Origin of the sequence: Streptomyces sp. SID13666 (genome assembly GCF_010548325.1) — a bacterium.
GTDB classification, from domain to species: Bacteria; Actinomycetota; Actinomycetes; order Streptomycetales; family Streptomycetaceae; genus Actinacidiphila; species Actinacidiphila fildesensis.
Genome location: NZ_JAAGLX010000051.1, coordinates 1 through 48,947 on the forward strand (window position 1 = coordinate 1; position 48,947 = coordinate 48,947).

General features: G+C 68.6%; 41 protein-coding genes and 7 pseudogenes. 33 read left to right on the plus strand and 15 right to left on the minus strand.

Features of this window, described 5'->3' with window-relative positions:
• The first annotated feature begins 202 nt into the window (after window positions 1-202).
• From G3I60_RS37580 to G3I60_RS37605, 6 genes are all read left to right on the plus strand, one after another.
• Window positions 203-532 carry a helix-turn-helix transcriptional regulator gene (locus G3I60_RS37580; RefSeq protein ID WP_164299704.1) on the plus strand — a complete coding sequence of 110 codons (330 nt, stop codon included), beginning with the start codon at window positions 203-205 and terminating at the stop codon, window positions 530-532.
• A gap of 158 nt (window positions 533-690) precedes the next feature.
• Window positions 691-1,443 carry a hypothetical protein gene (locus G3I60_RS37585; RefSeq protein ID WP_164299706.1) on the plus strand — a complete coding sequence of 251 codons (753 nt, stop codon included), beginning with the start codon at window positions 691-693 and terminating at the stop codon, window positions 1,441-1,443.
• Between the two features lie 21 nt (window positions 1,444-1,464).
• Complete coding sequence (gene istA / locus G3I60_RS37590) at window positions 1,465-2,919, plus strand: IS21 family transposase (RefSeq protein WP_164299683.1); 1,455 nt, start codon at window positions 1,465-1,467, stop codon at window positions 2,917-2,919.
• Window positions 2,916-3,686 (plus strand): IS21-like element helper ATPase IstB, encoded by a 771-nt coding sequence (gene istB / locus G3I60_RS37595; protein ID WP_138359593.1) that lies wholly within the window; start codon window positions 2,916-2,918, stop codon window positions 3,684-3,686. Before istA ends, istB begins: the two co-directional genes overlap by 4 nt.
• An 82-nt stretch (window positions 3,687-3,768) precedes the next feature.
• Window positions 3,769-4,137: a VOC family protein gene (locus G3I60_RS37600; protein WP_138359591.1), complete on the plus strand. Its 369-nt coding sequence runs from the start codon at window positions 3,769-3,771 to the stop codon at window positions 4,135-4,137.
• A gap of 90 nt (window positions 4,138-4,227) precedes the next feature.
• Complete coding sequence (locus tag G3I60_RS37605) at window positions 4,228-5,013, plus strand: integrase (RefSeq protein ID WP_164298826.1); 786 nt, start codon at window positions 4,228-4,230, stop codon at window positions 5,011-5,013.
• Between the two features lie 34 nt (window positions 5,014-5,047).
• On the opposite strand, the pseudogene G3I60_RS37610 reads toward G3I60_RS37605, so the two are convergent.
• The 4 genes and pseudogenes from G3I60_RS37610 to G3I60_RS37625 all read right to left on the minus strand — a co-directional run.
• A pseudogene (locus G3I60_RS37610) lies at window positions 5,048-5,545 on the minus strand (transposase family protein); the annotation flags it as partial.
• Between the two features lie 158 nt (window positions 5,546-5,703).
• Window positions 5,704-5,865, minus strand: a pseudogene (locus tag G3I60_RS37615) (transposase); the annotation flags it as partial.
• A gap of 139 nt (window positions 5,866-6,004) precedes the next feature.
• Window positions 6,005-8,809, minus strand: a complete 2,805-nt coding sequence (locus tag G3I60_RS37620) for a ricin-type beta-trefoil lectin domain protein (RefSeq protein ID WP_164298824.1) — start codon at window positions 8,807-8,809, stop codon at window positions 6,005-6,007.
• Window positions 8,810-10,300: 1,491 nt separating this feature from the next.
• Window positions 10,301-11,443 (minus strand): ROK family transcriptional regulator, encoded by a 1,143-nt coding sequence (locus G3I60_RS37625; RefSeq protein WP_164298822.1) that lies wholly within the window; start codon window positions 11,441-11,443, stop codon window positions 10,301-10,303.
• Between the two features lie 155 nt (window positions 11,444-11,598).
• On the opposite strand from G3I60_RS37625, the gene G3I60_RS37630 reads away from it, so the two are divergent.
• The 7 genes from G3I60_RS37630 (at window position 11,599) to G3I60_RS37660 (ending at window position 21,747) form a co-directional block, all read left to right on the plus strand.
• A complete protein-coding gene (locus G3I60_RS37630; protein ID WP_164298820.1) occupies window positions 11,599-12,903 on the plus strand; it encodes an ABC transporter substrate-binding protein in 1,305 nt (434 codons plus the stop codon).
• An 80-nt stretch (window positions 12,904-12,983) separates the two neighbouring features.
• Window positions 12,984-13,937: a carbohydrate ABC transporter permease gene (locus tag G3I60_RS37635; RefSeq protein WP_164298818.1), complete on the plus strand. Its 954-nt coding sequence runs from the start codon at window positions 12,984-12,986 to the stop codon at window positions 13,935-13,937.
• A gap of 5 nt (window positions 13,938-13,942) precedes the next feature.
• A complete protein-coding gene (locus tag G3I60_RS37640) occupies window positions 13,943-14,788 on the plus strand; it encodes a carbohydrate ABC transporter permease (RefSeq protein WP_164298830.1) in 846 nt (281 codons plus the stop codon).
• Window positions 14,789-14,841: 53 nt separating this feature from the next.
• Window positions 14,842-16,155, plus strand: a complete 1,314-nt coding sequence (locus tag G3I60_RS37645) for a Gfo/Idh/MocA family protein (protein WP_232486256.1) — start codon at window positions 14,842-14,844, stop codon at window positions 16,153-16,155.
• Window positions 16,156-16,251: 96 nt separating this feature from the next.
• A complete protein-coding gene (locus G3I60_RS37650) occupies window positions 16,252-19,224 on the plus strand; it encodes an Ig domain-containing protein (RefSeq protein ID WP_164608324.1) in 2,973 nt (990 codons plus the stop codon).
• Window positions 19,225-19,569: 345 nt separating this feature from the next.
• Entirely contained in the window at window positions 19,570-20,511 is a 942-nt protein-coding gene (locus G3I60_RS37655) for a LysR family transcriptional regulator (protein WP_164298814.1), read from the plus strand.
• Window positions 20,512-20,655: 144 nt separating this feature from the next.
• Window positions 20,656-21,747: a M9 family metallopeptidase N-terminal domain-containing protein gene (locus tag G3I60_RS37660; protein WP_164298812.1), complete on the plus strand. Its 1,092-nt coding sequence runs from the start codon at window positions 20,656-20,658 to the stop codon at window positions 21,745-21,747.
• On the opposite strand, the gene G3I60_RS46005 is transcribed toward G3I60_RS37660, so the two are convergent.
• On the minus strand, window positions 21,633-22,016 hold the full coding sequence (locus tag G3I60_RS46005) for a transposase (RefSeq protein WP_343241861.1): 384 nt from the start codon (window positions 22,014-22,016) through the stop codon (window positions 21,633-21,635). The genes G3I60_RS37660 and G3I60_RS46005 overlap by 115 nt on opposite strands.
• On the minus strand, window positions 21,946-23,448 hold the full coding sequence (locus G3I60_RS37665) for a transposase (protein WP_343241860.1): 1,503 nt from the start codon (window positions 23,446-23,448) through the stop codon (window positions 21,946-21,948). The genes G3I60_RS46005 and G3I60_RS37665 overlap by 71 nt, the downstream gene beginning before the upstream one ends.
• Before the next feature lie 59 nt (window positions 23,449-23,507).
• Here G3I60_RS37665 and G3I60_RS37670 point away from each other — a divergent pair, with 59 nt between their 5' ends.
• Window positions 23,508-25,184 carry a collagenase gene (locus tag G3I60_RS37670; protein ID WP_343241859.1) on the plus strand — a complete coding sequence of 559 codons (1,677 nt, stop codon included), beginning with the start codon at window positions 23,508-23,510 and terminating at the stop codon, window positions 25,182-25,184.
• A gap of 207 nt (window positions 25,185-25,391) precedes the next feature.
• Here the strand turns inward: G3I60_RS37670 and G3I60_RS37675 are convergent, their stop codons facing one another.
• From G3I60_RS37675 to G3I60_RS46950, 3 genes and pseudogenes are all read right to left on the minus strand, one after another.
• Window positions 25,392-26,264 (minus strand): hypothetical protein, encoded by an 873-nt coding sequence (locus tag G3I60_RS37675; protein ID WP_164298808.1) that lies wholly within the window; start codon window positions 26,262-26,264, stop codon window positions 25,392-25,394.
• Window positions 26,261-26,620 carry a PadR family transcriptional regulator gene (locus G3I60_RS37680; RefSeq protein WP_164298806.1) on the minus strand — a complete coding sequence of 120 codons (360 nt, stop codon included), beginning with the start codon at window positions 26,618-26,620 and terminating at the stop codon, window positions 26,261-26,263. Before G3I60_RS37680 ends, G3I60_RS37675 begins: the two co-directional genes overlap by 4 nt.
• Before the next feature lie 90 nt (window positions 26,621-26,710).
• Window positions 26,711-26,815: pseudogene (locus tag G3I60_RS46950) on the minus strand (IS5/IS1182 family transposase); the annotation flags it as partial.
• A 290-nt stretch (window positions 26,816-27,105) separates the two neighbouring features.
• Between G3I60_RS46950 and G3I60_RS37685 the strand changes: the two are divergent.
• From G3I60_RS37685 to G3I60_RS37710, 6 genes and pseudogenes are all read left to right on the plus strand, one after another.
• A complete protein-coding gene (locus tag G3I60_RS37685; protein ID WP_164298804.1) occupies window positions 27,106-27,510 on the plus strand; it encodes a hypothetical protein in 405 nt (134 codons plus the stop codon).
• 396 nt (window positions 27,511-27,906) lie between these two features.
• A complete protein-coding gene (locus G3I60_RS37690; protein ID WP_164298802.1) occupies window positions 27,907-28,143 on the plus strand; it encodes an XRE family transcriptional regulator in 237 nt (78 codons plus the stop codon).
• A 38-nt stretch (window positions 28,144-28,181) separates the two neighbouring features.
• A complete protein-coding gene (locus G3I60_RS37695; protein WP_164298800.1) occupies window positions 28,182-28,331 on the plus strand; it encodes a hypothetical protein in 150 nt (49 codons plus the stop codon).
• A 371-nt stretch (window positions 28,332-28,702) separates the two neighbouring features.
• Window positions 28,703-29,515 (plus strand): annotated as a pseudogene (locus G3I60_RS37700) (transposase); the annotation flags it as partial.
• Window positions 29,516-29,941: 426 nt separating this feature from the next.
• Entirely contained in the window at window positions 29,942-31,183 is a 1,242-nt protein-coding gene (locus tag G3I60_RS37705) for an IS110 family transposase (protein ID WP_164298798.1), read from the plus strand.
• 23 nt (window positions 31,184-31,206) lie between these two features.
• Window positions 31,207-31,608 (plus strand): annotated as a pseudogene (locus G3I60_RS37710) (transposase); the annotation flags it as partial.
• A 300-nt stretch (window positions 31,609-31,908) separates the two neighbouring features.
• Here G3I60_RS37710 and G3I60_RS37715 read toward each other — a convergent pair.
• Window positions 31,909-32,388 (minus strand): Asp23/Gls24 family envelope stress response protein, encoded by a 480-nt coding sequence (locus G3I60_RS37715; RefSeq protein WP_164298796.1) that lies wholly within the window; start codon window positions 32,386-32,388, stop codon window positions 31,909-31,911.
• A gap of 130 nt (window positions 32,389-32,518) precedes the next feature.
• Entirely contained in the window at window positions 32,519-32,698 is a 180-nt protein-coding gene (locus tag G3I60_RS37720; RefSeq protein WP_164298794.1) for a hypothetical protein, read from the minus strand.
• A gap of 1,248 nt (window positions 32,699-33,946) precedes the next feature.
• Between G3I60_RS37720 and G3I60_RS37725 the strand changes: the two genes are divergently transcribed.
• On the plus strand, window positions 33,947-34,873 hold the full coding sequence (locus tag G3I60_RS37725; protein WP_164608325.1) for a hypothetical protein: 927 nt from the start codon (window positions 33,947-33,949) through the stop codon (window positions 34,871-34,873).
• A gap of 412 nt (window positions 34,874-35,285) precedes the next feature.
• Here the strand turns inward: G3I60_RS37725 and G3I60_RS37730 are convergent, their stop codons facing one another.
• A complete protein-coding gene (locus G3I60_RS37730; RefSeq protein ID WP_203674860.1) occupies window positions 35,286-36,614 on the minus strand; it encodes an IS630 family transposase in 1,329 nt (442 codons plus the stop codon).
• 147 nt (window positions 36,615-36,761) lie between these two features.
• Here G3I60_RS37730 and G3I60_RS47145 point away from each other — a divergent pair, with 147 nt between their 5' ends.
• The 5 genes and pseudogenes from G3I60_RS47145 to G3I60_RS37745 all read left to right on the plus strand — a co-directional run.
• On the plus strand, window positions 36,762-36,947 hold the full coding sequence (locus G3I60_RS47145) for a transposase (RefSeq protein ID WP_369334873.1): 186 nt from the start codon (window positions 36,762-36,764) through the stop codon (window positions 36,945-36,947).
• Complete coding sequence (locus G3I60_RS37740) at window positions 36,878-37,159, plus strand: transposase (RefSeq protein WP_164299322.1); 282 nt, start codon at window positions 36,878-36,880, stop codon at window positions 37,157-37,159. The genes G3I60_RS47145 and G3I60_RS37740 overlap by 70 nt, the downstream gene beginning before the upstream one ends.
• A gap of 95 nt (window positions 37,160-37,254) precedes the next feature.
• Window positions 37,255-37,368: pseudogene (locus G3I60_RS46010) on the plus strand (IS5/IS1182 family transposase); the annotation flags it as partial.
• Between the two features lie 118 nt (window positions 37,369-37,486).
• Window positions 37,487-37,609 carry a hypothetical protein gene (locus G3I60_RS46605; RefSeq protein WP_275406031.1) on the plus strand — a complete coding sequence of 41 codons (123 nt, stop codon included), beginning with the start codon at window positions 37,487-37,489 and terminating at the stop codon, window positions 37,607-37,609.
• Window positions 37,610-37,615: 6 nt separating this feature from the next.
• Window positions 37,616-37,828: pseudogene (locus tag G3I60_RS37745) on the plus strand (hypothetical protein); the annotation flags it as partial.
• Between the two features lie 96 nt (window positions 37,829-37,924).
• Here the strand turns inward: G3I60_RS37745 and G3I60_RS37750 are convergent.
• Window positions 37,925-38,671, minus strand: a complete 747-nt coding sequence (locus G3I60_RS37750) for a site-specific DNA-methyltransferase (RefSeq protein ID WP_164299346.1) — start codon at window positions 38,669-38,671, stop codon at window positions 37,925-37,927.
• 579 nt (window positions 38,672-39,250) lie between these two features.
• Between G3I60_RS37750 and G3I60_RS37755 the strand changes: the two genes are divergently transcribed.
• The 7 genes from G3I60_RS37755 to G3I60_RS37785 all read left to right on the plus strand — a co-directional run bounded on the left by G3I60_RS37755 (window position 39,251) and on the right by G3I60_RS37785 (window position 46,645).
• Window positions 39,251-40,393 (plus strand): C40 family peptidase, encoded by a 1,143-nt coding sequence (locus tag G3I60_RS37755; protein ID WP_164299344.1) that lies wholly within the window; start codon window positions 39,251-39,253, stop codon window positions 40,391-40,393.
• A gap of 85 nt (window positions 40,394-40,478) precedes the next feature.
• Window positions 40,479-40,787 carry a DUF6112 family protein gene (locus tag G3I60_RS37760; protein ID WP_164299343.1) on the plus strand — a complete coding sequence of 103 codons (309 nt, stop codon included), beginning with the start codon at window positions 40,479-40,481 and terminating at the stop codon, window positions 40,785-40,787.
• Complete coding sequence (locus G3I60_RS37765; RefSeq protein WP_203674862.1) at window positions 40,787-41,488, plus strand: hypothetical protein; 702 nt, start codon at window positions 40,787-40,789, stop codon at window positions 41,486-41,488. The genes G3I60_RS37760 and G3I60_RS37765 overlap by 1 nt, the downstream gene beginning before the upstream one ends.
• A 30-nt stretch (window positions 41,489-41,518) precedes the next feature.
• Window positions 41,519-42,943 carry an ATP-binding protein gene (locus G3I60_RS37770; RefSeq protein WP_164299341.1) on the plus strand — a complete coding sequence of 475 codons (1,425 nt, stop codon included), beginning with the start codon at window positions 41,519-41,521 and terminating at the stop codon, window positions 42,941-42,943.
• A gap of 147 nt (window positions 42,944-43,090) precedes the next feature.
• Window positions 43,091-44,560, plus strand: coding sequence for an SCO6880 family protein (locus G3I60_RS37775; RefSeq protein ID WP_164299339.1), 1,470 nt, complete (start codon window positions 43,091-43,093; stop codon window positions 44,558-44,560).
• Window positions 44,561-44,595: 35 nt separating this feature from the next.
• Entirely contained in the window at window positions 44,596-45,048 is a 453-nt protein-coding gene (locus G3I60_RS37780) for a DUF6238 family protein (RefSeq protein WP_164299337.1), read from the plus strand.
• Between the two features lie 28 nt (window positions 45,049-45,076).
• Window positions 45,077-46,645: an ATP-binding protein gene (locus G3I60_RS37785; RefSeq protein ID WP_164608326.1), complete on the plus strand. Its 1,569-nt coding sequence runs from the start codon at window positions 45,077-45,079 to the stop codon at window positions 46,643-46,645.
• Window positions 46,646-46,650: 5 nt separating this feature from the next.
• Here the strand turns inward: G3I60_RS37785 and G3I60_RS37790 are convergent, their stop codons facing one another.
• Both G3I60_RS37790 and G3I60_RS37795 read right to left on the minus strand, forming a co-directional pair.
• Window positions 46,651-48,063, minus strand: coding sequence for a hypothetical protein (locus tag G3I60_RS37790; protein ID WP_239070760.1), 1,413 nt, complete (start codon window positions 48,061-48,063; stop codon window positions 46,651-46,653).
• 347 nt (window positions 48,064-48,410) lie between these two features.
• Window positions 48,411-48,740 carry a helix-turn-helix transcriptional regulator gene (locus tag G3I60_RS37795; RefSeq protein WP_164608327.1) on the minus strand — a complete coding sequence of 110 codons (330 nt, stop codon included), beginning with the start codon at window positions 48,738-48,740 and terminating at the stop codon, window positions 48,411-48,413.
• Between the last annotated feature and the right edge of the window lie 207 nt (window positions 48,741-48,947).

The window sequence follows — 48,947 nt, forward strand, 5'->3', positions numbered from 1 at the left end:
TTCCATGACCAACAGGCGCTCAAGAAGGTGTGGCACTGCCTGGCACGCTTCGGAACATCCGAGCAACGCAACGCGTGATCAGGGACGCATTCGGACAGTTCCAATACCCGACTCCACCATTACACGTGCACCGCACCCGGGTCGAGGACGCCTGGGTGGCCGGCAACGAACGGGCCGCGCGGCGGCTGGGAAGTCTGGTCCGATGAAGTGGAACCTGCGGCTGACGGCGGCGAACCACGGCGTCTGGAAGGCATCCGACCTGCAGCGGACCCTGGCCGAACACGGCCTGGTGATCTCAGCGGGGAAGATGTCGGGCCTGTGGTCCGGCCAGCCGGCCTCGCTCAAGCTCGACGACATCGACGTCATCTGCGTGGCCCTGGGCTGCGAGATCACCGACCTCCTGGTCCCCGAACCCGAGAAGGTGTCCCGGCCAGGACACCGCGACGGGCAGCAGGCGGCGGTGGCTTCCGGCGGCACGGCGCCGACCGTGGTGCCCCGGCGCCGAGACGGCCGCTCTCTTCCCCCGATGTGACGGGCAACAAGACGATGACACCACCGCGAACGGACAAACCGGCGTCTTCCTGCAAGGCCTGCTTCTCCTGGGGGCAACTGCCCGGATACTCCTGCCGGGCCTGCTTCACCTTCGCCACCCTCCACGAGGTGGGCCAGTGCTCGGCCTGCCACCGGTCAGTGCCCACCAAGAAGGGCTACTGCCGACTGTGCTGGCTGCAGGCGAGCCTGGAGGCCAGGGCCAACGGAGAGGTCGTCGTTCTCGCTCCCTATCTCGCACAGCTCCAGCACCAGCAGTTGTTCCTGGCCAGGATGCATCGCATTCGCCAGCCCGGCCCCCTGCTGGGCAGGGCGGGCCGCCGTCCCGCGCGACACACACCCGAGCCCGCACGCTCGCCGTCCCCGTGGATCCAGATGTCGTTGCTCGACGCGGCCCGGGACTACCGACGCTTCGATCGGCGCCGTGACCAGGACCTGGACAACCCCTGGCTCGTCAAGGCACGCCATTTCGCGCGGGAGTTCGGCGAGGCCCGGGGCTGGACGCACTGGACCGCCCGCGAAGTCGACCGCGCACTGGTCATCGCCCTGTCGGGGTTCAGCGCCGGAGACAGCGTGCGCTACTGCGAGTTGCTCCCGGCTCTGCGGGAACGCGGACTGAACACCGGACGCACCACCGAAGTCCTGGACCGCCTCGGCCTGTTCCAGGACGACAGGCCCACCGTCGCGCGATGGCTGGACCGCAAACTCGAGGGCGTCGCTCCCGGGATCCGCCACGATGCCGAGGACTGGGCACGCACACTTCGCGACGGCGGACCGCGCAGCAGGCCTCGGGGCCAGAGCACCGTCTGGAACTACCTCAGCAGCGTCTGTCGGGGTACACGTGAACGTCCCCAGCCTCGTACGGATGAAAAGGGACAGTTGCTGATGCGGTGAGACATGCTGCTCGGCACTCTGATGCTTGGTCGATTCGGGCGGCGGAGGGGGCTGGCAGTGGTCTTGGATCCGCAGCGTTGGCTGGAGCTCCGGCGCTTTCGGGGCCTGCTGGAGTCCGGGGCGATGAGCCTGTCGGAGATCGCCAGGGAGACCGGGCTGGACCGCAAAACGGTCCGTAAGTACCTGTCGGCGCCGGGTCCGGCGACGCCTCCGCGGCGGTCGCCGAGTGGGCGGTCGCGGGCGAGGGTGATCGACGAGTTCGGGCCATTGATCGACTCGATGCTTCGGGCCGAGGTCCTGATGAAGGCCGCGGTCATTCATGAGCGGTTGGCCCAGGAGTACGGCTTCACTGGCAACTACCAGCGAGTCAAGCTCTACGTCCAGACCTCCCGGCCCAGAATCGCCGAGGAACTCGGCATCACGCCCAAGGAACTGGCGGGGATGCACCGCCGGTTCGAGGTGATTCCGGGGGCCCAGGCCCAGGTTGACTGGGGTGATGAGGGCAAGATTCTCGCTCACATGGGCATCGCGAAGGTCTACTCCTTCCATATGACGTTGTCGTATTCGCGGGACCCGTTCTGCTGCTTCACCACGAGCCAGGACCTGCAGACCTTCTTCGACTGCCACCGCCGGGCCTTCGCCCACTTCGGCGGGGCTCCGATGACGATCGTCTACGACCGGACCAAGACCGTCGTCCGCCGCCACGTTGCTCCTGGTGAGGCGGTCCCGCTGCATCCGGAAGCGGTCGGCTTCGCCGGCCACTACGACTTCGACATCGACGTGCTGGCCGCCTACCGGCCGCAGGGCAAGGGCCGGGTCGAGCGGCAAGTTCTGATCGTCCGCGATCACGTTCTGTCCGGCCGGTCGTTCTCCTCCGTCGAGGAGATGGACGCCGCGTTCACCGCGTGGGTGCCGCTGCGGCGGGCCCAGATCCACAAGACGCACCGGGAGGTCATCGCGGAGCGGGCGGCGAGAGATCACGCGGCGCTCAAGCCGCTGCCGTCGGTTCCGTACTTGGTGGCCGAGCGGCAGCTGCGGCACGTCGGCAAGGACTGCCTGGTCGCCTTCGACGGGAACCTCTACTCCGTGCCGGCCCGGCGAGTCCGTGCTCGTCAGCTGGTCGAGGTCCGAGCCACGAAGTCCCAGGTCATGCTGCATGGCACCCTTGCTGACATCCATGGCAGCACGCTGCTTGCCGCCCACCCCCGGGCGATCGGCCGCGGTGCCCGTGTCGTCGATGAGTCGCACTGGGACGGTCTGCCCACCGGTAAGAACCGTCGGACCACCACCGGCGACATCCCCATCCAGCCTCGGCAAGAGCGGCCGCGGGGCGAGGAGACCGGCCCGCTGCAGGCCCTGCTGAACCGGGCCGCGGCCACCCGGATCGAGGTCGGGCGCCGACCGTTGTCGGTCTATGACGAGCTGACTGGCACCCGTCCCTTCACCACCCATCGAGCGACGAAGGAATCCTCTTGAGCGAGCTGACCGGCAACCGTATCCGCACCACGGCCGGCAAGCTCGGCCTGCCCCACCTCGCGGAAACCATCAACGAGTTCACCCGCCGGGCGGACGAGGCGAAGATGGGCTATCTCGACTTCCTCGACCTGGTCCTCTCCGAGGAGCTGGCTGTCCGCGACGACCGCCGGTTCCGGCAGGGTCTGCGACTCTCCCGGCTGCCGCACCACAAGACGCTCGATGAGTACGACTTCTCGTTCCAGCCCGACCTCGACCCGCGCAAGGTCAAGGACCTCGCCACGCTCTCGTTCGTCGAGGCCAAGGCCAACGCGGCTCTCCTGGGCCCGCCGGGGGTGGGTAAAACACACATCGCCGTCGCTCTCGCGGTCGCGGCTTGCCGGGCCGGCTACTCGGTCTACTTCACCAGCCTCGACGACATGGTCCGCAACCTCAAAGCCGCCGAAGCCGCCGGCCGCCTGGCCAACAAGCTCGGCACCTACCTACGGCCGGGTGTCCTCGTAGTCGACGAGGTGGGCTACGAGATCCTCGAACGCGGAGAAGCCAACCTGGTCTTCCAGGTCATCTCCAAGCGGTATGAAAAGGGCTCGATCATCCTGACCTCGAACAAGACCTTCAGCGAATGGGGACAGGTGTTCGGTGACGAGGTCCTGGCCACCGCCATCCTCGACCGCCTCCTGCACCATTGCGACGTGATCTCCATCAACGGCCCCAGCTACCGGCTCAAGAACCGACTCAAGGCCATCGAGCGGGACACAGACGTGGCCTGACAGGCCACGTCGCGAACCGGCCGGCGGGGCGGCCCCTTTTAGGGTGGCATCAGGAAAGTCTGCTGATCAGCTCGGAGATGCCATGCCCTTGAAGATGAAGTTGAGCGCGATAACACTAGATTGCCCTGATCCACTGGCTCTGGCGGTGTTCTATCAACAGGCCACCGGCCTTGAGCCGCACCCGAAGTCGGACGCTGACTTTGCCGGTCTCAACCGTGAGGATGGACTCCTCATAGGCTTTCAACGGGTCGACGACTACCGGGCGCCGAGCTGGCCTGATCAGGCCGTTCCCCAACAATTTCACCTTTGCTTCGACGTCGCGGACCTGGACGAGGCGGAGGCTCGGTTGCTGGAGCTGGGAGCAGGCAAGGCTCATCACCAGCCGCATGAGGACAGGTGGCGGGTCCTCACTGATCCGGCCGGGCATCCCTTCTGCATCGTCAGGGGCTGACGCAGCCGTGCTCCCGCACACGACATAGCTGGGGACGTTCATCCGTACGCGGTTGGGGAGGTTAGGTAGTACGCCGACAGCGTCGCACCCGTGCTCCTGGCATGGTCGAACGACCACGACCACCTGCGGGAAGTCACCCGCGAGGAGCTACGAGCCGTCGCCGAAGCGCGCCAGGGCAGCGAGCTCCACCACACGCTCAGCGCTCTGCGGTCGCTGTTCCGGCACTGCAAAGCGACCGGGACCATCTTCCGGGACCCCACCGTCCGGATCCGCCGCGGACGCCGCAGTTACGCAGTGATCCTTCCCCTCGATGCCAGCGAGATCCACCGGGCAGTCGCCGCCGCGACCACCCCCACCGCCAGGGTCGTGATCCTGCTGGCCGCCATCCACGCCGCCCGGTCCAAGACCATCGCCGAACTCCATGTGGACGACATCGACCTCGGCCAGCGCACGCTCGTCCTGGCCGGACGCGCCCGTCCCCTGGACGACCCCACGCGCCAAGCGATCACCGACTGGCTCGACTGCCGCCGACAGCGATGGCCGAACACCGCCAACCCCCACCTGCTGATCAACCGGCGCACCGCACTGGGGACCGAGCCGGTCGGCCGGCTCTGGCTCACAAGCCCTCTCCGCCACCAGGTCGCCACCCTGGAACGACTCCGCGTCGACCGCCAACTCGAAGAAGCCCTGACCCACGGCCCCGACCCGCTCCACCTCGCCGAAGTCTTCGGCATCGCCGAGATGACCGCGATCCGCTATGCCACCGCAGCCCGCCAGATCCTGGAGTCCTCCGCGGAAACCGACTCCTCACCTTCAACCCGAACCCAGGGGCCCGCCAACGACCAGCACGCCAACAGACCCTCGGGTTCCCGCTGAGAACCCCTCAGTTCGCCGGAACCCACGGCGGAGTCACGGTCGCGTAGCGGTGCCGGCGTTTGAGAGCGAAGTCGTCGACGCCGAGCACGCGCGGGACGCGCAGCGGCGTCACCACCTGGCGCATGAGCATGCGCAGGGCAGTCGAGCGGGAGATCGCGCAGGCCAGAACGCGGCAGAGGCGGGCGCCCGCCCGGCCCGCTAACGACTTGACCACGAAGTTCAGTTGGTTGGTCAGGCGGGTGGTGCGGCGCTGGTAGCGCTCCACGACGCCGGGAACCTGTTCGCGGAACGTCTGCCGCGGGCAGCCGAGCACCGGGCAGACCAGACGTCGGACGCGCACCAACACCACGACCCGCCGCCCGTCCACCGGCACGTCCGCGACCACCCGCCCGTGGAAGCCATGCACCCGCCCCGTCGGCTGCCCACACAGTGGGCACGGCAACGGATCCCCCCTGGTCCGCGCCGACACCCGGATGACCCTGCCCTCATCCTTCACGTTCTCGACGACGAGGGCCGACAGTCCCGAAAACACCACACCCACAAGCTCGTTGACATCAAGCATGCCATGTCAACGACGGCAGTCACACTTCGTTACCACCGATTACGGGACAGAGCCTGATTCATGACACACCCTTGCCGCCGAGGCAGAGCATGACCGGGCGATGATCGCTACGGTGGACTGGAAGCTGAAGCCCGTCGGATGATGAGCCGGGTCTTGGTGTTCGTGGGCTCGATCAGTCGGTTGCTCAACTCCTCGATGTTCGCGTTCAGGATGGCGCCGTAGTGACGCTTGATCTTGCCGGCGAGTTCGACGAAGGCGGGGATCCGGCATCGTATGGCTCACGACAGCCAGTGGACAGGCTGTCGTGAGCCAAAACAGGTCACTGGCGCAGGATGGGCGAACTACTTGACGGCGCTGGCCGAAGCTCTTGCTCAGCGGTTGGGCAGTGGGCCGGTCGCGGACCGGTTGGCTTCCGGTCGGGCGTGGATGTCAGGTGGGCAGGGTCCACCGCTGGTTGGTCCCGGCGTTGCAGTCCCGGATCTCCAGCTGGGTGCCGTTCGTGGTCGAAAAATTCGGGTCGTCCAGGCAGCGGCCGGACTGGACACTCTTCAACGAGCCGTCGGGCTGCTGGACCCATTGCTGGTTGGTGCCGCCGTTGCAGGTCCACAGCTGGACGGGCGTGCCGTTCGCGGTGACGTTGCCGTTGACGTCCATACACTTACCGCCGAGCACCAATTGCCCCGCCAGCGTGGTCCAGTTCTGCGCCGCGCTGCCGTTGCAGTCCCAGACCTGTACGGGCGTTCCGTTGGTCGTCGAACCGCCGCTGTCATTGGCGCACTTGCCGGTGAGCCCGGAGGCGACCGCACCTGTGAACGCCCGTCCCGGCAGGGTCCACTGCTGCTTCACGCTGGCATCGCAGTCCCGGATCGTCAGCTGCGTTCCGGCAGTTGGTGAGGAGTACTGCAGGCAGCGGCCGGATTGCACGGCCTTGAGGGTGCCGTCGTTCTGCGGCACGAACTGCTGGTTGGTGCCACCGTTGCAGTCCCACAGCTCGGCAGGGGTGCCGTTGGCGGTGGCCGTGCCAGTGATGTCCAGGCACTTGGCGCCGAACATGAGGCTGCCGCCGCTCCAGGTCCAGGTCTGTGAGGCCGCACCGCCCTTGCACAGCTCAACCTGCACGCGGGTGCCGTTCACCATCGAGGCGCCGGCGGCGTCCGCACACCGATCGGCCGCGCCGGCGATCGCGCCGACGTGCGACGTGGGCGCGAGGGCGAAATTGTCGAACTGCTCGGTCTGGTACCCGGTCACACCGAGTCCCGCCTGGCCGCTGGAATAGGCGTAGTCGGTCGCCTTGCCGACCACCGTGCTGTCGATCTTGGCGGTGAGCGTCGCGCCGTCCATGGTCAGCGCGATGCTGTGCCAGCTGTTCAGGCCGGGCGCGGTGACGGTGCCGGATGCCAGCGTTGTGAATGCCCAGCCGGTGTCGCTCTTGACGATCGACCAAGTGCCGGCGTCCGACAGGCGCAGGTGGTAGGCGTTCAGGCCTTTGTTGCCGGTGGCCTGCTTCCCGACTCGGCCCAAGGCCTCGACGGTGCCGGGTTGCTCGAACTTGACGTCCGCGCTCACCGTGTAGTTCCCCCAGGTCCCGTCACCCATGATCGAGTACGGTCCGGTGTAGGACTCGGTCGACCAGCGGATCGGCTGGGTCGGGCTCATCTGGCGCAGGCAGACGCCCGCTCTGGCGCCGCCGCACGAAGTGGTCTGGAACGCGCCGTTCATGTCGGAGAAGTACTTCGGCGACGTGCTTGGGGCCGCGGTCTCGAAGTCGTCCGAGTACGGCAGAGCCAGCGAGGCGGCGGCCGGCGGCGTCGCGGCGCCCTTGGCCTGGCCGGTGGTGGTGGTGACCGTGTAGATGTAGTTCGGCTGCAAGGTCAGGGTGTAGCTGCCGTTGGCCGGCGTGAGGTCCGGTTGACGCACGAAGTAGTCCGCGTTGTTCGTAGAGCCCAGGTTGGTCGCCCACACGTGCACCTTCCCGGTGGACAGCCCGCCGCTGACGGTGAACGTCGCGCTCTGTGCTGCCGATGCCCCGGTTGTCTCGATCACCGAGCTGTAGTCGCTGCCGTTCGGCGACATCAGCGTCACGTAGCTGCCGTTGGCCCGGTTACCGCCCAGGTAGCTGCTCGCCGAGTCGATGTAGCGCCAGCCCGGCGCTACGAACTGCGTGGTGTGCGCGGTGGCCCAGGTCTGCAGCCCTATATGGTAGTTCCCCGACCACGGCTGCGCGGCAACGGACATGCCGACGGTGGCATACGACAGGTTGGGGTAGATCGCCGCGAGGACCGGCCAGTTGATGAACGAGGTCATCTTGCCGTCGATGTAGCCCCGATTGATCCCCCTGACCAACGCCGGCGCGCCGGCGTCGGCGTCCAGCGACCCGTTCTCCGAGGCCCACAGCGGCTTGCCCAGCGCCTGCGCGTTGGCACTGCTGGGACAGCTCGTCTGCGCGGACAGCCACCCGCACGGGTAGTGCGAGCCGATGATGTCAACGGCGTTCTTGAACGCCGGGTCCGCGGTCATCGCGTCGGCCACCTTCCAGCCGACGCTGTCGTCCGCGACGACCTTCGTCTTATAGCCCTTGGAGACCAGCGTCTTCTTCAGGTTCACATACCAGGTCTTGTTGAAGCCGCGTTCGTTCCAGCCCCCTATCTGGTCGACGGTCAGGTTGTGCTGCGCCGCGCAGCCCATCCACGACATCAGGTAGGCGATCATGTCGGAGGACCAGAAGTAGGGCTTCCCCGGGCTCGGGTTGGCCGCGTCACCGGTCCCGATCCAGCCGGGGGCACCCCAGGCCAGGCCGTAGATATTGATCGCCGGGTTGCGCTTCCTGGCCTGTTCGGCCAGCCACCACTCGTAGCCGTTGCCGCAGTCCACCGCACCCCTGACGTGTTCGATGCTCGGTTCGGCTCCGTCGGTCGACTGGGTGTCCCCGCCGATCTCTAGCTTCAGCACTTGCAGGTTCGCGCCGTAGTTCGGCTTGAACAGATAGTCCAGCAGCTGGGTGCGCTGCGGCTCCGGATAGTCGATCAGCAGGCGGGAGTTGCCGCCGCCGCCGGAGGCGGCGCCGACGCCGTCGTAGGCAAGTCCCGCCTTCGTGCCGTCGACCATGATCGACGTCGAGAGGGCCGCGGCCCGCGCAGTCGACGCCGACACGCCGGGCAGGCCACCGAGGAGGAAGAGGAGGAAGGCGAGAGCCGCTGGAAGAGCGGCGGCCCGTCGCAGGGGCGAGTTACGCATGATGACTCCAGATACGCGTTGTCGTGATTCCTGATGGGCGTCCGTGGGCTGGATCGCGTGTGCGGACGTTCTGAACGAGATGCAGGCGCGAGAGTCCACGCCGGTTGATCACCTTGCGCCTGGCAGCAGGTGTTTCGCCATGTGACGGTTCTGCCGCTCCCGCGCGCTCGTGGGGAGCGGCGCAGGTCCACGGAAGCGTCCTCCGCTGGTTGGTGTCGGCGTCGCAGTCCCACGATCTTCAGCTGAGTGCTGTTCATGGTCGAGAAATTCCGGTCACCCAGGCAACGCCCGGACCGGACGCCCTTCAGGGTGCCGTTGGGCTGCGAAACCTGCTATTATGACGGGCCCCCGCCGCAGATCGCCAAACTGGATCAGGGCACCGCCGGGTGGACTGTGCTCCGCAACGCACCTGCACAGGCCGTTGATCCGGAGGGTGTGGTCGGCGGCCACGGCCCAATTCTGGGACGCGTTCGCGTTGCCGTCGGGGCCGCGGCGGTGCCGCTCGCGCTGGATTTCCCAGTGACGTCGACGCACTCGCCGGCCAGGGCTGAGGTGATCGGGCCGAGTGGTGGGAGGCCCGCCAAGGCGTGTGGATGCCGATGCCGGGGAAGTTCAGCCGCGGTGGCCCCGGCGCCGCCGGCGTGCACGTCGTCACCGCGGTCGCCGTATCCGCGGGGCGGGGCGGCCCAGGTATAGCCGTTGTAGGCGATCGCGGGTCGGTGTCGTTGAGGCGGTTGGTGTTGAGGACCGAGAAGGACCGCGCCTCGGAAACGCGTCATGTGCACCTCTCAAGTGATGGGGATCAAGCGAGGCGGTGTCGCCCCGCACGACATCCGCGACGGCGTCGTGGCGTTGTCGGTTTTGCAGACTGTTACAACGTGCGGACCGTCACGGCCAGCGGGCTTCACGATAGGGACGAGGTCGCGGGAGAACGCAGCGGTGAGAGGACACTGCTGCGCACCGCCCGATGACGACGATCGAAGGACCGGGTTCGATGGCGGACGTTACTGTGGGCAGCCGGGCATCTGGGGCTCGATGGAACACCTCGGCACCGAGGCCGTCAAGCCCCTAAGGCTCAATACATCCGACTTATGTCCGACGGTCGCATAGCGATCACTTGATCGGCGTGCAGAAAAGTCAAGGTAGAAGGCCTGCTCCAGGTTGGACGAGCGTCCACGGCCGGCGAGACATCGGATTGCAGAGTGCGACGTCTGCCACTGGCTGCCTCCGTTGATCAGACTCCTGAAGCTGAGCGCCGTCCTTCGCGACGCCGCCACCGGCACGCTCATCTCCGTCCCCGTGGCTCTGGGGCCCTCCGACCGCGTCATCGTCAAGGTCGACTCCAGGGACTACTACCTGAGCCCGGAGGACTGGCGGCGTACGCAGGAGCGCCGCGCGATGCTGACGGCGCCCGGATGGGGAATTGCGGGATCGTCCACATCGGGGCCCGGGGCGAAGAAGCGGATGCGGCAGTCTCGGTGTCATACGGGCCTATTCGGCGACCGTGAAGAGGTTCTGCTCGACGTGGTTCAGGGCCAGTCGTACAGCGCCGAGGGCGACGGATTCGTCACCGAGGATGGAAGCCACGACCTCGGGCGGGAAAGGGGTGAGGTCTGCGAGGTGGCGCCGGACCGGTTCGATGAGCAGTTCGCCGGCTTGGGAGATGCCGCCGCCGACGACGACCAGCTCCGGGTCGACGGACAGGACCATGATGGCCAGGCCCGTGGCCAGGTCCTTGCCGAAGGCATCGACGATATCCAGCGCCTCGCAGTCGCCGCGCCTCGCTGCCTCGAAGGTTTCCTGGACGTGGTCCCCGGTGTCATCGCCTGCTTGACGGTTGAAGCGGCGGTAGGCACCTTCCCAGCCGAGCAGGTCGAGAGTTCCGATCTCACCGGCGGCCCCGTGGTGGCCCCGGTGAGGAACCCCGCCTATGAGAAGGCCGGCGCCCATCCGCCGTCCGGCGAACATGTAGACGATGTCTGTGGCGTGCCGCGCCACGCCTCGCCAGTGTTCGGCGAGCGCGGCCAGGGCGATGTCGTTCTCGATCGCCACCACCTCGGCGGCGGCCGGGGGGAGCATTTTGAGCACTTCGGCGCGCAGGTCGAGGCCTGTCCATTGGGGCAGTGCTGTGCTGAGTTTGACGTGCCCGGCGTCGTCCACGATGCCGCTGGTCGCGGCGACGGTGCTCAGCAGGCGGCCTGGTTCGATGCCTGACGCGGTCAGGCATCGGCCGATCGTCTCGCTGGTGGCGGTCAGCCGCTCGGTGGCGGACGTCACCGGGTCGACGGCGCAGCGCGTGGTGGCGACGGCGTCCCCGAGCAGGTCGGCGACGACGGCCAGGACTTTGTGTGCGCCGATGTCGACGGCCAGGACGTATCCCGCCTCGGCGCGGAACCGGAACCTGCGGGCCGGGCGGCCCACCTGGCGCGGTCCGTCGCCGTTCGGGAGAACCTCGACGGCCCAGCCCTGATCCAGGAGATCGTTGACGACGTCCTCGCAGGTCGGGCGGGACAATCCGGCGAGTTTGACGAGCTCGGTCAAGGTGAGCGTGCCGCCGCTGTGCAGACTGCGCAGCACCGCCACGGAGTTGAGCCTGCGCAACTGCGAAGGGTCCCCGCCTCGGGCATTGCCCACAGCTTCCTCGTTTCGCTTTGGCTCTTGACAGGGTCTCGAGAGCGCTACTACCTTCCGACCCACCAAATATTAAAAAAGGTTTCATAAAAAAACAAGCTAGACACCCATCCGACCTATCAGACCTCGAACTCATGTCGGGGCAAGGAGGGATCCACATGCGCAAGATACTGGCCCCCAGCGCGATCGCGGTCACCGCGGCCCTGGTGCTTGCCGGCTGTGCCGCCGGCGGCAGCGGCGGCAAGGCATCCACCGGAAGCGGAACGAAGGCCGGCGTCACCCTGACCTTTCTGACCTTCGAGACCCCGAACCTGACGGCGAAGTACTGGGACGATGCCATCGCGCGGGCCTCGGCGAAGGTCCCGGGCGTCAAGATCAAGAAGTTGGTCGCGCCGTCGGCCGACCGGGTCGGGTACACCAAGCAGCTCGCGGCGTCCGGCCAGCTCCCGGACATCATGATCGCGGTGTCGCCGAACGGCTTCGCGCAGGCCGGGCAGCTCGCGCCGTGGAGCGACACCCAGCTCACCGACTTCGTCTCGCCGCACGCCAACCCGATCGGCGGCAAGGTCTACCAGCTGCCGTACAACACGCAGCCCACGCCGTTCGTGTACTACAACAAGGCCGACTTCGCCGCGGCCGGGATCACCGCGGAGCCGAAGACGTACCAGGACCTGTTGGACGACTCCGCGAAGCTGAAGGCCAAGGGGATCACCCCGTTCGTCGTCGGCGGCGGCGGCAAGGACACCTGGGCCGACATGTACCCGCTGATCGGCGCGGTGGCCACCGACACGTACAAGCAGACGCCCGGCTGGCTCGCGCAGAAGGCCGCCGGCACGGCGAAGTTCACCGACCCGGCATTCACCAATGCCGCCGCGAAGATCGCGGATCTGGCCAAGGCCGGCTACATCGACACCGCCGGGCTGTCGCGGTCCTACGCCGCCACCGAGCAGGCGTTCCGCGACAACAAGGGCGCGATGTACCCGATGGGCTCGTGGTTCGCCGCGTCCGCGGACGCCAAGGCGCCGGGCTTCGGCGTCGGCGTCTTCGCCTGGCCCTCGGACGACGGCACCCTCGCGGTCCCCGCCTACACCGGCGGCGGCATGAGCGTCTCCTCCAAAGCCGCGGACGTCCCGCTGGCCCAGAAATGGGCGCTGGCGTTCATGCTCGACAAGACGTCGCTGGACAACTCGGTGAAGACCGACGGCTCGATCATCGCGCTCAAGGACTACACCCCGCCGGCCGGCATGGGCCCGGTCTACACCGAGACCGTCAACCTCTACCAGGCCGCGGTGAAGGCCAACGGAATCGTCAACGCCTTCTCGATCGAGACCGGCGACGGCTCGATGCCCGCCGGGCTGGCCGACAAAGCCGCGGCCGGCGTCGCGGACCTGATCAACGGCAAGAAGTCGGCCTCCGGGTTCGGAGCCTTCCTCGACGCCGAGTGGACCAAGTCCAACCAGTAGGCCTTCCGCATCGCCGGCTCCCGCCGGACCCGGACCCCCAGACCTGGCCAGACCAGCCGTTCGACGAGAAGGCGAATCCGATGTCCACCACTCTCGCGCCGCACCCGCGCGGCGAGACCACCCAACGGCCGGGCGGGGCGCCGTCCCGCCGCCGGTCGGCCCGGCTCCCCAAAGCACTGCACTTCCTCACCTTCGGCGTGCCGGGCCTGGCGGTGTACCTGGTCTTCGTCCTGGTGCCGATCGCGATGGCGGTCGGTACCAGCCTGACCAATCGGAACCCGGCGAACCCGCCGACCAAGTGGGTCGGGTTCCTCAACTACACCCGGCTGTTCTCCGACGACGACTTCCTGAAATCCTTGCAGAACACGCTCGTCATCACCGTGATCGTGACGGTCGTGGCGAACGTCGGCGGCCTGGCGATCGCGATGCTCCTGGACCGGCGCGGCAAGCTCTACAATGCCCTGCGCGCGGTGTTCTTCACACCGGTGATCTTGTCCTCGGTCGTGGTTTCCGTGATCTGGCAGACGATCCTGTCCGACGACGGCCTGCTGGACTCGATGCTGCGAAGCCTGGGCGTGAAGCACCCGCCGGGCTGGCTGTCGAACCCGGACTACGCGCTGTACTCGGTGGCGTTCATCATCACCTGGCAGATGCTCGGATTCTGCGTCGTGATCTACCTCGCCGGCCTGCAGGGGGTTCCGCAAGAGCTGACGGAAGCCGCCGAACTGGACGGAGCGGGCCCGGCGGCACGGTTCAAGAACGTCACCTGGCCGATGCTGGCCCCGGCGCTGACGATCAACACCGTCATGCTCCTGATCACGGGCTTCAAGGCTTACGACCAGGTCCAGGTCATCACCAACGGTGGGCCGGGCAACGGCACGACGTCCACCGTCGCCTTCGATGTGGTGCAGACGACGTTCACCGGCAACCACATCGGCTACGGCTCGGCGATGGCCGTCGTCATGCTCGCGATCATCGCGGTCGTCTCAGCAGTCACCCTCCGGGTTCTCCAGCGACGGGAGATCACGCTGTGAACACCCTGACACCCATCCGCACCGGCCCTGCGAAGACATCCTGGTTCCGGCCTGTCGCGGCACTGCTCGTGACGGCCGTCTTCTTCCTGCCGCTGTATCTGGTCCTGGCCAACGTCTTCAAGCCCGGCGCGGACATCACCGCACACCCGGTCAGCCTCCCGATCCCACCGACCCTCGCGTCCGTCAAGGCCGTGGTCACGCGCCCGGACCACCTGTTCTGGTACGGCCTGGTCAACAGCGTCGAGGTCACCGCGATCTCCATCACGGTCTTGACGATCGTCTCGGCGATGCTCGGCCACTACCTGGCACGCGCCAAGGGCGTCATGCCGAAGGCCGCGCTCGGAATCCTGCTGTCCGGCCTCATGATCCCGCCCTCGGTGATCCTGGAGCCGGTGACCGACGTCCTGCGCAACCTCGGCCTGATGACGACGGTGCCGGGCCTGGTCCTGGTCAACGTCGGCTACTACGTCCCGTTCGGAGTGTTCGTCTTCATGGGCTTCGTCAAGACGATCCCGATCGAGCTGGAGGAGGCGGCCTCCTTGGACGGCGCGGGCCGGTTCCGCACCTTCTGGCAGGTCGTGTTCCCGCTGCTGCGCCCGGCCTCCGCGTCCGTCCTGATCTTCCTGGGTGTGTGGGTGTGGAACGACTTCCTGAACCCCCTGATCATCCTCGGCCCGGAAACCGGCACGACGGTCACCGTCGGCATCTACCGCGCGATCGGCGAGCACCAATCGGACTTCGGCGCTGTCTTCGCCCTGATGTTCCTCGCGACGCTGCCGATCCTGGTCTTCTACCTGGCGTTCCAGCGCCACTTCGTCAAGGGCCTGACCGGCGGGGCGACCAAGGGATGACCCTCCAGGAACACCGATCCGCCGCCAAAGAACTCACCACGGGAGCACCTCCTTTGACCAGCACCACGGACGCCGTGCCGATGGACCTCATCACCGGCGACCTGTCCGCACCGATGGACCGCCCGCTGTCCGTCGTCGTGCTCGGCGCCGGGGCGCGCGGCTCGGCCTACGCCGATCTGGCGGCCACCCGGCCCCAGCAGGCGCGGGTCGTCGCCGTCGCCGAGCTACGGGACGGCGTCCGCGCCGCCTTCGCCGCCCGCCACGACATCGACGCGAAATTCCGCTTCGCCGACTGGCGCGACCTGCTGGACCAACCGCGGCTGGCCGACATCGCGATCATCGCGGTCCAGGACGCCGACCACGTCGAGGCCGCGGTCGGGCTGGCGGACCTCGGATACCAGCTGCTGCTGGAGAAGCCGATGGCGACGTCTGAGGCGGACTGCGACGCGATCGCCGAAGCTGCGCGCCGCAACGGCACGGCTCTGGCCGTCTGCCACGTCATGCGCTACACCCCCTACACCCTGGCCCTGAAGCAGCTGCTGCTGGAAGGCACGATCGGCGACATCGTCTCGGTCCAGCACCTGGAGCCGATCGGCCACTACCACTTCGCGCACTCCTTCGTCCGGGGCAACTGGCGCACCGAGTCGCAGTCGTCACCGCTGCTCCTGGCCAAGTCCTGCCACGACCTCGACTGGCTGTGCGACATCGTCGGGGGACGGGTGCGGCGGGTGTCCTCGTTCGGGTCGCTCACGCACTTCCGGCCGGAATCAGCCCCCGAAGGCGCCGGGGAGCGGTGCATCAGCTGCGCGGTCGAGGACGGCTGCGCGTTCTCGGCGAAGCGGATGTACACCGAAGGCCTGCGGCACGGCGGGACCAAGGCGTATTTCGCCCGGATCGCGACCGGTGGCGACCTGCGCCCGGAGACCCTGGAGGCAGCCCTGGCCGAGGGGCCGTACGGCCGCTGCGTCTACCGCAGCGACAACGACGTGGTGGACCACCAGGTCGTGAACATGGAGTTCGACAGCGGAGTGACCGTCTCGTTCACGCTGACTGCCTTCACGCCGCTGGAGAACCGGCACACGAAGATCTTCGGCACCCGCGGCCAGCTCACCGGCGACGGCCGCAAGATCGAGGTCTACGACTTCCTCACCGAGCGCACGACCGTCATCGACACGTCCCTGGACGGCTCCTCGGCCGCCGAGGGCCACGCCGGCGGCGACGCGGCCCTGCTCAACGCCTACCTCGACGCCCTGCACGGCGGCCGCCCCGAACTCATCGTGTCCGGCATCGACACCGCGGTGGCCGGCCACCGCGTGGTCTTCGCGGCCGAGCGGGCCCGGCACACCGGAACGGTCATCGATCTCTGAGACTCCGCCGCGCCGAGCACGAAGAACGCGGCGGGCGGTAGCACCCACATCCGCATCATCCGCATCCGAGCACATCCCGTGAAAGGACGCACCACGATGACTGCAAGAACGACCGAGCGGCACACAAGATCGAGAACTCGACTGGTGGTCGCCGGCACGGCCACCGCCCTGCTGATCGCCGGAACGGCCGGCCTGGCGGAGCCGGCCGTGGCGGCGTCCCCGGCGGCGGTCGCCCCGAGCGGTTCCGGCCTCACGGTCGACGCCGGCTATCTACGGGTCGGCCTGGACTCCACCGGCCAGGTCACCAGCCTCATCGACAGTCGCAGTGGGGCGAACCGCGTCGCTACCGGGCACGGCACGGCACCGTTGGTGAGCCTGGTCGTCGGCGGGCAGCAGGTGCAGCCCACCGCGGTCACGCTCGGCGCCGGCAACACCCTGGTGTTCACGAACGCCGCGGCCGGCTACGAGGTCGACGTGGCCGTTCAGGACCAGACGACGTATGCGACCTTCGCGGTCACCAAGCTGGTCGCGCCGACCGGCGCCGACGTCCAGACCCTGCTGTGGGGACCGCTCCCGACCAACGTCACCGGCACCCTCGGGGAGTCGGCCGGCGTCGCGCACGACGCCGGGTTCGCCATCGGGATGAAGCCGCTCACCGACCGCACGGAAGGCGGCTGGCCCCGCGAGGACACCACCCTGGGCTGGGAGGGCGAGGTCTCGGCGAACCCCTCCCACCTCCAGGTCGCACCCCTCGAAGAATGGAGCGCCGGTGCCTCGACCTCCTGGGGCACGCTGCTGCGCGCCTTCACCTTCGACTACACCAAGCAGCGCGCCCGGCGGAACAACTCCGGATACGCGATCCCGGTCGGCCCGCTCCCCGGTGCGCTGGGAAGCATCGTCGGCTCGAAGGTCGCGCTGTTCGGCACCACGCCGGACCTGGTGCCCACTGTGCTGTCGCAGATCGCCGGCGGCCAGAATCTGCCGTACCCGACGATCGGCGGCCAGTGGCAGAAGACCGCGCAGGCCACGTCGAAGTCCGTTCTGGTGCTGTCGGACCTGAACACCGGGAACGTCACCGCCGCGGGCAACTTCGCCAAGGCCGCGGGACTCGACAGCCTCTACTCGCTGCCCGGCGGCTCCGGCCCGTGGCAGTCGGCCGGGCACTACCAGTTCGGCGCGAGCTTCGGCGGCAGCGACAGCGGAGCCACAGCGTTGGTGAACGCTTCCAAGGCGAACGGCGTTGCGGTCGGCGCCCACACCCTGTCGGACTTCATCGACCCGAACGACGGCTACGTCACGCCGAGATTCAGCCCGGATCTCGCGCTCGGCCAGAGCACGACCTTGACCCGGCCGATGGCCGCAGGCGACACCACCCTCTACCTGTCGAGCTGCGCGCCGCTGGCCTCGGGGCTGTCCGGCAGATCCCTGCTGATCGGCGGCGAGATCGTGATCTACGCGGCGTCGAGCCAGGTCGGGAGCGAGTGCCAGGTCACCGGCCTGAACCGGGGCGGCTGGGGAACGGCCGCAGCCGTCCACGCGACCGGCGGCACCGTCGCCCGCGTGCCGCAGAACGGCTACGGCGGAGCACTCGGCGGACTCAACATCCTCGACGCCATCGCCACGCGCTTGTCCACCGCCTGGAACACGACCGGCATCACGACGATGTCGTTCGACGGGCTCGAATCCGCCTCGCAGTCGGGGTGGGGACAGTACGGCATGGCCCGCCTGGTGAACGCGACGCAGAAGCAGCTCGCGCACAAGGACGGATTCCTGTCGGAGACCAGCCGCATGGGCTCGAACATCTGGGACGGCCTGTCGCGGGCGAGCTGGGGCGAGGTCGGCGTCACCTCCATGAACCAGGTGTTCATCAACAACGCGTACTACCAGGCCAACTACCTCCCAGGGATGCTCGGCTGGATCTCACTGAAGGGCAGCAACAGCCTGGCGAGCGTCGAGGACAGCCTTGCGCGCGGCGCGGGCCTGAACGCCGGGGCGGGCTTCCAGACCTCGGTGTCCAACCTGACCGCCAACGGCCAGAACACCGCCACCCTGCTGAACGCGGTGAAGCAGTGGGAGACGGCCCGCAACCTCGGGGCCTTCACCGCCGCGCAGCGGGCCCAGCTCCGCGACCAGACGACGCACTGGCACCTGACGGTAGTGACCGCGGGCCGGTCGTGGTCGCTCCAGCAGCTCGACAGCTCGGGCGCCCCGATCGGCGCGGCGCAGACCGTGAGCGTCCCAGCCCCGGCCTTCGCCACGACCGCACTGCCGAGCATGACGGCGGGGCAGCTCTATGAGGCACGCGTAATCACGAACGTGCCCTCGACCGTCCGCTACACCGTCACCTCGGGCACCCTTCCCGCCGGCCTGCAGCTCAACGCCGACACCGGCGGCATCACGGGCGTCCCGACCTCGGGGACGGCGTCGACGTTCACCGTCACCGGCACCGGCGCACCCGGCACCGGCACCGCGCAGGCCACCTACACGATCGGCGCGCCGACGGGACCGACCACCGGACCGCTCGACGTCACCTCGGCCTTGAACAACGTGGGGATCACGTCGCAGAGCAATGTCGCGCCCGGCAACTTCGACGGGTACGGCAACAGCTTCTCGGCCGAGCAGCTGGCCGCGGCGGGTGTCACGCCCGGCTCGACGGTGACCTCGCAGGGATTCTCCTTCGTGTGGCCGAACGCGGCCATGGGCACCGCTGACAACGTCAAGGGTGCGGCGACGATCCCCGGAGGCAGTCGCGGCGGCAGCACCCTGGCGTTCCTCGGCTCGGAGGCCGGAGACGTCACCGGCACCGTCACGGTCACGTACACGGACGGCACCACGAGCACCGGCACCGTCGGATTCCCGAACTGGACCGACTCCAGCGCCACTGAGTTCGGCGCGACGCTGGCGGTCTCCACAACGGGCCGGAACAGGCAGAACGGGTACGGGAACACCGACCACGCCTATCGGGTGTTCTCCAACACCATCGCGATCAATCCCGCGAAGACCATCGGGACGGTGACCCTGCCGGGGAGCGCGGCGATCCACTTCTTCGCTCTGACTGTCGGGGCCTGACCTCAAGAAGGATCAGCGTCTTGTTGCGGTCCCGCGGCAGCAGCAGCCCCGCGAGGTACTCGCGGAACCCCCGGCGCTGTGCCAGGGTGGACAGCAGGTCATCGAAGCGTGCGGCGTAGGCCTCCAACGGGCCCGGAGCGGGCGGACACGGCAGACGACGGGTCATCACAAGCCCCGCGGAAGCGCGGCGACGTTCCTCCGGTTCCGGCCTACTACGACTCTGATTCGCCGTCAACAAACCACCGCTAGTTGAAACAAGCTGGGGCCATGATGACCATCATGCAGTCGCACGGCTCCGAGTGACGGGGCTGTGCGCGGGACGCCGGGAATGCGGGGAATGCGCGGATGGACCTGGAGTTGCGGCACCTGCGGGTGCTCTGTGCCATCGCCGACTCCGGGAGCGTGAGCCGGGCGGCAGCGGTGCTCGGCTACTCGCAGCCGGCGATGAGCAAGCAGCTTCAGCGGATCGAGCAGTTCTTCGGCGTCGCGCTCTTCGAGCGCAACGCCTGCGGTGTCGAGGCGACCCGGCGCGGCGTCGAAGTGCTGACTCAGGCGCGTGACGTGCTGGCGCGCGCGGACGCGATTGGACGCTGTCCGGCCCTGGAGAGCACGGGCGGACTGCGGAGGCTGCGACTGGCTGCCACCAACTCGCCTGTGTTGCCCGGTATGGTCGCCCGGCTCCGCAGCCTCATGCCCGAAGACGCACTCAAGGTGGGCAGTGTCTACGCGGTCTCGGAGATCGTCGAGTTGTTGGAGCAGGGCGAGCTGGACGCCGCGATCGGCGTGGACTACCCGGGGCGGGAACTGCGGCACGCCGCCACGGTCAGGCATCGTGGCATCGCCACCGAACCGACGTTCGTGGCCGTGCCCGCGCGGCACCGGCTCAGGCACCGCGCGGAGGTCGCCTTGGCCGACTTCGCTGAGGAGGCGTGGTTCGTGACCCCCGACGACGGGGTCGGCTGGCCCGGGGTGTTCTACGCAGCCTGCGCGGAGGCCGGTTTCACCCCGGCCGCGGTGCACGAATACCTCGGCGAACAGCTGCAGTTGCAGTACATGATCGCCGACGGCCTCGGTGTCGCCGTCGTGCAGGCGACGACCCGGCCGATCCCCGGTGTGCTCGTCAAACCGCTGACCGGCACGCCGCTGTGGTGCCGCTACCTGCTCGCGTGGCGGCGGGAGAGCGTCACCGACGCGCTCGCGGAGGTGCTCTTCAGCTCCGCCGCCGCGTCGTACCGGGACCTCATCGCTAAGGCGCCGCACTTCCAGACCTGGACGTCGCGGGGCTGAGCGGCTACGGCTGATGCCCGATGTTATAGCAGCATCCCGCACTGTGCTATATCCCACCTCATTGCCTGTGGTCCATGACGGTGAGACGGTGCATCTCACGCCTCAGCACCCCCCCGAGGCGCATCCGTCCACCAAGGAGTTGGGATGCGTCAACGCTTCTCCCTGCCCGGATTCCTGGCAGTCGTCCTGGCGGCGAGCACCGCGTTCGTCGGCCTGCTCGCCACGCCGAGTCTCGCGGCACCCGCTGCCCGACCGGTCCACTCGTCCCCGGGCCTGACCCGCCCGCTGCCACCAGCCGGCCAGCGGACCGGCAGCGCCGCCGACCAGGCAGCGGTGCAGGGACAGCGGCTCCCCGCCACGCCGGGTACAACCGCGCCGGCCGTTTCGCAGTTGGTCGGAGCCGACACGGGCCAGAGCCAGAGCACCGAACTCCCTGCCACGATATCCAAGCCGCCGCCAGAGGCGCTGCGTGGCGCGCCCATCCTGTCCATGCCAAGCGCCTCGACGCCACGGCCGGCCAGCACCAGGCCCGCAGTCACCAGCCGGGCTGCCAGGGCGAGCATTGCGGGCGCGCAGGCATGCACCACGGCCGACTTCGCCGGCCGGACCGGTGCCGCGCTGGTGTCTTACATCAAGACCGTGGACTGGTTCACCTGCATCAACCCGCTGTTCTCCCTGAGCGGATCCGACGCGAACGCCGTGTTCAAGGAATCCCAGATGGCCGCGGTGGCCGGCGGCGTCGCGAGTGCGGCCTCCGCCTACACCGGCGACGACTCGGGCGGCATTTCCGAGTTGCTGTACTTCCTGCAAGCCGGCTACTACGTGCGGGACTTGCACCCCTCCGACGTCGGCACGTACGACTCCACGCTTACCAGCGCGGTCGAGTCCGGGCTCAACACGCTGTTCAGCAGTTCCCACTCCAGCGACGTCAGCGCGGGCAACGGCAGCGTGCTGTCCCACGCGTTCATCGTGACCAACAACGCCCAGGTCCCCGGCGACTACCTGAACGTCTACAAGCGGTACCTCAACGCCTACACCAGCGCCTGGGACGCCTACCCGGCCATGGACCAGGCATTGAACAGCATCTACTATCCGCTGTGGCGCGGATCCTGGTGGCTAATTCAGGCGACGAGGGAGAGATTCAGTCGGGCGAGGTGGCTGGTGCGGGTGCGGTCGATGGGGTGGCCGTTCCACCAGGCATCAAGACGGATCAGGTTCAATGCCACCGCGCTGTAGACGTGGTCGAGGTGAGTTTTCTTCAGACCGTGGTAGCGGGCACGGCGGATGCCGGTCACGGTGGTGGCCTGGTGGATGGTCCCTTCAACTCCGGCGCGTATCGCGTAGTTGCGCTTCCACTCGTCGGTCTCCTGCTGGGCACGCGCACTCTTCAGTGCCTCGTGCATCTCCTGGGGTTGCAGGGTGAGTTGACGGCGCTCAAGCTTCGAGGTGGTGCACTTCGGCCGTAGTGGGCAAGGACCGCAGACCGTAGGGGAGAAAACGACCACCCGTCTTGGCGAGGCCGCCTTGACGGCAGGGGCTCCAAGTCGTGCTCGTCTGCCCGGCCGGGCAGACGACCTCCCGGCCCTGCCAGTCGATGCGGAAGTCGTGGGTGGCGAAGCCCTCCTTAGCCCTGCCCTGGCGGGTCTGGTCGCTCAGCATCGGGGTGACCAGCACGACACCGAACCGCTTCACGGAGCCCACAATCAGCTCGGCCGAGGCATATCCGCTGTCCAGGTAGTGCTCCCCGGGCAGCAGTCCGCGTCGCTGGAGGACCTGGTGGACGGTGTCGAGCATGGCGTTGTCGGCGACGGTGGCGTCCGTCGTCGTGACGTTCGTGACCAGGTTCGGCCGGACGGCCCTGTGTCGTCGCGGACGCGCATCGCCGTTGTTGCCGCTCGCGGCCGGTTCAGCGGCCTGGCACGTCTCACTGATATGGATCTTGAAGCCGTTCCACAGAGTGTCGCCCTTGACGCTCCGGCGGGCATCGATGTCATACGGCGACGTCACACGCCGTTGGCCGGGCGGGAGACCGTCCACCTTCGCCTCCCGCCGCTTGACCACCTCCCGTCCACTGCCCGACACCGTGCGGGTATAGCTCTGCACCAGCACGCACCGCAAAACCTGGACAGCCGGCAGGTCCCGCAGCCACACCGGGGACACGGGTGCGTGGACCGCGGTGAGCAGGGCGAAGCCGTCCTGGCCGTAGTCGACAGCCAGCCGGGCGCGTTTGACCTTGGACGCGGGCGCGTGCCAGCCGGGGACCCGGTCGCCGTAACGCCGGCTCCAGGAGGGCACGTCGATCACCTGCTCCACCCAGCGCGGAGCCGCACAGACCAGTGCCTCCAGGGCGGCGCGGACCGTCTCACCGACCAGATCCAACTGGCTCAGATCCCGAACCGCCGAGATCACGTGAGTGGAGTCGGTACGCTGCTTGCCGCCGGCGCCCACCACCCCCTGCTCAACCAACCGGGCCAGCAGCAGATCCAGCACCTTCTCCTCCAGGCCGTGCGCGACCACCCGGGAGCGGAACTCCGAGAGCACGCTGTGGTCGAACCCCGGATCCTGAAGGTCCAGCCCGAGCGCGTACTTCCACGCCAGGTCCGTCCGCACCGCCTCGGCGGCCTGCCGGTCGGTGAGGTTCTCCGCCTTCTGCAGCACCGTGACCAGCGCGAGCCGCCCCGGTGACCAACCCGGCTTGCCGCGCTGCCCAAACGCTACCGAGAACTCACCGTCGGCGAACAACTCACCGAACCGGTCACGGACCCTCACCGCGAGCGGGACCTCCCGCCGGCCCCCATACATCGCCCCGATTGCGGCAGCAATCTGCGGGTCCGGCTCCGGCCAGGGCTGCGGCTGCACCGACACCACGCCTCCATCCTGCAGGCAGACACCACAAGACTGCCGCAACCCCCAGAATCCACCCACGACATGACCCACACTCACCAATCCACCGAATTAGCCACCAGGATCGGCGCGGTCCCGAAATACCGGCCTTCGTGACCGCGGTCACCGCAGACTCCAGCATTGCAGACACGCTGAACACCTTCACGCTCAACCACCGCGACCTGCTCGGCGGGCGCAACGACATGCTGGACTGGAACGCGGGCAACGTCATGGCCCGCCTGCTCATGATCCCGGCGCTGCAGGCGAAGATCCGCCCGCTGGCCAAGGTTCTGCTGGACGCTTCGTCCATCACCGGCCCCACGGCCAACCTATGGGTCCACGTCGCCTTCCGAACCGCTGTCGCCGACACGGCCGCGCAGTGCTCCTACTACGGCACCTGCAACCTGAAGGCCCGGCTGACCGCGGTCTCCCTGCCAATCTCCTACCCCTGCAGCAACTTCACGATCATGGCGGAGTCGCTGACGGCAACGGAGCAGACCGACGTCTGCACCAGCCTGAAGAACCAGCTCCCGTACTACCACGCCCTCGTCAAGGACAACGGCCCGATCCCCGGCCAGCACTTCGCGGTCAAGATGGTTATCTACGGAAGCAAGACCGACTACTCGACCTACTCTTGGGCGATCTTCGGCAACGACACCAACAACGGCGGCGAGACCCTGACCGGCACGCCGACAGACCCCAACAACATCGCCTACTCCATCCTCTACCAGAAGCCGTCCGACAACGGCTTCACGGCCCACGCCTGGAACCTCAACCACGAGTACACGCACGTCCTCCAGTCCATCTACGACATGAAGGGCACCTTCACCCAGGAGATCGCGGTCCCGGACATCTGGTGGATCGAGGGCCAGGCCGAGTACGTCTCCTACGGCTACCGCGGCGTCACCGACACCGGGGCGGTCACCGCGGCGGCCAAGCACACCTACGCACTGAGCACACTGTTCCAGAGCACCTACGGCAACAGCGACCAGACCCGCGTCTACCCCTGGGGTTACCTGGCGGTCCGGTACATGCTCGAGAAGCACCCGACGGACATCCAGACCATGCTCGCGCACTTCAGGACCGGTGACTACACCGGCGGCTACAACGTCTACAACGCCATCGGCAGCGCCTACGACGCGGACTTCAACAGCTGGCTCGACGCCTGCGCGGCCGGCGCCTGCACGGCGGGCGGGACACCGAGCGGGACACCGACGGCCGGGTTCAACGCGGCGGTCTCGGGCCTGACCGTGCGGCTGACCGACCGGTCCACCGAGTCCGGCAGCGGCAGCATCACCTCCTGGGCCTGGAACTTCGGCGACGGGACCACCGCCGGCACGGCCAACCCGTCCAAGACCTACGCCGCACCCGGCACTTACGCCATCTCCCTGACCGTCACCGACAGCAACGGGCACACCGCCAGCACCACCGTGCCGGTGACCGTCAGCGGCGGCGGCACACCGCCGTGCACGAACCCCGACACCCGGATGATGGGACAGAACTGCTCCCGCGCCAACCAGTCGGCCTCGGCCGGACACCTGGACTACCTCTACCTCTACCTGCCCGCCGGCACGACGACCCTCAAGGTCACCACGAACGGCGGCACCGGCAACGCGTACCTGTACTACAACGCCAACGCCTGGGCGACGAACACCGCCTACACGGCGTCGTCCACCCAGGCCGGCAACGCACAGAGCATCACCGTCACCAACAGCACGGCGGGCTATCGCTACCTCAGCCTGTACGCCCACACCGCGTTCAGCGGGGTCACCGTGACCACGCAGTACTGACAGACCAGTAGGACGCGCAACTCCTGCCAGGAGTTGCGCGTCCTACACCACAGCTATCGGGGCGGACCGGCACACGTCATCGCCGGTCGGCTCCTGGCGGATACGGGTGATCTTGGCCGAGAACTCCTACCAGGGGCTTCTTCATGTCGTGCGGCACCCCAACTGGCCATTCCGCTGGGCGGGCCGCTCTGGTACTGGCGGCAGGCATCAGGCGCTGCCCACGGTGCGGGGGCGCAGACGGTGGAGCAGGAGGCCGAGCCCGTATGCGAGGGGGTAGGTCATAGCGATCCAGATCAGGTACTGCCCCACCACCCTGTAGCCGAGCATCGGCAGCACGGCCCAGGGCAGCGAGGCCACGAGTATTCCCGCCATCCGGTGGTCCCGCCCTCCTTGCGCCGCAACGGCAACGAGGAGCGCCCCCGCCAGCAGGAGCAGTGTCCAGGTCGTCTGCCCGAGCATCAGCGCCGGAGCCACGGCCCTGAGACCAACCAGCGGAACGACCAAGAGCAGCGTCATCCCGGCCGCCTGCCTGCGGGCCGTGCCCGAATCGGGCCGCAGGTCCGGCGGGCAGCCCAGGATCAGGGCGACGACCAGAGCGACATGCAGCAGTCCCGGCATGACTGCGGCAGTCGGGTTCAGCAGCACGCCCGCCAGTGTCACCACCGCGGCGGCCGTTGCCAGCAGCCGCGCCCACTGCCAACGGCCGAGGACCGCGCCGATGGCCGTCAGCGCCATCAGGGCGGATGCCGCCAGTTCCACCTTCCCGTGGCCGAAGCGCCAGAGAGGGTCGGAGAAGTACATCCCGGTGGCGATCCATAGGGCCACCATGAGCGCGTGCCCTGCCGCGATCCCCACCACGTACGGCGCCGCTGCGCCAAGTGCCCGCCCCGCCGGGTCCCCCGAGGTAGCCCGGAGCCGGACGCGCAGCGCGTGCCCTGCGAGGTCCGCAGCTTCCCGCAGCCGGGCCGTTCGACCGGCGGCGGCGATGGCGTCTGCGTACGTGCCGGCCAGCTCGTCGCCGTGGAGCTGTCGGTATGCGGCCGGGTAGAGGCGCAGCAGGCGGCTGTCTTCACGATTCACGTGGTGGCCCCCTTCGGGGTGATTCGGGGGAGGCGGAGAGCAAGGCCCAGGCGGCGTTGTGCCTCGGCGGCGGTCGCACGCAGGCGTTCTGCCTCGGCGGTGAGCGTCGTACGGCCGCACGCGGTGAGGGCGTACGAACGGCGCAGGCGCCCGTCGACGGCCTCTTCGCTGTAGATCTCGATCAGCTCCTCCTTGAGGAGGCGGTCGAGTGCGCCGTACAGGGTGCCGGTGCGCAGTCGCACCCGGCCGCCGGAGATGGCGAGGACTTCCTGGACGATCGCGTACCCGTGGCGCGGCCGGTCCGCGAGCGCGGTCAGCAGCAGCAGGGTCGGTTCCTGCATCGGACGGTCTGTCATGACAGCACCATAAGTCGTCCAACGGCATATGTCACTGGTCGACCTATGGGGGATCGTGGCAAAGACCGCCCCATCATCGATGTTCGCCACCCCGCAACCCTGCGGCCGCACTCGCGGCGCCGGCAGCAACGGCCTGGCGATCTCCCACAAGCCATCCGGAACAATCCATCCCCACCGCCCACTCCCCCAACCCACCACAACGATCAACTGACCATGTAGGACACCGTCTTAATCAGACCCTGTGACGGCAGCGGAATCGCTGGATGGGGTGAGGCGCCGCAGACGGCGGGCCGATCCAGAGGCTCGCCCCCGGCCAGAGCTTCTGCCTCGACCGCGCCGCCCTGCCCTTCAGCCTCGCCGCAGGCGACGACCCGTGCATGTTCACCCGCTGGCGCCCCCGCCACTGACCGCTCCCGATCACGCGCGGCTGGGGACGCCTCCTGCTCTGCGGCCAAGGGCCCTTGCCACCTGCCATGATGTTTCTCATGCCGTCACTACCGATCCCGTGCCCCGCCCACCTCATCCCGGACGCCACGGGTCTCGACACGTTCAACACCGCGTACCAGGCGGCCACGATGGCGGACGCCGTGTACGTCGGCGTCGAGCGCCGCAGCCGGCGGTGGGCGGTCAAGGCCGACACGCTCACCGCCGCCCCGGGGCACGTCATCGACGACTGCGCGCACGAGGCTGTCCGCTGCGCCGCGATCCGTCTGGTCCGTAGCGGTGAGATCAGCTCCACTTCGGGGCCCCGGCCCGGGCCGGGGTACTACACACTGAACGGCCTGCCGAGCCAGGACAGGGCCCGCGAACTGGCCGCCGCACTGCACGCCGCCTTGTACGGAGACCTGGAGCCGCTGGCCCGCGCCGTGCCGACCACCCTGTCCTCCTGATACCCGTCCCACCCGACGCGGTCGATACTCAACGAAGCGGCGCACGCCGACTTCCGGCGGCTCCAGCCCGTCGGCGCGGATTCCGGCCCGCGCACGGGGACCATGAGCGCATGATCTACGGCTGCCAGCGCGCCAAGGGCGCGCCCGTGCTCGGAGCACGTCCCGCACAGGACGGGCCTTTCGGCCGCTGGCCCGAGCCCGCCGCCACCGGCGACGAAACGGACACCGGAGAGCCCGCCGCAGCGCTCGTTGCGGTGGGACGGCCGTGCGTGGGTGCGGCAGTCCCGGGGTGGCCGGCCGGTGGTAGCGGGACTGCCGGCCAGCCGCCACGCCGCTTCCCGTAGGTGTCGCGTCCCAGGAGGGTATGGGGGCGCCGGTGGGGGGCAGGGGGAGAAGATGGACGCTTTGGGAGAACTGCTGCAGACCGCCATGCGCACCCGGCACTGGAACGCGCAGGCGCTCGCGGACCGCACCGGCATCCGCACCCCGCGCATTCGCGCGTTCGCCCAGGACGGCGCCGACGGGCCCGTCCACCCCACCGGACCAGAACTGGCCGAACTCGCCGCCGCGCTGGCCCTGCCGCTGCCCCAGGTGCTGGCCGCCGCCCACGTTCCTGCCAGGATGCCGGCCTGACCCTGGCCCTGGCGGGCCCCGGCCCGGCCCTGATCGTCGTGCTGCTGCCCGTCATCCTCCTCGGCCTGCTCCTCGCCCTGGGCCGGTACGAAGAACACCTCTTCACCCCCAAAGCCCTGCGCCCTCACCGTCACCACGCCCAACACGCCCGCCACCCCCACCGGTGGAAGCGCACCGGCCACAAGTGACCGGCGCCCGACCTCGCCGGGTAGGGTGGAATGCGAGCAAAAAGGTGCGGAGACGGTGCAGCGGGTGTAGAAAACACGCACGGCACGAAGCGACGCCTGCCTCGCCCCCCCGTTATCTTTTTCGCGGTCCTGCAACGGGACCGCTGGCCTCCGGGCCCGGCCTGACTGTGTCCCCCTGTCGAAGGCATGACCTGGGGGGTGGTGTCACCGGGCCCGGGAGGTGCCGTCGGAGACGCTGATGAGAGGTCCGGCCACCGCCCGGTCCGGCGCAATGTCGGGCAGTTCGCGGGCGGCAGGTCTGCATAACGTGGATGCGCGCGTACGACACCGACGCCGAGGCCGGCACCGCCAACCCCCTTGGGAAGGGTGCGATGTTCGACACCGAAGACGTCGGCGTGTTCCTCGGCCTGGACGTCGGCAAGACCACACATCACGGCCACGGCCTCACACCAGCCGGCAAGAAGGTCTTCGACAAGCCGCTGCCCAACAGCGAGCCGAAACTGCGGGCCGTCTTCGACAAGCTGACCGCGAAGTTCGGCAACGTCCTGGTGATCGTGGACCAGCCCGCTTCCATCGGCGCTCTCCCGCTGGCCGTGGCCCGCGACGCCGCCTGCAAGGTCGCCTACCTGCCCGGACTCGCGATGCGACGGATCGCCGACCTCTACCCCGGGGAGGCCAAGACCGACGCGAAGGACGCCGCGGTGATCGCGGACGCGGCCCGAACCATGCCGCACACCCTTCGCACCCTGGAGCTGACCGACGAGATCACCGCCGAGCTGACCGTACTGACCGGCTTCGACCAGGACCTCGCCGCCGAGGCCACCCGCACCTCCAACCGGATACGCGGCCTGCTCACCCAGTTCCACCCCAGCCTGGAACGCGTCCTGGGCCCGCGCCTGGACCACCAGGCCGTCGCCTGGCTGCTGGAGCGCTACGGGTCCCCGGCCGCACTGCGCAAAGCCGGCCGCCGCAGACTCGCCGAGGCGATCCGGCCCAAGGCCCCGCGCATGGCAGCCCGGCTGATCGACGACGTCTTCGACGCCCTCGACGAACAGACCGTCGTGGTCCCGGGAACCGGCACCCTCGACGTCGTGATCCCGTCCCTGGCCCGCTCGCTCGCGGCCGTCCACGAACAGCGCCGAGCTCTGGAAGCGCAGATCAACACCCTGCTGGAGGCCCACCCTAATGGGCAGTGATGCGGGGCACCGCTAGGCCCACCCCGGCCCGTTGAGGCCCTGAAAGAGACTGCGGGCCCCGCATCACCCTCGTGACGGTGGTCGGTGCCGGAGAAACCGCACGCACCCCCGGACTTGGATCTTTTGGACAAGATCTGGCCTCCGGGGCCGTCCGGCGTCACGAGTCCGTACCCTCACCGCATCCAGTCCGATGATCGGATCGTTGAAGTTCATGGTCCGAGCCGTCCACAGGGATCACCTCTCACCCCGCCTGGAGCCGCCGAGCTCTGGAGTAGACCGAGGGCCCTGAGGACCGCTGGGGTCACGAACGGCCAATCGGATGCAGGGCCATCGAGCCCTTCCATTAGGGAGCCGCGTGCCCCCGCACGGCTGCGACCAGCAGCACGCCCCGAGTGAGAGGACGAACACGCCGCCATGACCGTCACCTGCGGAGTCGACTGGGCCAGCGACCATCACGACGTCGCCCTGGTCGACCAGGAGGGCACCTTGTTAGCCAGGGCCCGGATCACCGACGACCTCGACGGCCTGCACCAGCTCCTCGATCTCCTCACCACCCACGGAGACACCGCGAGCACCCCGGTCCCCGTAGCGATCGAGACCTCCCGCAGCCTCCTCGTCGCCTGCCTCCGCGCGACCGGCCGACCCATCTACGCCATCAATCCGATGGCCGCCGCCCGCTACCGCGACCGCCACACGGTCACCCGCAAGAAGTCCGACCACCTCGACGCCATGGTGCTCGCGAACATCTTGCGCACGGACAAGGCCGCGCACCGGCCGCTGCCAGACGACAGCGAGCTCGCTCGAGCGGTCGCCGTCCTCGCCCGCGCCCAGCAGGACGCGGTCTGGGACCGAACCCAGGCCGGCAACAAACTCCGCTCCCACCTGCGCGAATACTTCCCCGGTTTCCTCGCCGCCTTCCAGCAAAAGCGCGAAGGGATCAGCGGCAGCGTCGCCCGCGCCCTGTTGGCCGCGGCCCCCACCCCCGAACAGGCAGCCAAGCTCACCCGCGTCCAGCTGCGCTCGCTGCTGAAGAAGGCCGGCCGCGAGCGAGGCATCGAAACGGAAGCCGAACGGCTCCGAGACGCTTTGCGTGAACCACAAATGCGCCAGCCCGGCCAGGTCGAGCAGGCCATGGGACGCCAGACCATCGCCCTGCTCAGACAACTCGACGCTGCCTGCACAAGCGTCGAAGATCTCACCGAAGCCACAGCGGAGTCATTTGACACACACCCGGACGCCGAGATCATCACCAGCTTTCCGGGGCTCGGGTCTATCACCGGCGCCCGGGTCCTCGCCGAGATCGGCGACGACCGATCCCGCTTCACCGACGCGAAAGGCCTCAAAGCCTTTGCAGGGGCGGCACCGGTCACCCGGGCGTCCGGCAGAAGCCTCGCGGTCATGGCCCGCAGGGTCAAGAACCAGCGCTTGGCCTCGGTCGGCTACCTCTGGGCCTTCGCCAGCCTGACCGCCTCACCCGGCGCCCGCGCCCATTACGACCGGCGACGAGCCGACGGAGACCGCCACACAGCCGCCCAGCGGAATCTCTTCAACCGCATGCTCGGCTGCCTCCACCACTGCCTCACTAAACGAAGCCGCTACGACGAGCTCACCGCGTTTCCCACTCCATCCGCCCCACAATTGACAACCGCCGCTTGACAGATCAACTGCATCGGATGTCTCTTTCCCAAGTCCTGACGTCGATGCCCGGCATCGGCGTCAGGACCGCCGCCGTCCTGCTGACCACCGTCGGCGACGGCACCAGCTTCCCCAGCGCCGCCCACCTCGCCTCCTATGCCGGCCTCGCCCCGACCACCAGGCAATCCGGGACCTCGATCCACGGCGAACACGCACCCAGAGGCGGAAACCGGCAGCTCAAACGTGCGATGTTCCTCTCCGCCTTCGCCTGCATGAACGCCGATCCCGCCTCCCGCACCTACTACGACAAGCAACGCGCCCGCGGAAAGACACACGCCCAAGCTCTCCTCCGCCTCGCCCGCCAACGCATCAGCGTCCTGTTCGCCATGCTCCGCGACGGAACCTTCTACGAGCCCCGGACCCCCACCGTCACCCTCACCGCATGACCAAGGCAAACAGCCACAAACCCGACGGCACAGCCTTGACGAAAGACATAGAGGCACCCCCCCGTCGAGGCAGCGCACGACCCCCCGGTCAGCTTCGTACCCCACAGGTGGCCGCCGGCCCTCAACAGGCCGGTGGTCATCCGTGCGCGGCGGCCCGACCCCGGCCCGCCCCATCGTTTCTCAGCTCTGGACCGGCACAGCCCCGCCCTGCGCACTGCGCGGGGTGTGCACCATGACGGCGGCGAGGTCCAGATCGAGGCGGCAGGGATAGGTCCCCCGGTGGAGGGGGCGGGCGGCTGACTACTGCACGCGTCCTTCGGTCGCCGTCTCGTCCTCGTCGTCGTCGGGCAGATGAACGTCGTTGACGGCGATGTTCACCTCGACGACTTCCAGACCCGTCATCCGTTCGACTGCTGCGATGACGTTCTCGCGGACCTCTGCCGCGAGATCGGCGATGGCGACCCCGTATTCCACGACGACCGCGAGGTCGATGGCGGTCTGGATCTCACCGACCTCGACCTTGACCCCCTGGGTGACGCCCGCACGTGCGCCGGGGACCATGCCGCGCACCGCGCCCATGGTGCGGGCGAAGCCACCGCCCAGAGCGTGGACACCTGGCACCTCCCGCGCCGCCATCCCCGCGATCTTCTCCACCACGCCGTCCGCGATGGTTGTCCTGCCCCGGGCCGCCGCAACCGCGTCCGCTCCGGTCTTTCCCTGCAAGGTCGTCGCGCCAGAAGCATGAGGATCGCTCTTGGCTGCGCTCGTCGCCTCCGTCACGGGAAGCCACCTCCTCGATCAGGCGGACCCCAAAGGCCCGCGAAAGTATCGGCCACACACCTACTCCTACCCGCCCAGGCCCGGACCCGCTCGCTGGGGGTCCGGTCGCGCCGGGCACCGGGTATCGCGGTCATCGCAGGTTGCCTCTCCTCGAACCTCGATGCGACCGAGACCAGCGCACCGCGGCGAAGACCCAGGTGGCCACGAAGAGCACGATGGCGATGACCAGCAGGTATCCCAGCCCCTCCACCACCGCGCCAATGAGTCCCAACACGACAGCCACCAGGATCAGAAACAGGAAGAGCGTCATAGCCGATCACCTCCACCGGCCCGAAGTTTGCAGATCGCCGCTCAAAATGCCTTGCTCCTTCAGCGTGCCTCCCTCTGCCCTCCGATGCCAAGGCCGGGCACACAACCAGGCGCACATCTCCCGCGATCTCCTTGAAGCCTCACACAGGTGCCGCCCTCATCCACCGCCGGCGGGTACCGGGACTCATCTGGGCACCCCCCGCCGGTCAGCGGGCCCGGGTGACGTTCTTGGACATCTGCCGGCCGGCCTCGCGCACGGCGATCACCTCGTCCTGCGCGTCGGCCAGCTCGCGCCGCAAGGAGTCGTTCTGCGTGCGCGCCGCCGCAAGTTCCGCCTGGGGATGACGGTGGGCGTCCGGCGGAGCCGGCCGCTGGACGTGGCCAGGCCCCGGCCAACTGGACCGCGGGCCGGGGCCTGGGTGGTGCTGGGTCAGGCGGCGTCCTGGGGCTTGCGGACCTTGCCGGGCTTGACGGTGTGGCTGGCCTTTGTGGTCCGTGCTGTCCGGCCTGCGGCGGGGGCGGTGCAGGCGGTGACGGCGTCGGCAGTCACGGTCGACGGGGCGACGGGGCGACGGGGCGACGGGGCGACGGCGACAGAACACGATGCATGGGCCACCGGCGCTTGTGAGGTGCGGATGATCCGGCCTTCGACCACGGTATTTGCGCTGCGTTTTCGTATGAGACACATGAGGTCTTTCATTTCCCGCTGACCATGGGTGTCCGAAAATGTCGAAAATCCTGGTATTCGGCCATCCCGGCTCAAACAAGGGAAAGGCGAGCAGTCGGCGTAGTGTGTCATCGTTGCCCGGCTCTACCTGTCCTGGCGCTGCGCCGGCGCGCTCATGGGGCGCCGGGCGCCGGGTGGCCAGGAGCGACTTTCGACTGCCGCAACCTGACAGAAACCCAGGTCAGCGGCTACAAGTCTCAAAATTTGGGACAGGGTGGCCGCTCATCGGCGCTTGGCAGCCAAACCAACGAGCCCAGGGGAAACACTATATTCGGGGGATTTCGCCTACCGCAGATGAAGTGCTGCCGTACCGGGCAAATGTCGATGGAGATCGCACTCCTCATACCATTACAAATATTGGGTCATGCGTGTCTTATAGGAAGGGCCTGGAATTTGCGCACTGCCCCGGTGGCATGCGGCACGGAAACCCATTTGGGGAACATTTATTCCCTTCTCGGTGTCGTGTCGGCCTGATTTCGCGCCTCGGCTCCATCCCCGCTTCACCCGACCTGGAGGAACCCTGTGAACAGGAAACAGACCGCCGCTCTCCTCGCCCTGCCCACGCTCTTCGCCGGCGTAGCGCTCTTCCTCGGCACTCCCGCCGATGCGTCTGCTCTGGCCTGCACCGCGGGAACCGCGGGTGTCGCCGGCGCCAACGGCAATGCCGCCCACCCCGCCGGCTTTCCCGGCACCGCGGGCGGTCCCGCGACCGGAACCGGGGACTGCGCGGGCGGTGCGGGTGGTCCCGGCGGCAACGGTGTCCAGGGCGGGGTCGGTGGTGCGGGCGGCAACGGCGGGGCCGGTCTCGGCGGCGGCTCCGGTGGAGCGGGTGCCATCGGCGGTAACGGCGGCCCCAACGGTGCGGCGGGCGGTAACGGTGGCACCGGTGCCACCGGCGGCCTCGACGGCGCGGGCGGCGCGGGCGGAGCAGGCGGCGCGGGCACCAAGGGCGGTGCGGGCGGCACGGGTGGTTCGGGCGGTAACTCCGGTGCCAACGCCGGATCAGGTGGACGCGGTGGCATCGGCGGTGCCGGGGGGTCGGCCGGTGGTGCGGGCGGTAACGCCGGTAACGGTGGCATCGGCCACGGCGGCGGCGCGGGCGGCAACGGCGGCGCCGGCGGCATCAACAGCTTTGGTAACGGCGGCAAGGGCGGCACGGCCGGAAGCGGCGGCAACGGCAGCACGGGCGGTGCTTACCCGGGCGGCGCCGCAGGTATCGGCGGGGCCGGTGGCCTGAGCTCCGGAGGCCTCCTCAACTCTGGCGGCAACGGGGGCAGCGGGGGCAATGGCGGCGCCAAGTCCGGTGCCAGCGCAGATGGTGCCTGCGGTATCGGCGGCGCCGGCGGCAATGCCACCGGGGGCCTGCTCTTCCACGGCGGCACCGGCGGGACCGGCGGAACCTTCGGTGGCGGCAGCCCCTGCGCGAACGGGGCCAACGGCACACCGTGACCTGCCACACCCACCCCCACGACATCGCGCCGCAAGGACACGGGTGCGGTCCCGGGGCGTGACGGCCGCACCCTGGCCCCCTCGTCTGTGAGAGTCGGCGAGCCGACTCTCACAGACGAGGGTCCACCCGGGGCTGACATCCGCACGGGCAAGGGCACCGCTGAGAAGCGACGGCGCACGCTCGGGCCATGGGTGCGTTCCCGCCTTTACCGCAGCACGCTCCCGCAACGTAAGCCGTTCTCCCGCCGCCGCTGGAAATGCTCACGGGGGTGGTGACATCGCTGCTTGCCGTACTCGGCGGTGTTCTCTGGGTCCTAGCCGTCGGGCTCATCGCTGCGACGGCGGGGCTGGAGTACGACAGGGCGGGCGGTCTCGCGGGCGCTTCCTGCTCCGGCGGAAGCGGTGCGACTATCTAGTGTCCTGCGCCGGAAATCCTAGCGATATATTCCGATAAGGAATTGAGGATTTCGTCGGCTGTTTTGGTCCAGGTGAACGGCTTGGGGTCCTCGTTCCAGGTCTTGACCCAGGTGCGGATGTCGGCTTCGAGGGCTTGCACTGAGGTATGCGTGCCGCGGCGAATAAGTTGGTCGGTGAGGTGCCCGAACCATCGTTCGACCTGGTTGATCCAGCTCGAGCCGGTGGGTGTGAAGTGGACGTGGAAGCGGGGATGTCGTCCGAGCCATGCCTTGATCGCAGGTGTCTTGTGTGTGGCGTAGTTGTCACAGACCAGGTGGACATCAAGTTCGGCGGGCACCGCCTTGTCTATCTTGACCAGGAACTTCTTGAACTCGACTGCGCGGTGCCGGCGGTGCAGCGAGCTGATAACCCTGCCGTCGTCGATGTCGAACGCCGCGAACAGGCTGGTAACGCCGTGCCGTTGGTAGTCATGGGTGCGCCGTTCCGGCATGCCAGGCATCATCGGCAGTACTGGCTGGGTGCGATCCAAAGCCTGGACTTGGGACTTTTCATCGACGCAGAGCACCACCGCCTTCTCCGGAGGGTGGTGGTAGAGCCCGACGACGTCGACGACCTTCTCCACGAACTGCGGGTCGGTGGAAAGTTTGAAGGAGTCCTGGATGTGCGGTTTCAGGTCGAACTTCCGCCAGATCCGTCCGATCGTCGACTTCGACAGCCCCGTGCGCTGGGCCATCGAGGCACGGGACCAGTGGGTGGCGTTGCGGGGAGTGGACTCCAAGGTCATGACGATGACCTCCTCGACCCGGTCGAGGAGAATCGACGGCGGCCGGCCCGGACGGAGTTCGTCGGCCAAGCCTTCCAGTCGGGACTCCACAAACCGGCGCCGCCAACGGCCCACGGTGGACACCGACGTTCCCAGCTCGGCGGCGACGCGCTTGTTCGATGCCTCTTCGGCGCACGCCAGCACGATCCGTGCCCGCAATGCCAGAGCCTGCGAGGTCTTCGCCCGACGCGCCCAGCGCGTCAACTGCTCCCGCTCGACGTCCGTCAGGCTCAAGACGCCCTTCGGCCTGCCCGACCTGCTGGTATCGGCCAAGCCTTCCAGCCGTGATTCCACGAATCGCTTCCGCCACTTGGCCACCGTCATCGCCGATACACCCAGATCCGTGGCGACCTGCGCGTACACGACACCGTGCGCCGCACACCGCAAAACGACCCGAGCCCGCACTGCCAGCCTCGACGAATCCCGCGACCAGCGCACCAACTGATCACGCTCGTCAGCGGTCAGTACAAACTCGACGGAAGAACGCTCCGAACGCGGCATCCAAAAACTCTAGCAACTTAAGACCGCTATTTCAGGTGCATGACACTAGGGCCTGTTCTGGGTTCCAATCTTCGGGAAGTCGGGTTTGCCTCCGCGAAGGGCTGCCGACTTGATAGAAGGTCGGGATGACGCGTGGTGATCTGGCCGATGGCGAGTGGGAGTTGGTTTGAGCCGTTCCTCCCGATCAGGGAGCGCGGCCCGTATCCGGGGCGGTTGCGGGACTGTTTCAACGGGGTGATGTGGCGTTTCCGGACGGGCAGTCCGTGGCGGGACGTGCCCGAAGGTACGGGCCCTGCCAGACCGTCTACCAGCGCTTTCACGCCTGGGCCCTGACGGGGACGTTCCAGGCCCTGATGGAGGCGATGATCGCCGAGGCCGCCGCGCGCGGGCAGGTCGAACTCGGCCTGGTGAGCGTGGACTCCACCGTGGTGTGTGCGCATCACGACGCGGCCGGGATGGTCGTCGACGCCGAACTCCTGGGCAAGTTGGAGAAGTCCGTCGACGAGGAAGAGGGGATTCGCGAAAGCGGCAAAAGGTGCCGGTGACGGCGGTGGTGGTTGCGGCGGTGCCCGTCGCGGGGGCCGCCGAGGCGGCACGTGAGGAGCGTCGGCGGGTGCGACGCCGACGCAGGGCCCGCCTGCGGGCGGCCGAACTGGGACGCTCGCGCGGCGGACTCACCGCGAAGATCCACCTCTCGGCCGACCGACGCTGCCGACCGCTGTCCTTCGTCCTGACCCCCGGCCAGGCCGCCGACAACCCGCGTTTCGTCGCCGTCGTCGAGGGCATCGTCGTCCGCGGACCCGTCGGCCGGCCCCGCACCCGCCCCGGCGCCGTCGCCGACAAGGCCTACTCCACCGGAGGGCGATGGAGTCATGAGCGAGGACATCGAGGGCCAGGGCGATGTCGCCGAACCGCTGCGGCCGCCGCTGGACGCCGTGAAGGTCCGGGAGATGACGGCGGGGCTGCGCGAGGCGATGGACGACGTCCGGCGCTAGGTGGCGGTGAACATCGCCTCGGTCGTCTTCCGCCCGAAGCAGGAGGCGGTGCTGGTCTACCTCAAGGTCGACCCGGAGACGGTCGAGTTGGAGGCGGGCTTCTCGCGTGACATGCGCGGTATCGGCCACCTCGGGACGGGCGATCTGGAGGTGCGGATCGCGTCGGCGTCGGACCTGGAGAAGGCGGGGCCGCTGATTCGGCGGGCGTTCGCGGCTTGACGTACGAACAAGGACGGCTGGTGCATCGGTGTCTCGATGCTCCAGCCGCCCTTTGGCGTCTGTGGTCCGTCGGCCCTGTCCTGGTCGTTCTCATACTCACGCCTCCGGCCCTGCCAGGTCGAAGTCGTCCTGGGTTAGTTCCGCTCGGAGCCTTGCCTCGGCAACGTCGGCGTAATGCGACGACAGTTCGACGCCAAGGAAGTGCCGGCCTTCGCGCAGGGCGGCGACGCCTGTGGAACCGCTGCCGGTGAACGGATCGAGGACGGTGCCGCCTTCGGGGCATATCTGGACGAGCTGCTGCATGATCTCGACGGGCTTTTGGGTGATGTGGACGCGGTCCTTACGGGGCTGCGACGCGATGAAGTGGCCGGGGAGGTAGAGGTCTCGGTCCTTGGCGAGGGTGCCCTTGACGCCCCAGGTGATGAACTCTGCCGACTGTTTGAAGCCGCCCTTGCGGGGTCGGCTAGCGGGCTTGATCCAGGGGATCGTGCCGCACCAGGTCCATCCCGCCATCTGCAGGGCATCGCTGGTGGTGGGCTCCTGGCGCCAGTCGGAGAAGACCATGGCCACCGCGTGCTCGGTCGCGGCCCGGTAGGACTCGGTGAGCAGGGCGGTCAGCCAGCTCCGGTACGAGCGCTGATCTCGGTTCTCGCCGGGGAAGTTCTGCAGGTCGTGCGCGGAGTTGCTGGTGACGTACTTCGCGCGTGCGGTGCGGCCGGTGCGGTCCGAACTGGTGCGCCCGCCGGAGTTGTACGGGGGGTCGGTGATGACGGCGTGGACGCTCTCATCGGGCAGGGTCTTGAGCACAGTGAGGGCGTCGCCTCGATGCAGCGTGTAGCTCATGCGCAGGGCCTCTTTCAGGGCATAGGCGGGTGTTGCCCCGGCGAAGGTCGTCCCGGTCAGGGTCCTTCGGCGTGGGGTCTGGCGGAGGTTAGCCGGTAATTCCGGCCGCACCCTGGCGAGCCGCTCGACGCGGCGGGGTCACTTCGAGGGCTCGTTTGGTGCGGCCGGAATTCGCGTCTACTGTCTGGCCACGTCACCGCGGCGGAGCCTAGCTCCACCCCTGCTGACCTGTGTTTTTCCGTGCTGCCGCGTCCAATTGCGTAGTGCGAAGGGCACGTTCATCGCCTGTTCCCGCACCTTCGAGGAGACCCCGTGTACCGGCTGAGATTACGAGCGCGGCTGGCTGCCGCGCAGGACCTTTAACCGGCGTCCGGGAGCTACCAACTCCCCTGACTCGGGCCGCCTACATCCGGGCGGATTCATACCGGCGCGGTGCCGGCGGCTGTCCACGAGGAACCGGCACCGCGCCTCCTACGACACGCAAGGAGCCACAGCGATGCTGCACGCCCTGATACACCCCCATCCACGCTCCGACCCGCGGCCGATCTATTCCGCTCGCTTCGGCACGGGACGGATGCGATGAGCAAGACCGCCGGAGCCGCCGTCGCGCTTCTCGCCGCTACACCGCTTCTGCTGGCCGTTCCGATCCTCGCCATCACCGCCGGGAGTGCCTCGGCTTCCTGTTCCCCCGGCGGTACACAGGTTGTGGATACCGCGGCGGTGGCCGCGCAGGTGAAGGCGATCCTGGACGGCGGCGGCAAGGGCACGGTCGCTGTCCCCGGGCTGGATGATCCCGCCGAGCAGATTCCCAATGCCAAGACCATCCAGGCCACCGGTGTCGCGATGCACATCCCCGTACGGGGGCAGGTCGTGGCGCTGGCGACCGCCCTCCAGGAGAGCGGCCTGCGCAACCTGAACTACGGCGACCGAGACAGCCTGGGACTGTTCCAGCAGCGTCCATCGCAGGGGTGGGGAACCGCGGCGCAGATCCTCGACCCGGTGCACGCCAGCACCAGCTTCTACACGGCCCTGAAGGAAGTGTCCGGGTGGGAGTCGATGACCGTCACCCAGGCCGCCCAGGCGGTGCAGCACTCAGGCCTTCCCAACGCTTATGCCAAGTGGGAGCCGCTGTCCACCGCGCTGCAGACGGCGATTGCTTCGGCACGCGGCCAGAGCAGTGGCACACCCTCTCCCAGTCCAACGGGTACTGGCGGCCCGCCGTCTACCAACGGTTCGGGGAGTGGAGGTTGTTCGGGTGGGGGTGACGGTACCGATTTCGGGACCATCCCTGCGGGGTCCGTACCGGCCGGGTACGTCATTCCGGCCGACGCGCCGCCGAAGGTGAAGACCGCGATTCGCTGGGCCATGGTCCAGCTCGGCACTCCGTACCAGTGGGGCGGCAGTTGCGCGGACTCCCATGGGCCGGACCCGATGGGCCGCTGTGACTGCTCCTCGCTGATGCAAGGGGCTTACCAAGCGGCGGGGGTCTCCCTGACCCGAACGACCTATACGCAGGTCGGGGAGGGTCAGGTGGTCTCGGTCGATGCGCTGAAACCCGGCGACCTGCTGTTCACCGAGGGCACCGCCCAGGTACCCGAACACGTGGGAATGTTCATCGGCTCGGGCCTGATCATCCAGGCCCCGCACACCGGCGACGTGGTCAAGATTTCGACCCTCGCTTCCTGGAAGCCGCAGATCCTCGCGGCCCGCCGAGTCCTCTGACCGGCGCCTTCCCCTCACACCCTCTCCGCACCGCCGTAGCGCCCCCGCGGGCTTTGGCGTGCACTGAATCGAACTGGAGTTCCCCATGTATCTCGCCGACAAGGCCATACAGCTCGCCTATGACCCCGGAATCAAGCCCAACGAGGGCGGACTGCCAGGACTGGCAGTCCTGAAGCAGGTGATGGGCTCCATCAACCTCTTCGGACTCGTCGCCGTCGTCGGCGCGCTCGCGGTCAGCGGCTGCGTCTGGGCCTGGGGCCACCACTCCGGCGGCCACCAGGCCGAAGCCAACGGCAAGAAGGGCGTGCTCGTCGGCGCGGGCGCAGCTCTCCTGCTGGGCGCGGCCAATGGCGTGGTCGCGTTCTTCTCAACGCTGGGAACGCAGGTCCACTGATGAAGAAACGACTCCTCACCCCCGTTTCCGGCAGCGGTAAGCCCGGCGGCGCATCACGCGTGCGCCGCCGGGCGCTGCTCGGCACCGTGGTCCTGGCCGTGCTCATCATCCTCGCCGGACTGGGCGCCTACCTCACCCGCGACGGCCGGACCGAGTCCAAGGCTCCGGCGCCGCAGCCGAGTTCATCCATCTCCCCGTCGGGCACTGGGTCATCGGCGCCCGCCTCCGGGGACCGGGCTGCGCTGCCCGTGCCGCCGTCCACGCACGATCCGATCGTCTTCGGGAAGGCGGCAGCCGCCGCGCTGTGGTCCTACGACACCCGCGCCTCCTCCCAGCCGGAGCTGCTGGCTGCCCTGCACAAGTGGCTGACCGGCGAGGCCAAGTACGCGGATGCGGCGTCGGTCGATCGGCTGATTGCCTCGCCGGTGCTGTGGGGGCGGATGGCCGACAACGGCCAGTACGCCACCGCCACCGTGAACGAGGCCCACTTCCCGGAAGCGTTCACCCGGGCGCTGCAGGCGGATCCCGGCGCGATCACCACCGCATACGTCTACGCGGTGACGGTCTCCGGCAAGCAGGCGATCGCCTGGACCGGCTCGCCCGCCGGAGGTGCAGAGGATCGTGTGATCACCCTCGCGGTCCAGTGCCGTCCTTCCCAGCCCTGCGCCTTGGCCGGTGTCCTGCCGGCTGTCTCGCCCTGATCTCACCCCGGAAAGTAAGGAGGTATTGCCATGGGAGTCTGTGACCTTCCGCTGATGGGCAGCGTCTGCGACGCCGTCGATTTCGTCAGCAACCCCGCCGGAACCGTCACCGATGGCATCGGTGCGTGGATCGCGAAATCCGCGGGAGAACTGGCGGCCAGCGCCGCCGACCTCGCGGCCAAAGCCGTCAACGAAACCACCGCCATCAACCTCAACGCCCCGTGGTTCCGGGAAAACTACGAGCTGCTGCTACCCATCGGGCTCGCCCTGACCGTGGGCACGTTCTGCCTGCAGCTGATGTTCGCCGCCTGGCGCCGCGACGAACGCGCCCTCGCCCAAGCCGTCATCGGCACGATGACCGGCGTCCTGTTCTCGTTTTGCGCCATCGCCTTCACCTCGGTGGCCATCACCGTGGTCGACGCGCTGTCCGACGGGTTGTTCCAAGCGGCCAACACCTCCACCGACGACGCGATCCGCCGCGTCGTCAAGGTCAACGAACTGGGGGCGATGTACGGCTTGGGCTGGACCATCCCAGCCGTGGTCGCCGTCGGCTGCGCGATCGGCGCGTTCATGTACTGGGGGGTCATGGTCGCCCGCAAGGTCGGCGTCCTGGTCCTGGTCGCCCTCGCGGTCTTCGCCGGATCCGGCGGCGGCTGGGAGGTCGCCAAGCGCTGGCGGCGGGGCTGGATCGAAGCCACCGCCACCCTGGTCGTCAGCAAGCTCCTCATGACCGTGGTGTTCCTGATCGGCGTCAGCGCCATGGGCAAGTCGGACTCCCACGACGGTATGGCCGCCCTGTCCGATGCGATGGCCGGCATCGTCGTCATGGTCCTCGTGCTGCTGTGCCCGTACGCCACGTACAAGTTCGTGCACTGGGCGACCGACGGCAGCGGCCAGGACGATCTGCACCGCACCGGCGTCGCCGGGATGGCGGTCGCCGCAGGTGCGGCGAAGACCGCGGGCAGCGTCGCGATGCAGGCCAGCACCGGCACGCCCGCTCCGCAGGGGCCGAGCCAGGTCCCCGGAACGGGAGCCGACGGCGTCGCCTCCGGTATCGACCCCTCCGACAGCACCAGTAAGGAGGGCATCAACTCCGGCCCGCCGCAGCCGCAGACATCGTTCCGGTTCGGCGAAGACCCGGGAGCCTCGGGCGACAAGGGCCGAGCTCTGGTGCAACGTCCCGGCATCCCCGCGCTGATCAACCGGCCCGCTGCGGGTGGGTCGGACGGCGCCGGGACGAGCGCTTCCGCGACGGGCGGTGGTTCCGCAGGGCAGCTCTCTGGCGCCGTGCCCTCCGGGGGGAGCACTACCGACGCAGGATCGGTTCCTTCCTCCGCACCGGCTCCGGCCGGCAGCCCGCCGCCGATCCCGGGGCCCGTCACCTGGCCGTCGCCGACCGGCTCGCCGGACCCGACGGGCTGGGTCTTCCCCACCCAGCCACCATCCGGGTCCTGACCAACCACCACCCCGGGGCGGGCTGCACCAGGCAGTACGCAGCCCGCCCCTCCCCCCGGCTAACGCGAACAGGAGTCCTGCCATGACCTCCAGAAGAACGCCACACCTCCCCTTCCGCCCCTCCTGCTCCCACCGTCTGGATTCCCCATGTCTGACAGCTCCGCGGCCGAAGCCACGGCCACCGTGAAGTTCCCGCACCGCTCCCGGCGCGGCGTCCTGCTCGGCCTGACCGTCCCGCAACTGCTCGTCGCCGCCCTGACCGGGCTGCTGCTGCTCGCCGTGATCCTCACCCGCGGCGTGGCCGGCGCTCTCGAACTCATCCCCCTGTGGGCCGCCATCGCCCTGGGCATCGTCATCCGCTACCGAGGGCGGTCGTTGGCCGACTGGGGACCGATCGTCACCCGGTACATGCTCCGCCGTGTGCGGGGCCAGCTGATCTGGCTCGCCCGCCCCGCGCGCCGCCCGGTCCGCGAAGGATTGCTGCATCTGCCCGGCACCGCCGCGAGCCTGCGCGTGGTCACAGCCCCCGACCGTCGGTACGGCGCGGTGCACAACCCGCACACCGGCACACTTACCGCCGTCGTCAAGGTGTCCTCCCGCGCCTACGCCCTGCTCGACCCCGTCACCCAGAACCGCAACGTCTCCGGGTGGGGGCGTGCGCTTGCCGCCCTGGCGCGCACCGGACAAGTCGCCCGGATCCAGGTGATCGAGCGCACCGTCCCGGACTCCGGCGACGCACTGCGCCGGTACTGGGCCGAGCACGGTAACCCCGACGCCCCGCTGGCAGGCAGGATCTATAGCGAACTGATCGCTTCCGCCGGACCGGCTGCCGCCCCCCACGAGGCGTACGTCGCGGTGTCCCTGGACGCCAAGGCCGCCCGTCGGCTGATCAACCAGGCCGGTGGCGGACTGACCGGCGCGTTCAGCGTCCTGTCCCAGCTGACCTCGACGTTCGACCAGGCCGCCCGCACTGCCGGACTCAATCCCACCGGCTGGCTGTCGGCCACCGAGATCGCGGCCGTCGTCCGGACCGCCTACGACCCCGCCTCCGGCGCGGCCCTCGACCGCTGGTCCGCCTCCGGCCGCCCCGCAGCCCATCCCGCCGCTGCCGGCCCCGTCGTGGTGGTCGAGAAGGCCGACCACATCGCGACCGATACCGCGTTCCACACCACGTACTGGGTGGAGAACTGGCCCCGCACCGAGACCAGCGCGGGCTTCCTGCACCAGCTGCTGTTCACCGCCGGGGTGCGTCGAACGATGTCACTGTCCTACGCCCCGAAGGGCCTGGACGCCGCGCTGCGCGATGTCCAGCGCAAGAAGTCGTCCGTGATCGCGGACGCCGCCGAGCGGGCCCGGCGCGGCCAGGTCGATTCCGAGGCGGATTCGATCGAGTACCAGGACATCAAGACCCGCGAGCGCCAGCTCATCGCAGGCCACGCGGATGTCGCCCTGACCGGCCTGCTGACCGTCTCGGCCGACTCCGAAGAGCAGCTGCGCTCCGCTTGCGCGGTGGTGGAGACCGCGGCGGTCGGCGCCCAGCTCGACCTGCGACCGCTCACCTGGCAGCAAGCCGAAGCATTCACCGCCGCCGCCCTGCCTCTCGCCCTCGCCGTCTAACACCGGCCGTTATCCCGTTTCGAAAGGGCACCCCCATGTCCCGCACCGCCACCCCGATCGCGCAGGATTTCGTGCCCTTCGCCACCGCCGCCCTCGATTTCCATCGCGCACTCAACGTCCCCGGCGGTCCCCTGGTCGCCGCCCGCGCCGAGCTGGACGCCCTGCACGCCCACCTCGTCTCCCTGCACGGGCTGCTCGACGCCCATACCGCCCGCACCGGGCAGCTCGTACCGATCGAGGGCGCCGAACTCCGGGTCGCCCGGACCCGGATCTGGCAGGCGGCCGACCACGTCCACGCCGCCTACCACGCGGCTCCGCGACCCGCATCGGGCGAGGTCCCCGACCGCGAAGCGTGCCAGGCCGGGGTGCCCGAAGGCGCTCCGGAGCTGACCATCTGCCAGCGCCACCAGCGCACCGCGCACCTGGTCCGCCGCCGCACCACTCCCGCGGACCTGCATGCGCCGTTCACCGGCCTCGTCCGCTACTGACCCCGACACACACCCCGGAGAAACGTTCATGCCCAGGACCCGCGCCAGCGCCTCCCACCTGTTCGTCCCCCGCAAGACCTCACGTGCCGAGCAGCGAGCCGCCCGCGCCGGCTTCGCCACCGCCCGCCGTCAGGCCCGCCTCGCCGAAGCCCAGCCCAAGCGCCGCCACGAAGAGACACTCGATCCGGACCTGCGGCCTACGTATCCGGTGTCCGGACGTCCCGGATCTTTCTCGGCGCGTGGCGGCAAGCTCGCCCTGCCCGCCCATCGGATGACCACCGCCACCGTCTCCGGCGCGTACCCGTTCCTCGCGGAGGGCGGCCTGGGCGCGGACGGCATCTACATCGGCCGTGACGTCCACGCCGAGGCCGCCTTCTGCTACGACCCCTTCTCCCTCTACAGCAGCGGACGCATCGAAGGCTTCACCAACCCCAACGCCGTGCTCGCCGGGATCATCGGCATGGGCAAGTCCGCGCTGGCGAAGTCCATCGCGATGCGGGCGATAGCGCACGGCTACCGGGTCTACGTGCCTTGCGATCCCAAGGGCGAATGGACGGCCGTCGCACACGCCCTCGGCGGTTACACCATCGCGCTGGGCCCGGGACTCCCCGGCCGCCTCAACCCGTTGGACGCCCCAGCTCGACCCGCTTCGGTCCGGGAAGAGGACTGGTCGACCGAGATCCGCAAGCGGCGCCTTCTGCTCCTGGCCGGCCTCGCGCGCACCGTCCTCAAGCGCGACCTGCTGCCGATGGAACACACCGCCCTGGACTTGGCCCTGGACGTGGTCGTCACCGACGGTGCCGCGCGCGGCACCGTGCCGCTGCTCGGCGACATCGCCCACATCCTCGGCTCCCCCGAGCGCCTCGACCAGGCCCTCGGCGACCAGACCGGGCGCATCGGGCCCGCCGCCCAGGACCTGGCGCACGCCGTCCGACGCCTGGTCCACGGCGACCTGTCCGGCATGTTCGACGCCCCGAGCACCGTGGCCTTCGACCCGACCACACCGATGCTGTCCATCGACCTGTCCCGTCTCGGCGGCTCCGGCGACGACACCGCGCTGGTGCTGGCCATGACGTGCGCGAGCGCCTGGATGGAGTCCGCACTCGCCGACCCTGACGGGGGCAGGCGCTGGGTGATCTACGACGAGGCTTGGCGCGTCATGCGCCACGTCGGACTGCTGGAGCGCATGCAGTCCCAGTGGAAGCTCTCGCGCGGCCTGGGCATCGCCAACTTGATGGTGATCCACCGCCTGTCGGACCTGCTCTCCGCAGGCAATGCCGGATCACGCGGCCGGGTTCTGGCCGAGGGCCTCCTGGCCGACTGTTCCACCCGGATCATCTACCGCCAAGAGCCCGACCAGCTCGCCGCAGCAGCCTCCCTGCTCGGCCTGACCGGTGTCGAAACCCAGGCTGTGTCCGCCCTCACCAAGGGCAGGGGTTTGTGGAAAGTCGCAGGTCGAAGCTTCATCACGCAACACACCCTCCACCCGGCCGAGCGCCAATTGTTCGACACCGATGCCCGGATGGCGGCGAAGGTCCGGGAGTTCGCGCCATCTGCGCCCCTGATTCCCATGAACCCACGGAAGGAGTCCCGTTGAACAGGCTATCCCGTCCCGGGGTTGCTGGAACTCTCGACACGGTTCTCGGCCAGGTCGGCGTGCTCGAGTGTGTTCGCGTAGCGAAGGCCGGCCTCGATGGAGAGACCGAACAGGTCGGAGAGACGTCGCACGTCACCGCCGGTCGCGTAGATCTCCTGGAGGATGCGGTCCTCCCGCAGGGCTTGCGGCTTCAGGTCCACCTTGATCCAGGGGAAGTTCCGGCTCGCTGGGGTGAGACGGTGGGCGGTTCGGCGATTGATGAACAGGTGCGGGTTGAGGGTGTTTGGCCACGTCAGGGTTCGGTGGTCGAGGTAGGCCCGGAGCCGTGCACGGACAGGATCGGCCAGCGGAATGATGCGGTCGTCCAGGTAGAGCTTCCCGTCTCGTACGTCGGTCAGCAGGAGGCCCTGTACCTGGGGTCCGGTCAAGGCGTGAAAGGCCACCATGGACACTGCACATGCGCAGGCCAGGTCCGGCGAGTTGAGCGCCTTGCGGATGGCGTCGGTGTCGAGCGGCAGCGGGATCGATGCAGTGACGGGCGTGAGCTTCACTCCGCGCGTCGGATCCAGGAACACTTGCTTGCGGGCTTTGAGGATGCGAAAGACCGACCGGAAGCCCTGCTCGGCGAAGTTCCGGTGGGCGCCGCGATCTGGCAGGGCGGCGAGGTACTCCTTCTTGGTGATCTCTGCCAGGGACTCGTGCCCAGCAGCGGCCCAGGACCGCAGGATCGAGGCCATGCCGAGGATGTGCAGGTGGGCGGTCTGCGGATGGCGGGCTCGTCGCCGCGGCGCCTGACGGCTGCCGTCGATCATCACGTCGAGCCAGAGCTGCAGTTGCTCGGTCATCTTCGGGGGCAGGTCCGCGGTGTGCTTGGCGAAGTAGTGACGCACGGCGAGGGTCCGGTCGTCGATCAACAGGCCGGCGGCGTCGAGGATCTCCATGGTGGACAGGGCTGTGCCGCCCAAGCGGGGAAGTTCCAGTACGTCACTGGCGTGGATCTTTGCGCCGGGCGTGTCCTGGAGGGCTTGCAGCAGCTTGATGGAGCGCCTCACCTCGTTGGTGAGCTTCTTGCTCCAGCTATGCCGGGCTGCGCGGTCGCGAAGGACGACGTCGCAGTGGGCGAGCATGTCCGTGTCGGGGGCGTCGATCTTCCGCTTCAGCGCGACTCGGTCCGCGTAGTTGGGCGGCATGCGGAACAACAGGAGTTGCCGCCAGCGGACCGGTTCGAACGCCGCGGGTCGCAGTGGTGTTGTCACGGGCTGGGGCCGCGTTCTTACGGCGAAGGCACGTCGCGTTTCACCTTGGGTATACGCGTGGTGCAGATTCGCCAGGTAGATCTGTTGGCCGTTGCGGGTGACGGCGGCGTAGTCGACTGCCCGGGTCGGCTCTTTGGCCCTGCGGCCCTCTTCGAGGCACAAGCGGCACACACCGCCGTCTCCGATTGGAGCGCGGCGTCCACAGACCATGCAGTCGCCCTCCGGGTAGTGCTGATGCCACCAGCGGCAACTCCAGCAGTACCAGCTCTGGCCGCGGACTGCGCCCCAGGCCAGACAGCTGCGGCAGGAGCCGGGATGCAGCGGGGCTCCGGGGTGGCACACGGTGCACTGCCCTTGGCTGAAGTAGTCGTCGGAGCTGCAACCGCGGCACGGTGGCGGGGTGATCGGCCCGCCAGGCACGCACGTGTAGCAGAAGTCCATGCGTGGCTTCGTCCACGCGACTCGGTTGACCTGGCACACGAGGCACTTCGAGGGTGGCCTGACGGCGTTCACAGTGGCGGCTCCGATCGTGGGCTGCTGCCGAATCGCGGCTTGACGACAATCGAGACGTCGGAGTGGGCGGAGGCTGCCTGTTCGCGACGTGGTCGGAGGGCAGCGACCTTCTCGGGCTCCCGGATGAGCAGTGCTGAAGGGTCGCAGTCCAGGACGGCGCAGATCACGTCCAGGTCGTCCAGGCGGATGGTCGTCGGAGTGCCGGTCCACAGCGCCGACATCTTCCCCGCGCTGATCTCCAGCCCGGCGTCCGCGAGGCGCCTGCGCATCTCCGCGGACTTCCAGATGCCGCGCTCTGCAGCCTTCAACCGCAGGTTCCATTGCATCGGCTCATCCCTCCGCTCCGAGTCGGGCTTCCAGCCTCTGGTTCGCCTGGATCCAGGACTGCTCAATGTGATCACTGCGGACGTGTAATGGTGGAGTCGGGTATTGGAACTGTCCGAATGCGTCCCTGATCACGCGTTGCGTTGCTCGGATGTTCCGAAGCGTGCCAGGCAGTGCCACACCTTCTTGAGCGCCTGTTGGTCATGGAA

Excerpts from the sequence above, each read along its gene's own strand:
- G3I60_RS37580 (WP_164299704.1), top strand. The coding sequence starts at position 203 with ATGAAGTGGAACCTGCGGCTGACGGCGGCGAACCACGGCGTCTGGAAG.
- istA (WP_164299683.1), top strand. The coding sequence starts at position 1,465 with ATGCTTGGTCGATTCGGGCGGCGGAGGGGGCTGGCAGTGGTCTTGGAT.
- G3I60_RS37600 (WP_138359591.1), top strand. The coding sequence starts at position 3,769 with ATGCCCTTGAAGATGAAGTTGAGCGCGATAACACTAGATTGCCCTGAT.
- G3I60_RS37620 (WP_164298824.1), bottom strand. The coding sequence starts at position 8,809 with ATGCGTAACTCGCCCCTGCGACGGGCCGCCGCTCTTCCAGCGGCTCTC.
- G3I60_RS37630 (WP_164298820.1), top strand. The coding sequence starts at position 11,599 with ATGCGCAAGATACTGGCCCCCAGCGCGATCGCGGTCACCGCGGCCCTG.
- G3I60_RS37635 (WP_164298818.1), top strand. The coding sequence starts at position 12,984 with ATGTCCACCACTCTCGCGCCGCACCCGCGCGGCGAGACCACCCAACGG.
- G3I60_RS37650 (WP_164608324.1), top strand. The coding sequence starts at position 16,252 with ATGACTGCAAGAACGACCGAGCGGCACACAAGATCGAGAACTCGACTG.
- G3I60_RS37655 (WP_164298814.1), top strand. The coding sequence starts at position 19,570 with ATGGACCTGGAGTTGCGGCACCTGCGGGTGCTCTGTGCCATCGCCGAC.
- G3I60_RS37660 (WP_164298812.1), top strand. The coding sequence starts at position 20,656 with ATGCGTCAACGCTTCTCCCTGCCCGGATTCCTGGCAGTCGTCCTGGCG.
- G3I60_RS37680 (WP_164298806.1), bottom strand. The coding sequence starts at position 26,620 with ATGACAGACCGTCCGATGCAGGAACCGACCCTGCTGCTGCTGACCGCG.
- G3I60_RS37685 (WP_164298804.1), top strand. The coding sequence starts at position 27,106 with ATGCCGTCACTACCGATCCCGTGCCCCGCCCACCTCATCCCGGACGCC.
- G3I60_RS37690 (WP_164298802.1), top strand. The coding sequence starts at position 27,907 with ATGGACGCTTTGGGAGAACTGCTGCAGACCGCCATGCGCACCCGGCAC.
- G3I60_RS37705 (WP_164298798.1), top strand. The coding sequence starts at position 29,942 with ATGACCGTCACCTGCGGAGTCGACTGGGCCAGCGACCATCACGACGTC.
- G3I60_RS37720 (WP_164298794.1), bottom strand. The coding sequence starts at position 32,698 with ATGACGCTCTTCCTGTTTCTGATCCTGGTGGCTGTCGTGTTGGGACTC.
- G3I60_RS37730 (WP_203674860.1), bottom strand. The coding sequence starts at position 36,614 with ATGCCGCGTTCGGAGCGTTCTTCCGTCGAGTTTGTACTGACCGCTGAC.
- G3I60_RS47145 (WP_369334873.1), top strand. The coding sequence starts at position 36,762 with ATGGCGAGTGGGAGTTGGTTTGAGCCGTTCCTCCCGATCAGGGAGCGC.
- G3I60_RS46605 (WP_275406031.1), top strand. The coding sequence starts at position 37,487 with ATGAGCGAGGACATCGAGGGCCAGGGCGATGTCGCCGAACCGCTGCGG.
- G3I60_RS37750 (WP_164299346.1), bottom strand. The coding sequence starts at position 38,671 with ATGAGCTACACGCTGCATCGAGGCGACGCCCTCACTGTGCTCAAGACC.
- G3I60_RS37755 (WP_164299344.1), top strand. The coding sequence starts at position 39,251 with ATGAGCAAGACCGCCGGAGCCGCCGTCGCGCTTCTCGCCGCTACACCG.
- G3I60_RS37760 (WP_164299343.1), top strand. The coding sequence starts at position 40,479 with ATGTATCTCGCCGACAAGGCCATACAGCTCGCCTATGACCCCGGAATC.
- G3I60_RS37765 (WP_203674862.1), top strand. The coding sequence starts at position 40,787 with ATGAAGAAACGACTCCTCACCCCCGTTTCCGGCAGCGGTAAGCCCGGC.
- G3I60_RS37770 (WP_164299341.1), top strand. The coding sequence starts at position 41,519 with ATGGGAGTCTGTGACCTTCCGCTGATGGGCAGCGTCTGCGACGCCGTC.
- G3I60_RS37775 (WP_164299339.1), top strand. The coding sequence starts at position 43,091 with ATGTCTGACAGCTCCGCGGCCGAAGCCACGGCCACCGTGAAGTTCCCG.
- G3I60_RS37780 (WP_164299337.1), top strand. The coding sequence starts at position 44,596 with ATGTCCCGCACCGCCACCCCGATCGCGCAGGATTTCGTGCCCTTCGCC.
- G3I60_RS37785 (WP_164608326.1), top strand. The coding sequence starts at position 45,077 with ATGCCCAGGACCCGCGCCAGCGCCTCCCACCTGTTCGTCCCCCGCAAG.
- G3I60_RS37795 (WP_164608327.1), bottom strand. The coding sequence starts at position 48,740 with ATGCAATGGAACCTGCGGTTGAAGGCTGCAGAGCGCGGCATCTGGAAG.